This window comes from Kitasatospora sp. NPDC089797, from assembly GCF_040684795.1.
In the GTDB taxonomy this organism is placed as follows: Bacteria; Actinomycetota; Actinomycetes; order Streptomycetales; family Streptomycetaceae; genus Kitasatospora.
The window spans coordinates 1-55,356 of sequence record NZ_JBFBGS010000048.1; the positions used below are offsets into that span (position 1 = coordinate 1).

Sequence of the window (55,356 nt, forward strand, 5' to 3'; positions counted from 1 at the left end):
AGGAAGTCGGACCGGCCGACTTCCTGCGCGCGGCGGTCGGCGGCGAGGACACGGCCCCGGACCTGGTCCGGGGCTTTCGCACGGGGGTGATCCGGCGTCCCGTCAGACGACGGACTTCAGGCCGAACCCGGCGGCGACCAGCCCGAGCACGTACGGCGATTCGGCGCCGTTCAGGGCGGTCGGGTCGACCGAGTAGACCACCTTGCGGGAGAGGTCGCGGGTGGCGAACACCCCGCTGGTGGAGCCGGGCCGGGAGCCGGTCTTGCCCCAGGCCGTGACGCCGTTGGCCGACAGGCGCTCCAGCCCCATGCTCATGCACGCCTTGCCGCCCGGGCAGTGGTTGTTGTGCGGGGCGACCGGCACGTCCGGGACGGTGAACAGTTGCTCCTGCTCGGCCGCCGGGAGCAGGCGGCCCCGGAACAGTGCCGTGATGAAGCGGTCCAGGTCGGAGGCGCTGGAGACCATGCCGCCCTCGGCCCAGGGCCAGGGGCTCTGCTCGGTCACGTCGGCGCGGTGCGAGCCGCCGTCGGCGTCGGGGACGGTCAGGTAGGGGTGGGTGGCGGGGTGCCGCAGGGCGGGGTCGTCGCCGTCCGGGAGGGCGGTGTCGTGCAGGCCGAGCGGCCGGATGATCCGCCGGCGGAGTTCGTCGGCGTAGGGCCGGCCGGTGACCTTCTCGACGACCAGTCCGGCGACGAAGGTGTTCATGCCGTTGTACTGCTGCTCGGTGCCCGGGGCGAAGGCGAGCGGGTCCCCGGACATGGTGGCGAGGACCTGCTCGGGGGTGAAGGAGTCCAGGCGGTGGGCCTCGAACCAGCCGGTGGTGCCGTCGCCCCAGGGGCCGTTGTCGCCGTTGGGCAACCCGCTGGTGTGGTTGAGCAGTTGGCCGACCAGGACGCCCTGGTACGGGAAGTCCGGGAGGTACCGGCGCACGTCGGCGTCCAGGTCGAGCTTTCCCTCACCGGCGAGTTGGAGCACGACGGTGGCGGTGAAGATCTTCGAGATCGACCCGATCCGGAACCGGCCGTGGGTGTCCACGGCCATCCCGTCCTCCGCCGAGATGCCCTCGAAGTGCCCGCTGGTGCCGGTGATCCGTACGAAGGCGGCCGAGACGTCGGCGGCCGGCCGCGCGTCGAGCGCGGCCCGGACGGCGGCCGGGTCCAGCGGGGGCAGGGCCGCCGCCGTGGCGGTGGGCGCCGCCGGGTCGGTGGGCGCCGCGGCGAGGGCTGGGGTGCCCGCACCGACGGTCAGCGCGACGGCCAGGGCGCCGGCGGCGGCGACAACGGCCCAACGGGTGCGGTGCGGAGTGGCGTTCACGGGTGCTGCATCTCCAGACTGTTCGTTCGTCCTCCGGGCCGGCGGCTCGTCCCCCCGGCCCGCAGGAGGAGTCTTCCGAAGCCGGCCGCCGGGATCATCAGGGACGGGACGCCGGTGATCCCTGATCTTCTGTCGGGGATGTCCCGGAGCTCGTAGGCTCGAGGGCCTGTCCACCCGGGGAGGGATCACGATGCGGGTCATGGTCACCGGCAGCGCCGGACTGGTCGGTTCGGCGATCGTGCGCCGACTGCGGGCCGCGGGGCGGACGGTGGTGGGGGTCGACCGGCGGCCGTCGGCCGAGACGTCCGTGGTGGCCGATCTGCGCGATGACGGGGCGTGGTGGCGCCGGGCGCTCGACGGGGTCGGGGCGGTCGTCCACACGGCCGCGCTGCACGCGCCGCACGTCGGGGTGCGCCCGGACGCCGAGTTCCACGAGGTCAACGTCGGCGCGACGCGGAACCTGCTGGAGGCGGCGGCCGCCGCCGGCGTGCACCGCCTCGTCTACACCAGCTCGACCTCGGTGTACGGCCACGCGCTGGAGCCGACCGGTGCGGCGGTCTGGGTCACCGAGGAGCTGGCGTGCCGCCCGCGTGACGTCTACGACGAGACCAAGCTCGCCGCGGAACGCCTGGTGCTCGGCGAGGGGGCGGAAAAGGGGATGAGCGCGGTCTGTCTGCGGATCGCCCGTTGCTTCCCCGAGCCGCCGGAGGTCGAGGCCCGGCACCGGCTCTACCGGGGCGTCGACCTCGCCGACGTCGCGGAGGCCCACCTGCTCGCCGTCGAGGGCGACGCGGCAGGGGTGCTGAACATCGCCGGGCCGTACCCGTGGAGCGAGCAGGACCTCGGGCAACTGCGGTACGAACCGGCCGGGTTGATCACTGCCCGGCTCCCAGAGGTGACGGCCGGCTTCGGCCGCCGGGGGTGGGCGCTGCCGGCCTCGATCGACCGCGTGTACGTGTCCGCCCGGGCGGGCGAGGCGCTCGGCTACCGCCCGCGTCACGGGGTGTCGGAACTCACCAGCCCGGGGGTGAAGTAGTCGCGCAGGTGGGCGATCCGCCCGTCGCGGAGCCGGAAGATCTGGACCAGCGAGACGGTCTCGTCGGGGTCGAAGAAGGTGTCGATCTCCGCGATGAAGACGTCCGGATCGGCGGTGTCGTGCAGCACGAACCCGGACTTCTCCAGGTTCGGCGCCAGGCCGTCGCCGACCCGCCGGGCGTAGTACGCCGCCATCTCCGTGCGGATCTGCTCGCGGCCCACCAGCCGCCGGGGGAAGTCGGCGCCCTCGGGCACGAGCGGCGCCTCGAAGACGCCGTCCGGGGTGAAGCACTCGGCGAGCGCGTCGGCGTTCGCGCTGATCGCACCGGCGTAGACGTAGCCCTGGAAGACCTCCAGGTGGGTTCGGGGCATGCGGGGCTCCTCGGTTCCGGTGGTCGCGTTCAAGGCCCTTGCTCTCGGCCGGAGTTGCGGGCTCGCGGACGTGGGTCCAGGGCCCGGTGAGCCTATCGCCCGACGCAGGCGACCCGGTGAGCTACCGCTTGGTTCGTATGAGGATCGAATGAGGATCCCGTGAGATCCGCCGGTCGGCCGGGTACGAATGGTCCTTTTTGGTGTTCGATGTTCCCTATCTGCTCGATCGTCAGCAGATGTCACAGAGTGCGGCAGGTCGCTCCGGCCTGCCCTTTTCCATGCACCAAGGAACCGTCGATGCGTCAGACCACCCGTCCCCCGGGCCGCATAGCCACCACCGCCACAGGACCACGCGCCACCGGAAGACACCGGGCCGCCAGGATCGCGCTCACCACCGCCATCACCGCCCTACCCCTCACCACGGTGCTGACGGTCGGTTCGGCCGCTCCGCTGGCCCCGCCGTTGGGCGCCTGCACCGGGCCCGACTGTCCGGCGACCTGGCCGGAGCCGAACAACGACCCAATCACCCACCGCGACGCCTCCATCAACGTCTTCGTCGGTGGCAACTACGACGCCACCGGCCGCACGGCCGAAGCCGAGGGCAAGATCGTCGTCCTGGGCAATCTGGACGTCAACAAGGACGGTGGCGGTCTCTTCAACATGAGCGTCGTCGGTGTCGGCTCGCACGTCGTGCCGCCGGACGGCAGCGACTTCGTCACCGTCGGCGGCAACGTCACCGCGGAGGCCGGCAACCGCATGGTGGTCGGCGGCCCCGACGCCTTCGGCAACCTGCGCTACGCCGGCAGCAAGACCGGCGACGTGATCGTCGCACCGACCGGCCAGGCGATCCAGGACCCTAACGCCACCACGCAGTACCAGGACGCGCTGCCCCAGATCGAGACGGTCTCCGCCTGCGTAGGCAAAGCCGTCCAGACCGGCACCGTCGTCATCGACCCGTCTCAGGCCACCCTCACCGGTGACGGCGTCAGCACGAAGCAGGTCTTCAACGTCGCCCAGAACCTCGCCTCACCGACCGGCGGCCAGATCGGCCTGGTCTTCGAGAACATCCCGGTCGGGGCCACCGTCGTGGTCAACATGCTCGGCGACGACCAGCTCATCAACACCTACACCGGCACCGGCCAGGAGGGTGACCAGGCCACCGAGCTGCGCCCCAAGCTGATGTACAACTTCCCGACCGCAACCAAGGCCGAGATCACCGGCAGCGCCCAGTTCCAGGGCTCCGTCATGACCGGCAACCCGGACAGCACCATCACCCTCTCCCAGCCGGGCATAAACGGCCGGATCTACCTCGCCGGCAACCTGCTCCAGACCAGCAGCGGCGGCGGCTACGAACTCCACAGCTACCCGTTCGACGGCGACCTCCCGGACTGCAGCGCGACACCCGGCCCGACCCCGGCCCCGGCCACGGGCTCGCCGACACCGGCCGCACCGAGCCCGACGTCACCGGCGTCCACCGCCGCAGCGACGGCCACCCCCGCGTCCGCATCCACCACGGCGACCGATCCCGCCACGGCCTCCCCGTCCGCCGGTGGGACCACCCCGAGCGCCGCCGATCCCAGCCCGACCGGCGACCAGGCGGGCGGCGACCAGGCAGGCAGCGACGGCGACGGCAGCGGTGAACTGCCCCACACCGGCATGGACGGCAGCTCGCTGGTCTTCGGCCTGGTCGGCCTCGCCCTGATCGGCCTCGGCGGCGCCGTCGCCGTGGTGGCGGCCCGCGGTCGACGCCGCCGGGACTGACGCCCCCACGGCCGGTGGGCCCGGGACGCCCTGGGCCCACCGGCCCTACGGCGGGGGGGTGTTCGGCCTATCGCAGCGTCAACCCCTGGCGCCGCCGCCCTCGGAAGCCGACGAACGACGAATGACCGATTTGTGATCACGGTTCGGTGACCTTCTGCCCCTTGGGCGACCGATGACCTGTTCTTGGCATTCGGGGGCGGTAGGTTTCACCGGCACACTTTCTTGATCACCACGGGGGATTCACCATTTCCACTCAGTCTGCCGAGCTGCCCGACGCCACCGCGCCCGCGGAGTCCGCCTCCACCGCCCCGGCGGAAGGGGCGCCCGGGTACGGCGAGGGGCAGCTCACCTGCACCGTCTGCGGTTCCGTTCCGGCCGTGGACGCCACCATCCGCGGGCACCAGGGCTTCATCGTCGTGCTGCGCTACCTCAAGCGGCGGGGCCCGTTCTGCCGCACCTGCGGCATCGCCACCCACCGGGAGATGACCTCCGACAGCCTCTGGCAGGGCTGGTGGGGCATCCCGTCGATGATCGTCAACCCGATCGTCATGCTGCTCAACATCCCGCAGCGACTGAAGATCAACAAGCTGGCGGAGCCGCTGCCCGGCGCCCCCGGCACGCCGATGGACACCGGCAAGCCCGTCTACCTGCGGCCCACGGTCGTCGGCCTGTTGATCCCGGTGGTCCTGATCGCGCTGCTCTTCGCCCTGCTGAAGGACGACCCGGAGTTCGCGAAGGCCGGCGAGTGCATCCACAACAGCAGCCCGCTCGCCATGGCCGGCCTGAACGACAACAACCCGGACGTCAAGGTGGTCCCCTGCTCCGACCCGCAGGCGGACGCCCGCATCGTGGCCCGGGCCGACGACACCACCGACGGCGAGACGGAGTGCCGCAAGTACCCCGAGGCGGACAGCTACTTCACGTACAAGCGGCGCAGCGACAAGTACGTGCTGTGCCTGACCAGCCTCAAGCCGCGGCCGAAGCTGACCCTCACCCCGTAGCGGGAAGGGGCGGCCCGGAAGGGCAGTGCATGGAGGAGCAGGAAGTCGGCGGGGCCGACTTCCTGCTCCTCCCGGTTCCAACGCCGGGTCGGTGGTGCGCGGTCAGCGCCGGGAGCGGGTCACCAGGTGACCACGCTCCCCTTGTCCAGCGTCAGTTCGCCGCTCACGTCGGCGACCCAGACGGTCGGTGAGCAGGCCAGGCGGGTCCCGCCGTAGGGGTTCTTGCACTTCTCGCCGAGGTGGGTGCCCGACAGGATCCCCGTGGCGATGATGCCCCTGGCCCCGTTCATGTAGACGGGGCCTCCGCTGTCGCCCTTGCCGGCCATGAGCCGGCCGGAGAGCTGCGTGACCTGGGCCACCACCCGGTAGTGGTCCCCGAGCAGGACGATGTTCCGCACGCTCGTCACCCGGCCGCCGCACACCTCCCCCATCAGCGATCCGCTGACGCAGACGGTCTCGCCGGCCAGCATGTCGGCCGTGCCGTGGACCGCGTTCATGCTCTGGGAGCTGGACAGCACCGGTCCGCCGGTCCAGATGTCCGGCGAGGCCCGGTTGACCAGGATCCGTGAGATGTCGTACGTGGGGTTCGTGTCGACGACGGTGCCGATCTGGTTGCCGTCGTTGCTGTAGACCTTGGTGCCGGCCGGGCCGCAGTGCTCGGCGGTGAGCAGGAAGTACTGGTCCACACCTGCGGTGCTCTGGGAGCCGTAGGACTTCACCCCGAAGCCCGACGTGCACAGTTGCGTGCCCATCTTGAGGAACATGCCGCCCACCAGGGGGCCCTTGGTGTTGTCCCGGGCCATGATCTGGGCCGCGGTCGTGTCGGAGGGGGCCTCGGCGGTCACCGTGATCGGGATGCCGCCGGTGAGGTCGGCCGGCAGTGCCGCCGCGCTCAGTGCGGCGGAGCCGTTCGAGCGCGGCGGGAGCTGCTGCTCGTTCACGCCGATGGACAGGGAGTTGCCGTCGTTGCCGGGCCTCACGGAGGTGATCTGGGCTCCGCCGATCCGGGCGCCGGAGGCGGTGATCGCCAGCCCGCGGTCCATCAGTTCCTTGGCGCTGTAGCGCGCGGGCACCACGTTCACCTGGATACCGCGCGCCTGGTGGGCCTTGATCGCGTCGGCGATCGGGGCCGGGGGCGTGCCGCCCTTCCAGTACAGGGTGTAGCCGTGGTCCTCGACCGAGACGGTGATCCCGGCGAAGTCCGACCCCGCGTCGCCCTTCGCGAGGGTGTTGGTCTCGTTCGCGGCGTCGACGATCGGCTCCTGCGCGGCCATCAGCGCCGCCGATGCCGCCGTGTCGTCGACGTCCGCGGCCCGCGCGGGGCTCGCGGCACCGGGCAGCGCCATGAAGGAGAGGGCGAGGCCCAGGGCCCCCGCGGTGGCGGCGAGAGACCGGGTGAACCGGTGGTGCATGAACGCTCCTGGTGAAGAAAAAGCCTGGTCACGGCAGTGCATGGTCCGTGTGTGAGGGACGACGGCCCGGTGCGCCCGGCGGGTTCACGGGCCTGCGGCGGGTTGCCGGACCCCCGTTTGCGTCAGATTGACGATAATTGCGTGAGCGGGTTACGGTGCCGGGCGGGCGAGAGGAAGGAGGCGGCCATGGGCACTACCGCACGCGAACGGATGCAGGCATCCCTGGAGACCGAGATCGAACGCATGAGTTCGGCCCTCCGGTTGACGCCCTACCAGCGCCCCCGGTTCGGGCGCCTGGAGGGTGGAGCCCCGGCCATGGCGGTGGGCCTGGACGGCGTGCTGCACCAGCAGTACTTCGAGCGCGGGGAGCTGGTGTTCGAGCGGCAGACCCGCGATCCCGACGAGTTCCTCTACTGGGCCTTCGAGGCCGCCACCCAGAACGCCGCCTACCTCTGGGTCTGCGACCATCCCGGGGATCCCGGACGCCGGCATGAGCGCGAACTGGCGCGCCAGGCCACCCTCCTCCACGCACTCCATCCGCACTGGGCCGAGCGCCTGCGCGACGATGGGCTGCAAGCACGGAGGGAGCGGAATGACGACGGCGTGCTCGTCGCCGAACTGCCCCCGGCGCCGCTCCACTTCGACGACCCCGAGCCCGAAGACCCGGAGCCCGACGGCCCCGAGCCCGAAGCCTCCGCACTCCAGCGCCTGGTGCGCCGCCTCCGGTGGCGACGCCCACCGCGCTGAGCGGTCTCCGACCCCACCAACTGTGGCGCGAGGCCGAACAGTTGGGCGATAGTGTACGGAGATGACTGACGTGATCATCCTTCACGGGGCCTGGCACCAGCCCGCTCACTACGCCGAACTCGCCGCCCTGTTGAACTCCCGGGGGCTCTCCGTGGAGGTGCCCGACCTCTACGGGCTGTCGCTCACCGAGAGCACCGCGACGGTCGAGGCCATCGTCTCGTCCGCGTCGAAGTCGCCCGTGGTGGTGGGCCATTCGTTCGGGGGCGTCACCGCCGGGACGGTGCGCGGAGCTGCCGCGCTGGTCTTCCTCAGCAGTTGGATCCTCGACGTCGACGAGTCCCCGGCCACCGTGCTCGCGCAGACCCCCGGCGAGCCCGGCGAGGGGCTGGTCGTCCTGCCGGACGCGGACGGGAGGCTCCGCCCGGACCCGGAGGACGCCCGGGCGAAGCCCTACGGCGACGTCGACGAGCCGGCCGCCGCGCGGGCGATGGAGCTGCTCCGCCCGGAGCCTCCGTCGATCTTCAACGCCACGCCCACCCGGGTGAGTTGGCGGGACACCCCGTCGGTCTACGTCCGCGGGCTGCGGGACCGGACCATCGCCACTCCGCTTCCGGACCGCTTCGCCGGGCGCTGCTCGCGCACGGAGACGTGGGACACCGGCCACTCACCCCACCTGAGCCGCCCGGCCGCCGTGGCGGATCTGATCGTTCGTCACCGAACGGACGGCGCCAGCTGATCCCGCGCCCCGCCCCGGCGGCGTCCCCGGGATGCGGGCGGGCGTCCCGGGACGGGCGGGGACGCGCAGCCGGTGACACGGGCGAGCGCCGGGCGCGACACTCTCCGTCGCGGATCCCGCACGACGTTTCCCCGAAGGAGCCCCTCCATGCGCCTGACGACCCGCCGCATCGCGACCACCGGTGCCACCATGGCCATGGCCGTGACCGGCCTGCTGCTGGGCGCCGGCGCCTCGCCCGCGTTCGCCGCGACGAGCTGCTACGCCGCCGGCTGCAACGCGCTCGACCCCTCCACCACGACCTGCGCCAACGACGCCCGGACGGTCAAGACCTCGTCGTTCGGCGTCGAACTGCGCTACAGCCCCTCCTGCCGGGCCGTCTGGGCCCGCCGCGCCTCCGGCATGAACGGGGTGGGCGACACCATCTCGGTCTGGAACAACACCTCCTCCGACTTCGCCGTCCTGCACGTTCCGGCCAACGGCTCCGGACCGTACTTCACGACCATGCTGAACGACGCCGACATCCAGTCCCGGGCCTGCGACGTCGTGGACGCCTACGGCGGCGTCTCCTGCACGGACTGGTTCTGATCCGACCCGCCAGGAAAGCACGGCCGGCGGCGGTCGAGGCGGGCCTCGCCGGAATGCCGATGGGCGAACGACGGTGAGCACCGGCGGCGATGGCGGAGCAGGAAGTCGGCCTGTCCGACTTCCTGCTCCAACCGGCCCGGCCAGGACGTGTCCGCCCGGTCGTGTGACGGTCATCGGCCCTGGTCGCTGCTCCGATCCCGGGGCGGGCCGATCCCGCCGTTCAGCCCGTGGAAGACGGTCCACGAGCGCCGGCGGCCAGGGCGGCCCGGTCGACTCGACCGGCGGACTGCACACGTGATCGCCCGGAGAACCCCTGAGGGCCGCCCCGTTATCGGGAGGCGTGTGGGGCGGTTCGTCGGTAGACGGTCCCTCCCGGGGCGAACCAACCCGCCTTCTTCCGGACGGCCGGGTTCGGGTCCTCGGCGTGGGACTCCTCCACGGCCGCGAGGGCCCGGGCATCGCTGTGGACGAACTTGCCCACCAGCTCGACCGCCCTCAGCCGGACCTGCGGATCGGGGTCGCAAGCCAGGTGCCGCAGTGCGGGTTCGAGGACCCGGTCCGCGCCCGGGGCGCACGTGTCGCCCTTGCACCGGTCGCAGGCCAGGGCGTGGAAGGCGGCGATCCGGACCCGGGCGTCGGGATCGTCGGCCATGGCGATGAGCTGACCCATGGACTCGGTGTCGACCAGATGATCCAGGAGACGGCAGCAGCCCTCACGGACCGCGGCGCTTGCATGGGACAGGCCGGCGCGGATGGCATCCAGCGCGTCCTCGTTGCGCCGCAGCAGCTCCCAGTAGGCCGCCACGGCGCGGTGCGGGTCGCCCAAGCACGAAACGAGGGCTTCGTTGTCGGTCCTGACGAATCCGAGCATGGCCCCAGTCTCCGGCCGTCCGGCCACGCCCGGCAAAGGGATTTCGCACCGGTCGGGCACGACGACGGCCGTGTGCCTGCCCCTGGAGGACAGGGTTCTGCTGGGCGTGGCCTCCTGGCACACGAACCTGACACCACGACAGCCGGCGCCCCACCTGCGGCCGGGCCGGGACCAGCACCCGATGATCCCGGGCCGACCGTACTCGTTCGTCGCCGCTCTCGAACCGGGTCGCACCTCCTGGTGCCGGTTGCTCGACGCGGTGCCGCTCGTCCCGGAGGACGACCTCGCCGAGGTCACCGCGGTCCAGGGTCAGACCGCCCTCCGGTCGGCGAGCCGGGCCACCTCGGTGAAGTACGCGCGGAAGAGCGGCTCATCGGCGGGCGGGACCCGGAACGCGGGCGAGGTGGAGTACCGGAAGGCGGCCGGGTCCGTGCCGTACAGCGGGGCGTCTGGATCGCGTACGGTGCCGATGAACAGCTCGCCGGGCTTGCCGGTCTTCTTGTAGTGCACCAGGGCTCCGAGCCACCGCAGCGGCACCCGGAGCTCGGACCTGCCCGCGTCGAACAGTTCGAACACCCCCTGGTCCACGCGCAGATGCAGGTTCTCGTAGTCGAACGTGAGCGGGTCCATGGCGGGACGATAGTCGACGACCAGGACACCTGCGACGGTGAAGGCCCTACTGTGACCCGGGCCCGCCGTTCAGCGACGTGCGACCCACCGTCGCGGCCGGCCACCGCCACGCCCACCACCGCCCAAGGCCCATGCCGATGCGCCGATACCGCACGGGTATCGGCGCAGGCGGGGAGTGGGTCAGGGGGTGGCCGTGGGGCTCGAAGTGGGCTGGGAGGTCCGGTGGTTGGGGTGGTCGTGGTGGCCGGTGGTGAGCGGGTAGGCCCAGGCGAGCAGGGCGATGAGGAGCACGAAGGGCAGGATCGTGCAGAGCGTCGCGCCGCCCGGGGCTGGGCTATCGCGGGGTTCAGGCGGCATCGGGGGCGGTGAGGTCGAGTTCGGCCCAGACGGTCTTGGCGTTGGGGTGGCGGGGGATGGTGCCCCAGCGGTCGGCGAGGGCGTCGATGAGGGTGAGGCCGCGCCCGGACTGGGCATGGGGGATGTGGACGGTGGGAAGGACGGGGAGCCGGTCACCCCTGGAGTCGCTGATCTCGATGCGAAGGGTGGTGCCCCGGCGCACGGTGGTGGTGAGGCAGAGGTGCAGCTCGAACCCGCGCCCCGGAACGCGTCCGTGCGTGATCGCGTTCGCGGCCAGCTCCGCGACGATCAGGAGCGCGGAGTAGAAGGGCTCGGTGTGGCTGAAGTTGAGCCCCCAGGCCGCGAGTTGGCGCCGGGAGATGCGGCGGCAGATGGCGGCACCCTTGGGCGTGGCGGCGAGGAGAGCGGTGTGACGGCGGGGTCTGTCGAGGGGGATTTCGGTCGTCATGGGTAGAAGCGTGGCGGCGCGGACGTACCCTGACCATGGGGATGAGGCGCACAGAGAGTGGCTGTCCGAACACGGGCCGCCTTAGTTGGGCTGGCCGAATTCATGCGGGGTGGTTGGTATGTGCGCTGCGCGTCAGAGCGAGTCGGGCGACGACGTTCGAGTCGAACTCCCGGAGGACTTGGGCGAAGCCTCGGACTTCTTCCGGGCGCTCGGGAAGCAGATCAAGCTCCTGCGGGAGCAGGCCGACATGACGCAGAAGGAACTCGGCGAACGCATCGGTTACACCGAGCAGATGGTCAGTGCGGTGGAGCGCGGGGTCCGGACGCCGCAGCCGGAGATCCTTATCGCGGTGGACAAGGTCGTCAATGCCGGAGGCCTGCTGGCCATCACGAGGGACGACGTGATCAACGCACGGAAGAAGGCACGGCTGAGGCACCCGGCCTGGTTCCGGGGCTACGCCGCCATGGAACCCGAGTCGATCGAGACCCATAACTTCGCCACCCACGGTATCCCGGGGTTGCTGCAAACCGAGGCGCACGCACGAGCGGCCTACGCAATGAGGCAGCCACCACTGTCAGAGGACGTGATCGACGCGAGGGTCGCGGCACGAATGGCGCGGCAGGAGGTCCTGACTCAGTGGCCTCGGGGAATGTTCAGTTGGGTGCTCGACGAGAGCGTGCTGCGCCGGCCCCTGGGAGGGTGGGAGGTACACGCAGCTCAGCTCCGTCGAATCCTGGATGTCGGTCGTATGCGGGGAATGGTCGTCCAGGTCTTGCCGCTGGATAAAATCGAACACGCTGGAATGGGCGGACCGTTCATCCTGATCACACCGAAGGGTCAGCCTCAGCATGCCTACATTGAAGTGCAGACCAGCAGTAGGCTGATCTCCGATCCGGATGAAGTCCAGATCATGAACGCGCGCTACAACATCCTCAGGGCGCAAGCCTACGGCCCCGAGGAGTCCCTGGCCTTGGTCGAGAAGATCCTGGGAGAACGATGAACACTGAGCTGGCATGGTTCAAGAGCAGCTACAGCAACAATGAGGGCGGCGAGTGCGTCGAGGTCGCCGGGACCCCCGGTGTCGTCCACGTGCGTGACTCCAAGGACAAGAGCGGCCCCCAACTGGCCTTCGAGCCGACGGCGTGGAAGGCATTCGTGGAGTTCGCCGCGACCGCCGAGGTCTGATCAACCTTCCCCAATGGCCCACCACCTTCCGGGTGGTGGGCCATTGGCGTACCGTCGAAAACATGCAGCTTGCCTGGTTCAAGAGCAGCCACAGCAGCAACGAAGGCGGCCAGTGCGTCGAGATCGCCTGGCGCAAGAGCAGCCACAGCGGCAATGAGGGCGGCGAATGCGTCGAGGTCGCCGAGACCACCACCGCCGTCCACGTCCGCGACTCCAAGGACAAGACCGGCCCCCACCTCACCTTCTCCCCCGCCGCCTGGCAGTCCTTCGTCGACTTCGCCCGCGCTCAGTCCCCCGCGTTCTGAGGCGTCCGCGCCACCAAGCACACGTGTGAGCGGTCGGCGTTCTGGGCGTTCGGCTGCTCCACCCTGGCCGTGACGCCGAAGCCGGCCCGCTCCAGCAGTTCGACCAACCGCCCCACCGGGACCAGGTACGAGGCGTAGGACACCGGGTGCCCGTACGCCGACGTCGGGTGCCGCTCCTCGTCGCCCGCGTGGCCGCCCAGCAAGAGGTGACCACCGGGCGCCAGTGCGCGCGCGAACTCGGCAAACAGAACGGGCAGTTGCTCCGGCGGGGTGTGATGGACCGAGTACCAGGCGAGGATCCCGCCGAGCGAGCCGTCCGCCGCGTCCAGGGCGCCCATCGAGCCGACGGTGAATCGCAGCTCCGGGTACGCCCGCCGCGCGAGCCCGATCATCCCGCCCGACACGTCGACGCCGAAGGCCGACAGGCCCAGGCCGTGCAGGTACGCCGTGATCCGCCCCGGCCCGCAGCCGACATCGGCGACCTCGCCACCGCCCGACTCCCGCACCAGCTCCGCGAAGGCGCCGATCATCGCCCGCGAGACCGGGTCCATGCCCTCCGGCGGGACGACGAGGCGCAGGTAGTCGGCCGCCACGGTGTCGTACGACGCCCGTACAGCGGCGAGGTGTACGGGTTCCGCCATCACCCGGCCAGCTTCGCTGCCTTGGCGGCGCGCTGGGCGAAGACCTTGTCGCGCCGCTCCGCCGTCTGCTTCAGCATCCGCTTGCGATCCCGCGCGGAGAGCCGGTCGAGGTAGAGGCCGCCGTTGAGGTGGTCGGTCTCGTGCTGGAGGCAGCGGGCGAAGTAACCGGTGCCCTCGACCACCACCGGCTCGCCGTGCTGGTCGACGCCGCGCACCACCGCTCGCTCCGGGCGCGCGAGTTCGGTCCTGGCGCCGGGGACGGAGAGGCAGCCCTCGGAGGCCTCGATCAGCCGGCGGCCGGGCTCCTGCTCCTCGACCACCGGGTTGAGCACGTGGCCCACGTGCCGGACGCCGTCGTCGTCCTGGCAGTCGTAGACGAACAGGCGCAGGTCGACGTCGACCTGGTTGGCGGCGAGTCCGCAGCCGTCCGCGACGTACATGGTGGCGAACATGTCGTCGATCAGCCGGGCCAGTTCGGGGCTGCCGAAGTCCTCCGGGCCGGCCGTGCGGCAGCTGCGGCCGAGGATCGACTCCCCCACCTCGGTGATCCGCAGGACGGTCGGACGGTCGCTCGGCTCGGACACCTGGGGCTCCTTCACGGGATGGGCTTGCTGTCGACTTTGCAAAGTAGCAGACTTTGCAAAGTGACCGAAGAGACCGAAGAGACCGTCAGATCCGGCACCCTCCCCGAGCACGCCGTGCGCACCGCCCTGCTGGAGCTGCTCGCCGAACGCGGCACCGTCACCTCCACCGAGGCCGCCGCCCGACTCGGCCACAGCTCGGGCCTGTGCTCCTTCCACCTGCGCCGGCTCGCCCGCTACGGGCTGATCGAGGAGGCCCCGGCGACCGACGGCCGGGCCCGCCCCTGGCGCCTCCCCCGAGCCCAACCACCAGTCCCACCAGACGAGTTCGGCGACCTGGCCCGAGGCCTGGAGGACGAGAGCCACCAGCGCTGGCTGGCCCGCCGCGCCGAGGCCCCCGCCGAGTGGCGGCAGGACGAGGCGTTCAGCGCCGTCGTCCACCTCACCCCCGAGGAGCTGAGCGCCGTCGGCGAGGCCGTCCGGCAACTGCTCGCCCGCTACCGCCACCGGGACGACGACCCGGCCGCCCGCCCCGCCGGGGCCCGTCCGGTCGCCGCCGTGGCCCGGCTCTTCCCGCTGCTCGACCAGTAGCCGGTGGCCCGGAGCACGCGCCACCACGCCCGGCATCGGCCCGCACCGGTTCGACGGGGGCCCCGGCGCGGTACAACAGAAGCATGGCTCGACAGACGATCGCCGTGATCTACGTGCTCGCGATGGTGGCCCTCGTGGTCGGTGTGGACTTCCTGTTCTTCCGGAACCACTTCTGGCCGCGGCTGCTGGTGAACATCGGGATCGTCCTGGTGTTCGTGGCCTTCTACCTGCGGTTCCTCAAGCGCTGACCGCCCGACCGGCCGACGGTGGCCCTCAGCCCACCGGCTCCAGCCGCCACTGCTGGCTGTCGCTGTCGTCGTGGTCCCACTGGTGCACCGGGGCGCCGTCGTCCGTCCGCTTGCCCAGGACGTCCAGGTACTTGTCGCTGCCGAGGCACTGGATCCGGAACGCCCCGCCCCCGACCCCGGTGATCCGCCACCGCTGGGCGGCGGTGCCGTTGCCCGTCCACTGCTGCACCCGGGCGCCGTTCTCCGTGCTGCCGCCGCTGACGTCCAGCACCTTGCCGCTGGAGACGCAGGTCAGGGTGTACACCCCGTCCCCGACGGGCGCGAGCGTCCAGCGCTGGTTGGGGCCGCCGTGCCCGTTCCACTGGAGCACCGAGCCGTCGCTGAGCGCGTCCAGCACCTTGCCGCTGTGCACGTTGGTGACCGCGTACGTGCCCGCCACCGGGCCCCGCCGGGCCGGCGCCCCGCCCTGCACCTCCACCGCGGAGACGGCGTCGTTCATGTCGCCGACCTCCTCGTTGCTGAAGATGTAGGGGCGGACCGTCCGCTCGTTGACGACCAGCCGCTCGGCGCGCCCGGGCAGGACGCCGATCCGGCGGCCGCCGTAACCGGCGTCGTCGTACAGGACGACGACCTGGCCGGTGCGGTTGACGTACGAGGAGGCCCGGTCGTTGAAGCCGACCTCCTTCAGGTTGGAGACCGAGGCGTCGCCGATCAGGATGTCCGCCGGGCCCTTCTTGTTGAACTCCACGTCGTCGTAGAGCGCCCAGTATCCCTGGGGGCAGGCGTCCACGCCCTGGCCCCGGATGATCCGCACCGTCATGCCGTCTCGGTCCCCTCGCTCACCGCGAACGCCCCGCCGGGCGGTCGGGGCGCATCGATGCTAGGCGGACCGGCACCGTGACGCCGTGTACCTGACACGCAACTGGCCGGAACGGCGCACGAGTTGGCCGGGCCGCTTCGTACGCCGAGCGAGCTTGGTGGTACGGAGCGGAAGGCCGTTCGCCGATCTCCACTACTGGACGATCAGGTACCGCTGTTCGCTCCCGCCGCTCTCGCAGGTGCCGGTGCTGATCGGGCCGCCCGTGCAGTCCCCCGGCCCGGTGGTGAAGACCGTCCAGAGGTACACCCCGGGCGTCTTCGGCGTGTAGGTCAGGCTCTGCCCCGACTGCCAGGACCGGTGGTCCCAGTCGTCGGTCCCCGGCGCCAGGATGTTCACCGTCGAGCTGGTGCCGGCCGTCGCCCAGCTGAAGTCGACCGGCTGCCCGGCCCTGACCACCTGCTGGTCCGCCGGGAGGACCGGGAGCGGGGCCGAGGGCGCGGCCTTGACCGGGTTGGTGCCCTGGTTCTGCTCCGTCTGGACGTTCAGGTAGCGGGAGGTGCTCCAGCCGCTGCCGATGCTGCCGGTGGAGGTGTTGGCCACGACCACGGCCCACTGGTAGACCCCGGCCTCGGTGGGCTTGAAGGTGCAGTCGGCGGAGGTCAGCCAGCCGGAGCCCTGCCAGGGCTGGTCGCCGCGCTTGGTGAAGACCTTCGTCACCGCCCCGGTCCTGCCCCAACTGAGCACCAGCGACCTGCCCAGCGTCAGGGTGTCCCGGTCGGCCGGGGTGAGCAGGCCGGCCGGGTGCGGGGTGCCGGCCGGGACGGACGGGGGCGGGCCCTGGTTCGGGCTCGGCGCGGCGGTCCCGGGGGCGGCGCCGCCGAAGCCCCCGGCGCTCCCGCCGGTCACGCAGTCCGGCGGGCTGCCGTCGTCCTTGGCGACCGTGAAGCCGCCGTTGTCCAGGCCGGGGCCGCCCTCGTCCCGGGCCAGGTAGAGCGGCACGGCCACCCCCGCCGCGACCAGCGCCAGCGCGCTCGGCAGCAGCACCCAGCGCCGGCGCCGGGCCCGGCGGCGGGCCCCGGCCTCCTCGGTCCGCGCCCAGCCGTCGACCCGGTACGGGTCCCCGCCCAGCACGGTCGGCACCCGGGTCGGCAGCACCGGCGGCGGGACGGGCGGCCCGAAGGCGCCGGTGACCGGCCCCACCTGCGACCCGGCCCGCGGCTCCAGCAGCGGCACCTCCGGCACGGCGGGCCGCGCCCGCAGCGGCTCCGGCAGCCAGGAGCCGGTGGGCCCGTCGTACCCGGGCGGCCCGAGCCGTTCCAGCAGCCGGGCGGGGGTGGGCCGGTCCGCCGGGCGGCGGGCCAGGCAGGCGGCGACCAGCGGGCGCAGTGCCTCGGGCACGCCGGCGAGGTCCGGCTCGGTGTGCATGATCCGGTACAGCAGCACCTGCGGGTTGCCGCCGCCGTACGGGTCGCTGCCGGCCGCGTGGCAGAGCACCCGGCCCAGGCTGAACACGTCGCAGGCCGGGCTCAGCGGCTCGCCCGCGATCTGCTCCGGGGCCATGTAGCCGGGGGTGCCGATGACGGTCTGGGTGCGGGTGATCGAGGCGCCGTCGAGGGCCCGGGCGATGCCGAAGTCGATGACCCGGGGGCCGTCGTCGCCGAGCAGGACGTTGGAGGGCTTGAGGTCCCGGTGGACCAGCCCGACCGCGTGGATCGCCGCCAGGGCCTCGGCCAGCCCGGCGCCGAGCACCCGCAGCACCGGTTCGGGCAGCGGGCCGTGGGCGGCGACGGCCGCCTCCAGGGACGGGCCGGGGATGTAGGCGGTGACCAGCCAGGGCGGGTCGCCGTCCGGGTCGGCGTCGACCACCTGGGCGGTGTGGAAGCCGCCGACCCGCCGGGCGGCCTCCAGCTCCAGAGTGAAGCGGCGCCGGAACAGCGGATCGGTGGCGAGGTCCCAGTGCACGCACTTGACCGCGACCAGCCGCCCGCCGGGCGACCGCCCCAGGTACACGATCCCCATCCCGCCGCTGCCGAGCCGGGCCAGCAGCCGGTAGCGGCCGCCGATCACCGTCGGATCGGTGGGCCTCAACGCCTCCACGTCCACCCCCGGGCGTGATGCACCGTCAATTGCCTCTTCCCCGGCCGGAATCATCTCAGCTGAGGGAGCGCAGGAACAGTTCATCGGGGCAAAGAGATCACCCGGGGAGCCGGGGCGGGACGGCGCGGGAGCTCAGTGCGGGATGCCGGCGCGGGACGGGCCAGTGGGGGACGGCTCAGTGCGGGATGCCGGAGATCAGCTCCTGCGCCCCCTGCCGCTTGAGCGCCAGGGCGACCGAGGTGCCGAGGTCCTCCGGGTCGAGCGCGCCCGCCCACTCGTGGGCGTCCAGCACCCGCTTGCCGTCCGGGGTGAAGACCCGGCCGCGCAGCGAGAGCCGGCCGTCCGCCCCGGCCTCGGCGAAGCCGGCGATCGGGCTGTTGCAGTGGCCCTGCAGCACGTGCAGGAACATCCGCTCGGCCGCCGCCTCGCGCCAGGTGTCGTGGTGGCCGAGCCCGCTGACGGCCTCGACGGTCGCCGTGTCGTCCTCCCGGCACTGGAGCACCAGGATGCCGGCGCCGATCGGCGGGCACATCGCCTCGACGCCGAGGACCTCGGTGATCCGCTCCGGCAGACCGATCCGCTCCAGGCCGGAGACGGCGAGCAGCAGGGCGTCGACCACCCCGGCGTCCAGCTTGGCCAGCCGGCTGTTGGCGTTGCCGCGGATCGGCACGCACTCCAGGTGCGGCTGGGAGGCGGCGAGTTGGGCGATGCGGCGGACGGAGGAGGTGCCGATCCGGGTGCCGGGCGGGAGTTCGGCGAGGGTCAGGCCGCCGGGGTGGACCAGCGCGTCGCGGATGTCGTCCCGGCGCAGGTGGGCGGCGAACACGGTACCGGCGGGCAGCGGACGGTCGGCGGGCACGTCCTTGAGGCAGTGCACGGCGAGGTCGGCCTCCCCGGCCAGCAGCGCGGCGTCGACCTCCTTGGTGAACGCGCCCTTGCCGCCGAGGGCGGCGAGGTCCCCGGTCCAGCGGTCGCCCGAGGTGGTGACGGGCACCACCTCGGTGCGCAGCCCCGGGTGCAGCGCGGCGAGTTCGGCGCGGACCCGGTCGACCTGGGCGAGTGCCATGGGCGAGGAGCGGGAGACGATGCGGATCAGCTCAGCGGTGGCCATGGCGCGATGATAGGCGCAGCACCTGCGGTCCCGGTCGGGGGCGCCTCGTGTCCGTCACGCACTCGGCGCAACGGTGCGGCGGGCTCCGCCGGGCCGGACCGACGGGTCGACGGGAGGACCCATGTGGCCCGGATCCCCGCCGAGTTGAACCCGCGCGACCGGGCCCGAGCGGTGGTGCCCCCACGAGACCGACCCGGTCGCACCGGGTGCGAACAGCTGATCACCAACTCGCCCCATGAGCGGGTTAATTCGCATGACAATCATCCATCTCACTCATTAGGGGGAAGAGTTCATCGGATTCACATCTTTGCCAGTTCATGGGGGAACATCTGTGTGTCCGCGCCCGAACTCACCGCGTACCGAGCACCGTTCGGGCGGCACCGCACCCTCATGACACCCGCATGACGAAGACCCTGGATTGGACGGGCCCGTGACCACCACCACCCCCGTGTGGGACTGCCCCTTCCACCACACCGACGGCCTGGAGTTCGACCCGCTCCTCAAGCGCCTGCTCACCGAAGCCCCGGTCGCCCGGATCCGGCTGCCGCACGGCGAGGGCGAGGCCTGGCTGGCCACCCGCTACGAGGACGTCAAACTGGTCACCACCGACCGCCGGTTCAGCCGCGCCGCCGGCATCGGGCGGGACCTCCCCCGGATGACGCCCGCCGCGATCGCCCAGGCCGAGTCGATCAACCTGATGGACCCGCCCGAGCACAACCGGCTCCGCCGCCTGGTCGCCCAGGGCTTCACCAACCGCCAGGTCGAGCGGATGCGCGCCCGCACCCAGGCCGTCGTCGACGGCTACCTCGACGAGATGGCGGAGCACGGTGCCCCGGCCGACCTGGCGCACTTCCTCTCCGCCCGGCTCCCGCTGCACACCATCAGCGACCTGCTGGAGATCCCCGCACCGGACCGCGACCGGCTGCGCGGCTGGGCGGTCGCGATGATGCGGATGGGCCCGGGCAGCAGGGAGGGCCAGGAGGAGGCCAAGGCCGGTCTGCGCGCCTACTTCACCGCGCTCACCGCCGAACGCCGCGCCGACCCCGGCGAGGACCTGATCAGCGCCCTCGCCACCGCCCGCGACGGCGAGGACCTGCTCGACCCGGACGAACTCGCCGTCACGGCCATGGTCCTGCTGGTCACCGGCCACGACACCAGCACCTACCAGCTCAGCAACATCACCTACACCCTGCTCACCCACCCCGAGCAGCTCGCGAAACTGCGCGCCCGGCCGGAGACCCTGCCGACGGCCCTGGAGGAGCTGCTGCGCTTCATCCCGTTCCGCCAGGGCGTCGGCATCGCCCGGGTCGCCACCGAGGACGTCGAGCTGGGCGGCGTGCTGATCCGGGCCGGCGAGCCCGTGCACGTCTCCTACCTGACCGCCAACCGGGACGCCTCGGTCTACGAGCGCCCCGACGAGCTGGACCTCGACCGCACCGCCGGGCCCGTCAACATGACCTTCGGCCACGGCCAGCACCGCTGCCTCGGCTCGCACCTCGCCCTGATGGAGCTCCAGGTCGCCGTCGGCACCCTGCTCCGCCGCTTCCCCGGCCTGCGACTGGCCGTCGACCCGGCCGAGCTCGACTGGAACTCCGGCTCGATCTGGCGCTTCCCGCGCACCCTGCCGGTCGCCTGGTAGCCCGCTCCCCCACCCCGCCGAAGCCCGACCCTGGGGAGACCCATCACCATGGCCGTACTCTGCCGCCCCGCCATCGCCGTACCCGAGCACGTCATCACCCTCGACGAGACCCTCGACCTGGCCCGCACCCTGCACGCCGGCCACCCCCAACTCGGCCTGGCCCTCAGGCTGATCGAGAACACCGGGGTGCGCACCCGGCACCTGGTCCAGCCGATCGAGCAGACCCTCACCCACCCCGGCCTCACCGTCCGCAACCAGGTGTACGAGCGGGAGGCCAAGCGCCGCGTCCCCGAGGTCGTCGAACGCGCCCTCGGCCACGCCGAGTTGGGCGCCCGGGACATCGACCTGATCCTCTACGTGTCCTGCACCGGCTTCATGATGCCCTCGATGACCGCCTGGTTGATCAACACCATGGGCTTCCGCTCCGACACCCGCCAGGTGCCGATCGCCCAGCTCGGCTGCGCGGCCGGCGGCGCCGCCGTCAACCGCGCGCACGACTTCTGCCGCGCCTACCCGGGCGCCAACGTGCTCATCGTCGCCTGCGAGTTCTGCTCCCTCTGCTACCAGCCGAGCGACCTCGGCGTCGGCTCGCTGCTCTCCAACGGCCTGTTCGGGGACGCCGTCGCCGCCGTGGTGATGCGCGGCCAGGGCGGCACCGGGGTGCACGTCGAACGCAACGGCTCGCACCTCGTCCCGGACACCGAGAACTGGATCTCCTACGGGGTCAAGGACACCGGCTTCCACTTCCAGCTGGACAAGCGGGTGCCCGGCACCATGGAGATGCTCGCCCCCGCGCTGCGCACGCTGGCCGGGCAGCACGGCTGGGACGTCTCCGGGCTCGGCTTCTACATCGTGCACGCCGGCGGCCCGCGGATCCTGGACGACCTGTGCCACTTCCTCAACCTGCCGCCGGAGCGGTTCCGTTACAGCCGGGCCACGCTCACCGAGCGCGGCAACATCGCCAGCGCCGTCGTCTTCGACGCCCTCGCCCGGCTGTTCGCCGACGGCGGGGCGACCGAGGGCACCACCGGCCTGATCGCCGGCTTCGGACCGGGCATCACCGCCGAGATCTCGCTCGGCAGCTGGGTCGACGCCCCGACCGACCAGCACCGCCGCCGACCGCGCGCCATCTCCACCTCCGACATCGCCCTCGTCCACCAAGGCGCCCCCCGCCGTTTCCCGGCCGGCACTACGATCACGGAATGACAGACACCACGGACCGCACCGACACCGACGCCTCCGGCAGAGCCGACACCGCCGCGGCTTCCGAAGCCGCCGAACTCGCCGCCCTGTTCCCGGCGTTGCACGCGCCGCAGTACTGGGCCTGGGGCCGCTACGACGCCCAGTTCTCGACCCTGCTGCCGCCGGACGGGCTGGTCACCAACATCCACCTGGTCGGGTTCGCGGACGGCGGCGTGGTGCTCTGCCGGGACGACCGGAACCACTGGTTCCTGCCCGGCGGCACCCGGGAGCGGGACGAGTCGGTCACCGACTGCCTGGCGCGCGAGCTGCGCGAGGAGGCCGGCGCCCGACTGCTCGGCGAGCCGGGCTGGCTGGGTGCGCACCGCTGCCACACCGAGGACGCGGTGCCGTACCGGCCGTGGCAGCCGCACCCGGACAAGGCCTGGCTCTGGGGCTGGGGCGAGGTGGAGCTGGACTCCACGCCGACCAACCCGGCGGACGGCGAGCAGGTGGTCGAGGTCCGGGCCGTCCCGGTCGCCGAGGCGCAGCGGCTGCTGCTGTCCGGGCACGACGCCTGGTGGGGCGAGCTGATCGGGCTGGCGGTGGAGCTGCGCCGGCGGGCGGGGCGGGGCTGAGGTCACCAGGACCTCCCGTTATTCCCCCTGAACCCGAAGATCACTGGAACGGCGGAACACCGCGCGGCCATGTCCGTTTTGCGATGGTATGACTCATCCCATGGACACCAACGCCTTGGCCGCATCGCTGGCAGTGGACTACCCGGTGCTCAACATCTTCTGGACGATGTTGGAGCTGTTCCTGTGGATCCTCTGGTTCTTCCTGCTGTTCAAGATCATCACGGACATCTTCCGCAGCCACGACCTGAGCGGGTGGGGCAAGGCCGGCTGGCTGGTACTGGTGATCATCCTGCCGCTGATCGGCATCCTGGCGTACCTGATCGTCCGCGGCCAGGACATGGGGAAGCGGGACGTCGAACAGGCCCAGAAGGCCGATGCGGCGGTCCGCGCCTACATCCGGGACGCCGCCGCCGGGACACCGGCGGAGGGCGGTGACGGGAGCGGCGGGGGCGGCCGCAGCCACGTCGAGGACCTGGCGCGGCTGGCGGACCTCCGGGACCGCGGCGCCATCTCCGCCGAGGAGTACCAGAAGGCCAAGGACAAGCTGCTGGTCTGACCGCACGGACGGCCGGGGGGGGGGGGGGGGCCCGGGCGGGCCCCGCCCCCCGGTCCCCGGGCGGCGGGGCCGCGGCGTCGGCCGTCAGGCCAGGGCGGCTTCGATCAGGTCGGCGGCCCGGGAGGCGCTGCCGCCGGCGCGGACCTCCGCCTGGAGCGTGGTCAGGCGGGCGGCCACCGCCGGGTCGGAGGTCAGCTCCAGTACGGCGGAGCGGAGGGCCTCGGGGGTGGCCCGGTCGGTGTCCACGCGGCGGGCCACGCCGAGTTCGACCAGCCGGTCCGCGTTCTCGAACTGGTCGGCGGACTGCGGCACCGCCACCATCGGCAGCCCGCAGTACAGGCCCTCGCTGCACCCGCCCATCCCGGCGTGTGTGACGAACGCGTCGGCCTGCCGGAGCACCGCGAGCTGCGGCACCCACGGGTGGACCTCGACGTTCGCCGGGATCGGGCCGAGCTCGGCCGGGTCGGTCGCCCGGCCGACCTGGAGCACGACGTGCCAGCCGGGCAGGTCGCCGAAGGCCTCCAGGCACGCGCGGTAGAAGGCGGGTTGGTGGGTGAAGGCGGAGCCGAGCGAGATCAGCAGCACCTTCTGCGCGTCCTGCGGCCGGGTCCAACCGCCCTGGAACTCCCGGTCGCCCAGGCAGGGCCCGGCGAAGGCGTAGACCTCGGGGTCGATCCGGTCGATCCCGGCCTGGAGCGCCCGCGGGATGAGCACGACCCCGCGCCGGGGCCGCATCATGTAGGCGAACAGGTCGTGCGCGGGCACCCCGTTCTCGGCCAGCCACTGCGCGAAGCGCTCCGGGATCCCCTCCGCCTTGAGGGCCTTCACGACCGTCTGGAACGCCTCCGAGTCGGAGACGTCCCAGGCGATCCGGGACGGCGCGAGCAGCACGGACGGCACGCCCCAGCCCTCGGCCAGGGCCCGTCCCGCGTACGCCATGAAGTCGTAGAGGACGAGGTCGGGCCGGTCGTCCTCGAATGCCTCCCGCATCCGCGGCAGCATCGCCCGGGCCTCGTCGAAGAGCAGGCCGTGCATGTTGGCGCCGGGCCGGACCGCGGCACCCTTGAGGATCGCCAGGCCCGTTTCGTGGGGCACCAACCGGGCTCCGGTGGACTCGATCTGCTCGGTGAACGAGGGGTCGTTGACGTAACTGACCCGGTGGCCGCGGGCGACCAGCTCCCGGATCACCTCCAGGCTGGGGTGGACGTGGCCGTGCGCCGGGACGTTCACCATGGCGATGTGGGCGGGGCGGGGCATGTCGGTCCTCTTCTCGTCCGTCGTCACGCGTGCTGTGCGCAGATCTCTGACAGTACGTCAAGTCAGCGGCGGGGGCGGACGGTAAGGTGATCGCATGGACGAGTACGCGGTGCCGGTCCTGCCGAGCCGGGACCTGGACGAGACGCTGGAGTTCTACGGCCGCCTGGGCTTCGAGGAGCGCGGCCGCTGGGACGGGCCGGACGGCTACCTGATCCTGGTCCGGGGCACCGTGGAGCTGCACTTCCGCCGGGATCCGGGGGTGGATCCGCTGGCCACCGCGGGCAGTTGCTACGTCCAGGTCCGCGACGCGGACGCCCTGCACCGGGACTGGGCGCGGATCGGCGTGCCGGCCGATCCCACTACCGGCAGCAGACTGACCGACGTGGCCGAAACCTCCTACCGGATGCGGGAGTTCGCGCTCGTCGACCGCAGCGGCAACCTGCTCCGCATCGGCAGCCCGCACCGGGACGGGCCGGCGCCGGGCTCAGCCCGCTGAACCCGGCGGGTCGTGCGGGGCGCGGGCCCGGATGAGCAGGAACGGCGGGAGCCCGGCGCGTCGGGGTGAGCGGGCCACCACCGGGGCGGGCGGCGCCGGTTCGTCGACGGCCTCCGGGGCGAAGCCGCTCCGCAGCAGCGCGGTCAGACAGGTGGACAGCGTCCGGTGCCGGTAACCGGCCCGGCGGACGGCCCCGGGGTCGTCGGAGCGCCGGAACCCCTCGGCGAGGTAAGCGCCGACCACCCGGCGCACCGCGCCGTCGGCCGATTGCGTCCAGGAGGCGTGCGGCGCCTCGAAACAGGGGTGCGGGAGGCTGAGGACCAGGCGGCCCCCGGGCTTCAGCACCCGCCGTGCGGCGGTGAGCGCGGCGTCGAGGTCGGGCACGTGGTTCAGGGAGAGCCCGGCGGTGACCCAGTCCACCGACCGGTCGGCGACCGTCCCCAGCACGCACCCGTCGTCGACGGTGTAGACCGCGCTGCCGGGCCCGGGCGTGGCGGTGGTGCGGGCGTGGTCGATCAGGCGGGCGGTCGGGTCGATGCCGAGGGCGGTGGCGCCGCGGGCGGCCAGCGCGCGGGTGATCAGCCCCTCGCCGCAGCCGAGGTCGAGGACCCGGAGGCCGTGCAGCCGGTCGGGCAGGTGCGCGAGCAGGGCGTCCCGGTTGAAGTCGTTCAACGGGGAGCCGGTGCGCAGGAGTTCGGCGTACCAGTCGGCGATGGTGTCCCAGGTGGCGGTCATCGGGACCGGACGCTACCCGGTTCCCGCCCGGCACCTCCAACGGATTTCCGCGGCCCGCGGCCGCGACGGGTCGGCCGGAGCCGCTACGGGCTTTCCGGGGCCGAGGGCGGCAGGACCCGCCAGTCGGGGTGCAGCGGCAGGGCGTGCCCGGTCAGTGCCGCGACGTCGGCGGGGACGTTCGCGCGGGCGCGCAGGGCGGGGAGGGTGTCGGCGGTGTAGGCGGTGTGCGCCGCGGGGTCGGTCCACAGGGTGGTGACCAGGTAGCGGGTGGGGCCGAGGCGGGCGACGCTGCCGGTGAGCAGGCCGCCGGTCGCGGCCATGCCGGGGGCCCAGAGCTCGCGTTGGACGGTGAGGAAGTGCGCGGTGCGGCCGGGCCGCAGCTCGCAGTCGGCGACGCGGAGCAGGGCGGCCCGTCGGAGGGCGTCGGGGAGGGACGGGGCCGCGCCGGGCAGCGTGAGGACCACCGGGCCTGAGGCGATCCGGAGGGAGTCCCACCTGTCCTGCTGGTCGGCCCGGGCGGCGACCTCGTCGTGGCGCTCGTGCAGGAAGTGGCGGTGGGCGGCCTCGTTCGTCCAGAGGGCGAGCAGCAGCGCCCGGCCGTCGGTGCCGGACCAGCCGCCCAGCTGGCCGAGCAGTCCGGGCTGGTCCGCGATGGCCGACCAGCGGCGCTGTCCGGCGGCGAACGCCGCGTGTGCACCGGGGCGTACCCGGCAGTCGATCCACTTCGCCCACATGGGGCCATCCTGCGGCGCCGGGCCGGGGGAGGGGCAATCGGGCGGAGGGCGGGAGCGGACCCGGACCATCGGCGTAGGCCGGGCGCGCCGTCCGGTCGTCCTGGCTGTCCCGGTCGTTCCGGTCGTCCGGCCAGGTCGGCCGTTCGTCCGGCCAGGTCCTCCCGGTCGTCCGGCCGGTTCGGAGCGGGCGAGGGCCGGTGGCGGGATCCTGCAGACGTCCGTCATTGCCGCCAGGCCCGCCGCCGGGCGAAGGTGGGGGCATGGACGACGCACCCCGCCTGCCGCACCTGGTCGTGATCCCGGTCTTCCCCGGGGTCAACGCGCTGGACGTGACCGGCCCGGCCGAGATCCTGGCGCTCGCGGACCGGCTGCTGGCGCCGGAGCGGCCCGGGTACGAGGTGCGGCTGTGCGCGGAACGCAGCGGGCCGGTGCCGACGTTCTCCGGGGTGCCGCTGCTGGTGGAGCGGACGCTGGAGCGGTCGCGGGTGAGGCCCGACACGGTGCTGGTGCCCGGTCGGGTGGAGCTGGGCCCGCACGGGCCGGTGCCGTGGGTGGACCGGGCGGTGGTGGCCTGGCTGCGGGAGGTGGGGCCCGGGGTGGGCCGGGTCGCCTCGGTCTGCGCGGGCGCGCACGTGACGGCGGCCGCCGGACTGCTGGACGGCCACCGGGCGACCACCCACTGGGCGACCGCCGAGCGGCTGGCCGCGGACCACCCGGCCGTCGAGGTGGATCCCGACCCGGTGTTCGTCCGCTCCGGGCGGATGTGGACCAGCGCCGGCCTGTCCACCTCGATGGACCTCACCCTGGCCCTGGTGGCCGAGGACCACGGCGACGACCTCGCCCTGGAGATCGCCCGGATCATGGTGATGTACCTCCAACGCCCGGGCGGGCAGAGCCAGTTCAGCGTCCCGCTGGCCCACCCCGGCGGCGCCCGGGCCGACCTGCGGGGACTGCGCCGCTGGATCGGCGACCACCTGGACGCCGACCTGTCGGTGCCCGTGCTCGCGGCCCGGCTCACCATGAGCGAGCGGCACTTCGCCCGGGTGTTCCGGGCCGAGACCGGCACCACGCCCGGCGCGTACGTGGAGGAGCTGCGGCTGGAGGCCGCGCGCCGGCTGCTGGAGCGCACCGACCACCCGCTGCCCGGCGTGGCCCGGGCCTGCGGTTTCGGCTCGGTGGAGACCCTGCACCGGGTGTTCCGCGACCACCTCGGCGCCACCCCGGGCGACTACCGGCGCCGGTTCCGCGTCAACACACCCTGAGCCGCGGCAGGAAGCGAACCCTGAACCCCCGCACGACGAACCGAGGAGCACCATGAAGATCACGGCCACCCACATCGGCACCGCGACCGTCCTGCTGGAGGTCGGTGGCCTGCGGCTGCTCACCGATCCGGTCTTCGACCCGGCCCCCGCCGAGTACCGGCACGACCCGGTGGTGCTGCGCAGCACCGGCGGCCCTGCTCTGGCGGCAGCCGAACTCCCGCCGGTGGACGCGGTGTTGCTGAGCCACGACGAGCACCCCGACAACCTCGACGCGACCGGCCGCACCCTGCTCGCCGACCGCCCGGTGCTGACCACGGTCAGCGGTGCGGCCCGGCTCGGCGGCGGTGCGCTCGGCCTGGCGCCCTGGCAGACCCGCACCCTGACGGTGGGCGGCCGCAGCCTGCGGATCACCGGCACGCCGGGCGAGCACGGCCCGGTCGGCGACGTCACCGGCTTCGTGGTCGAGGTGCCCGGCGAGGAGGAGGCCCTCTACGTCTCCGGCGACACCGTCCACATCCCCGAACTCGACCGGATCGGGGCGCAGTTCACCATCGGCACGGCCCTGCTGCACCTCGGCGCCGCCCGGATCGGGGCCTTCGGCGGCGGCGGGCTGATCACCATGGACGCGGTCCAGGCGGCGGCCCTGACCGTCTCACTCGGCGCCCGCCGGGTGGTCCCGGTCCACTACTCCTCCTGGGAGCACTTCACCGAGGGCCGGGCGGAGACCACCGCGCACTTCGAGGCGGCCGGCCTGGCCGGACGGCTGCACTGGCTCACCCCGGGAGCGGCCGAACTCCTGGACTGACGGCGGGTTCAGCGCGCCCCGACCGGGGGGAGCCGTTCCAGGATGCGTTCCATGCCGCTGGTCCAGTTGGCCTCCAGCGCGCTGACGGCGCGGTCGAGGTCGCCGTCGAGCAGGCACTGGGCGATCCGTTCGTGCTCCTCGGCGGCGCGGCGCAGGATCTCGTGGTCGCCGACCACCATCCGCTCGTAGCGGTGCAGGGTCAGTTTCAGCGACTCGATCATCTCGTGCAGCCGGGTGTTGGCGCAGCCGGAGAGCAACAGGGCGTGCCAGGCGTCGTCGTGGCGTTCGATGGTGCCGTGCGGGGCCTGCGGGGCGGAGAAGGCGCGGGCCTCGGCGAGCAGACGGGGGGCGATCGCGGCGAGGTGGGCGGGGTCGGAGGTGCGCAGGGCCAGTGACTCCAGGGCGATCACGATGGCCGTGAGGTCGAGGAACTCCTGCTTGCCGGTGGGCGTGAAGCGGAAGCCCTTGCCCCGCTCGCTGGTGATGATGCCCTCGCGCTCCAGGCTGATCAGGGCCTCGCGCAACGGGGTCCGGCTGACGCCGAGTTCTTCGGCGAGGTGGACCTCGTTGATGGACTCGCCGGGGGTGAACCGGCCGCGGCCGAGCTGCTCCAGCAGTTCGTCCTTCACCTGCTCGCGCAGCGGACGCCGCTCGATGGCCATCGGGCTTTCCCTTCCTCGTTCGTCCCGTAGAGTACCGGCCGCCGTCCGGCCGCAGCGCGGCCACCGTCCGGCCCCGGACGGGGGCCGGACGGTGCGGCCGGTCAGGCGGTTCCGGCGCCGTCCACGGCGATGACGGCGCCGCTGACGAAGGCGGCGGCGTCGCTGGCCAGGAAGGCGACGGTGCGGGCGATGTCCCCGGGTTGGCCGATCCGGCCGAGCGGGCGGTCGGCGGCGTCGGTGTAGAACGCCTCGGCGCTCTCGCCGAGTTGACGGGCCTCCTCGGCGAGCATGCCGGTGTTGGTGTCGCCGGGGCAGACGCAGTTGACCCTGATGTTGTCCGGCCCGTGGTCGATGGCCATCGCCCGGGTCATGTTGACCACGGCGCCCTTGGAGGCGCAGTAGGAGACGGCCCGGGCGCCGCCCTTGATGCCCCAGCCGGAGCCGGTGTTGATGATGGAACCGCCGCCGTCGGCGGCCATCAGGGGGACGACGAGCCCGCTGAGCAGCATGATCGAGCGCACGTTGACGGCCATCACCGCGTCCCAGTCGTCGTCGGTGATCTCGCACACGGTGGACCGCCGGATGATGCCCGCGTTGTTGAACAGCACGTCCACGCCGCCGTGGTGGCCGACGGCGGTGCGGACGAGCCGCTCGCAGTCGGTGCGCCGGGAGACGTCGCAGCGGACGAAGGTGCCGCCGGTCTCCGCGGCCGCCTGCTCGCCGTGGTCGGCGTCGAGGTCGGCGAGGACGACGTGTGCGCCGAGTTCGGCGAGCAGGGCGGCGGTGGCGCGGCCGATGCCGGCGGCGGCGCCGGTGACGATCGCGCGCTTTCCGTGGAGGTCGATCATGGGGGGGAGCTCCTCTGCAGGACGTCGGGCGGGGGCGGGTCGGTCGGTGGGGCGGGGCGGTGGGTTCGGGCGTCGGGTTCGGGCGTCGGATTCGGGCGTCGGGTTCAGGCGGAGATCCGGTAGACGGCGCCGGAGCGGCGGCCGGTGATCACCCGGACGTGGCCGGAGAGGGCGTCGTCCAGCTCCGGGTCACCGGTGTCCAGCAGTAGCGGGCGGCCCTGGAGGGCGGCGAGCTTGGCCTCGGTGGCGATGACCAGCAACCGTTCCCGGCCGGCCGCGCGCAGCAGGGCGGGGGTGAGCTGCTGGTTGCCGCGGCCGAGCAGGAACCCCTGGCCGCCGATCGGGGAGAGGACGATCCAGGGGGCGGTGGGCAGGTTGCGGAGCTGGTCGGCGCGGGCGTCCCGGAGCCGGACCAGCGGCGGCCGGTCGGGGCGCAGCCGGATCAGGTCGACGCCGGTCAGGCTGGCCCCGGCGGCGCCGAGCGCGGCGGCGACGGCGTGGGTGGTGCTGCCGGGGCCGAGCAGCAGCAGGCCGTCGGGCCCGACCCGGTCGGCGAGCCCGGCGGCGATCCCGGTCGCGGTGGACGGGTCGGGGCCGCTGCTGCCGGTCTTGCGCTGCTGGACGCGGGCGGGCAGCACCGGGACGGTGAGCCGGCCGTACAGCCGGGCCGAGACCAGGCCCGCCCGCAGCGCGGCCTCGTCCCGGTCCACCACCTCGGCGCTCTCCGGGCGGGTGGCGCCGCGCGTCCAGGCGGTGGCCACCTCGGCGGCGGCGCGCGGGTGGAGGGCGAAGACGGCGGAGTGCATCTTGACCCCGGCCGGGATGCCGAGCACGGGCGTCCGGGGGTCCGGGCCAAGCGCGTCCAGGACGTCCCGGGCGGTGCCGTCGCCGCCGCAGAACAGCAGCAGTCCGGCGCCGGCCGCGACCAGGGCGCGCACCGCCGCCCGGGTGTCGGCGGCGCTGGTCTCCCGGTCGGGCCGGTGGACCACCCGGGCATCGCGGCTGGCGGCCCGGACCGACCACGCCCCCATCGGGCCCGCCACGGTGAGCAGTTCGACCTGAGGCGGCAGCCGGCGCAGCGTCGCCTCGGCGCGCTGCAGCGCCGCCGGGACGGCCCCGAGGGCGAGCGCCCGGCGCTGGACGTCGGCGCCGTCGCTGCCCCGGAGGCCGACCCGGCCGCCGAGCCCGGCGACCGGGTTGACCACCAGCCCGATCGGGGCGGTGGTCACGGCCGCTCGCCGAGCACCTTGCGGCGGTAGGCGCGCCAGCTGACCGACCAGACCGCCGGGTCGTCCAGCGGCTCGTGCCGGATCCGGTGCACGGTGGAGCGGTGCGGCGCGGTGCGCACCGTCTCCGGGTCCTCGTAGGCCTCGCGGGCGACCTCGGCGAGGATCGCCGCGTACTCGTCGAGGTCGGCGCGGGAGTAGGACTCGGTGGGTTCCAGGGTCATCGGCTCCGGGGTGACGTACGGGTGGTGGCTGGTCCAGTAGTGGGTGCCGAAGTCGGCCGCGCGGAGGCCGAGGTCCTCGCTGTGCAGGCCGGTGTCCTCGTTGAGCTGCTGCCAGCTGTAGCGGGTCTGCTCGACCCGCGGCCGGCCCTTGGCGTACGGGACGGAGACGCCGCGGATCCGCCGCACCCGGTCCATCAGGTAGTTGTTGTTGAGCACGGCGGTCTCGGCGACCTCGCGCAGGCCCTCGGCGCCCAGCGACATGATCCAGGCGTAGGCGCGCACCAGGTTGGGGACGACGGCCAGGTACGGCCGGATCTTGCCGATCGACTCCGGCCGGTCGTACTCCAGCCGGTACCGCTCGCCGTCGAACTCGACGGTGGGGACGGGCAGGTAGGGTGCCAGCTCGGCGGTGACGGCGCAGGCGCCGGCCGCCGGGCCGCCGCAGGCGTGCGGGGTGGAGAAGGTCTTGTGCAGGTTGAAGTGGCACAGGTCGAAGCCGGCCTCGCGGGCCCGGGTGATGCCCAGGATGCCGTTGGCGTTGGCCTGGTCGTAGGCGCACAGGCCGCCGGCCTCGTGCACGATCCGGACGAACTCGGCGATCCGGGGGTTGTAGATGCCGGTGTCCTCCGGGTTGGTGACGAGCAGCGCGGCGGTGCGCGGGCCGACGGCGGCGCGCAGCGCGTCGATGTCGGGGTAGCCGTCGGCGTCCGGGTGGAGGGTGATCACCCGGTAGCCGGCGGTCTTGGCGCAGGCGGCGTTGGAGGGGTGGGAGAAGGCGGTGGTGATGATCTCGTCGCGCTGCTGCGCTTCGCCGCGGGCGGCGTGGTGGGCGCGGATCACCGAGACGTTGGTCCAGATCGCGGCACTGCCGGCGCCCGGTTGCAGGCTGACCCGGTCCATCCCGGAGATCTCCTTGAGCAACTGCTCCAGCCGGTGCGCGAGTTCGAGGACGCCCTGGACGGTGGAGGGGTCCTGGGCGGGGTGCAGGGCGGCGATCCGGGGGTCGCGGACGAAGGTGTCGTTGACCTTGGGGCTGTACTTCATGGTGCAGGTGCCCTGGCCGATGTCCACGTTGAGGTCGGCGCCCAGGTTCTCCTGGGAGAGCCGGAGGTAGTGCCGGAGCACCTGCTGCTGGCCGATCTCGGGCAGCCCCGGCGGGGTGCTGCGGCGCAGCGCGGCGGGCAGCAGCCCGACCGGGTCGCCGACGGCGGCGGTGACACCGGGCTCGGGCAGCGGCGGCAGGACGCCGCGTTCACCGGGGGCGCCCAGTTCGAAGACGAGCTTCTCGTCCCAGCGGGCCTGCTGGAAGCGGCGCAGGGCGGGCTTGGCGGCGATCCTCGCGTCGGTGGCCGGAGGGTTGTCCTGACGGTCCGTCACTTCACGATCTCCTCAAGGGCGTCGGCGAGGTGGTCGAGGTCGGCCTGGGTGTGCAGCTCGGTGACGCAGTACCGGCCCTCGTGCGGCCCGGCCGGGGTGCCGCCGTGCAGGCCGCGGGCGAGCAGGGCGTCGGCCACGGCCCGGGCGGGGCGGTCGTCGGGGTAGTGCAGGGTGAAGTCGGCGAAGTGCACCGCCGCGGGGTCGGCCAGGCGGATCCCGGGCACCCGGGCGAGGCGCTGCCGGGCGTACGCGGTGTGGGCGAGGACGGTCCCGGCGAGCTCGCGCATGCCGTGCGGGCCCATCAGGGACAGGTAGACCCCGGCGGCGATGCCGTGCAGGGCGGCGGCGGTGCCGACCCACTCCTTGCCCTCCTCGCGCAGCGCGAACGAGGTGCGCTCGTACGCCACGTCGCCGAAGCCGTACTCGCCGGGCACCTCGGTCGGGGTGAGGCCGAACAGCCGGCTCGGGTACTCGGCGACCAGGCGCTGGTCGTCCGCGGAGCCGATGAAGCCGGCGTTGCCGCCGCCGTAGCCGGGGTGGAGGCCGAGCGGCTGGAGGTCGCCGCAGGTGAGGTCGGCGCCGAAGGCGGCGGGCGGGGCGAGCGCGCCGAGGCTCAGCGGGTTGACGTGCACGACGGCCAGGGCGCCCGCGGCGTGGGCGAGTTCGACGTACTCGGGCAGGGCCGGGTCGATCCGGCCGGAGAAGTCGGTCAGCTGGGCGTACACGGCGGCGACGTCCCCGCCCGCGAGCGCGGCCCGGACGGCGGCCGGGTCGGCGGCGACCGGCTCCACCGGGTGCACGCCCCGCACGAAGTCGTGGATCCGGGACAGCCGGTGCGGGTCGATCTCGCCGACCAGCAGCAGCCGGGGGCGCCCGGTGGCCCGGCCGGCCATCCGCAGGGCGGTGGCCGCCGCCTGGAAGCCGTCGTACGTCGGCACGTTGACCACGTCGACGGCCAGCAGCTCGGCCATCAGCGACTGGTACTCCCAGAGCGCCTGGAAGCGCCCGTGGTCCTCGTAGGGCTCCCCGGCGTAGGCGGTGAGGAACTCGGCGCGGTTGACGATCTCGTCGACCACGGCCGGGACGTGGTGCCGGTAGCAGCCGGCGCCGAGGAACGAACGGCCGGGCGGGACGGCGGTGTTGCGGGCGAGCAGCTCCTCCAGGTGGGCGGTCAGCCGGGCCTCGGAGGTGAACGGCGCGGGCAGTCGCAGCGGGCGGTCGAGCCGGAGCCCGGCGGGGATGTCGGCGTAGAACTCCTCGACGTCCTGCGCGCCGACCGCCGCCAGCATCGAACGGCGGATGTCCGGGGCGGAGTTGGGGATGTACGGGTGGGTCCGGGGAACGCGTGCGGTCATCCTGGCACCTTCCGCGATTTCGGTCACAGGCCTTGACGGCACTGTGCATGCTGAGTTCTGTATACAGCATTCGGCATTCACCAGTCGGGAGGCAAGATGTCCGCAGAAACCCGGCCCAGAAAAAACCGCCAACTCCCCTACGGGGGAGGAACATCCACCCCGGTCCTCGGCCGCCGCCGGTTGCTCGGCGCCGGACTCGCGGGCGGCGCAATGCTGTTGACCGGAGCCACCGGCTGCGCCACCGGCGGGGCGGGCGGGCCGGGCGCCAAACAGCTGGCCGCCGGCCCGAGTGCCGCCCTCACCGGGAAGGTCACCATCTGGTCCTGGGACGTGGCGGCCAAGGCGATGCAGCGGCTCGGCACGGTCTTCGAGCAGGCCCACCCGGGCACCACCGTCGAGGTGGTCGACATCGGCTACGACAACGCCTACGACAAGATCACCGTCGGCCTGGGCGCCGGCAGCGGACTCCCCGACATCCTCACCGTCGAAGGCGGCAGGCTCCCCACCTACCTCGGCAACTTCCCGAACGGCCTGGTCGACCTCACGAGCCGGGCCGAGAGCCTCAAGTCCCAGTACGCCGAGGCGACGTGGCGCACCGTGACGGACGCCAAGGGCCGGGTCCGCGGGCTGCCCTGGGACAGCGGCCCGTGCGCCCTGTTCTACCGCCGGGACCACTTCCAGCAGGCCGGCATCGACCCGGCGACGCTCGCCACCTGGGACGACTACCTCACCGCCGGGGCAGCCCTGAAGCAGGCCACCGGGCGCAAGCTGCTCATCATGGACTCCAAACAGGACACCCTCTTCGCCCAACTGCTCCAGCAGCAGGGCCAGTCCTGGTTCACCGACGGCAAGGTCGCCGTCGCCACCCCCGCCGCCGAGCGCGCCCTCACGCTGATGAAGCAGCTGGTCGACCGCGACCTGGTCGACTTCGAGAACGGCTGGGACGGCCTGGTCTCCGGAACCCACGACGGCAAGGCCGCCACCACCCCCACCGCCGCCTGGTGGGACGGCACCCTCACCGCCGAAATGGCCGACCTCTCCGGCAAGTTCGGCGTCGTCCCGCTGCCCGCCTTCACCCCCGGCGGCACCCGCACCTCCAACAGCGGCGGCTCCACCCTGTGCGTCACCGCGCAGAGCGGGAACCCGGAGACCGCGTGGGGGTTCCTCTCCTTCCTGCTCGCCGACAAGGCCAACCAGGTCTCGATGATGCAGCACGAAGGACTCTTCCCGGCCTACCTCCCCGCCCTGGACGACCCGTACTTCCAGCAGCCCGCCCCCTACTACGCCGGCCAGCCCGCCATGAAGCTGTTCGCCGACCTGGTCCGCAGCATCCCCACCGTCGAGCGCACCCCCGACGACGCCAAGGCCGGCGACATCGTCACCACCGCCGTCAACCAGGTGCTGCACAACGGCGCCGACCCGGGCACCGTCCTGCGCTCCGCCGCCCGCCAGATCGCCACCGCGACCGGCCGCCAGACGGTCTCCTAGGAACGGGCGGCCATGACCAGCAGCGTCCCCGTCCCCCTGCGCACGCCCGCCGCCCGGTCCGCCCGGGCCCGTGGGCGGCGCTCCCGGCACACCGCCGCCTGGCTGTTCGCCGGCCCCACCGCCGCCCTGTTCGTCCTCTTCTTCGCCTACCCCCTGGGCGCCAGCCTGTACCAGAGCCTCACCGCCCGCCGGGACGGCGTGGACGTCTTCGTCGGCCTCGACCAGTACCGCCGGATGCTCGACGACCCGGCCTTCCTGCACTCCCTGGTCAACACCGGTCTCATCCTCGCCGTCCAGGTGCCGGTGATGACCGGCCTGGCCCTGGTGCTCGCCGTGCTGCTCAACCAGTCCTGGCTGCGGTTCCGCTCCGGCTGGCGCGCGGTCTTCTTCCTGCCCGCGATCACCACCCTGGTCGCCTACGCGGTGGTCTTCCAGGTGCTGCTGCGCACCGACGGCGGCCTCGCCAACCAGTTCCTCCAGGCCCTCGGCCTCGGCCCGGTCGACTGGCTCAACTCGCCGACCTGGGCCCGCATCTCGCTGATCGGCTCGGTCACCTGGCGGTGGACCGGCTACAACGCCGTCATCCTGCTGGCCGGACTCCAGGCGATCGGCCGCGACCAGTACGAGGCGGCCGCCCTGGACGGCGCCGGCACCGTGCGCACCTACACCGGGGTGGTCCTGCCGCAGCTGCGCCCGGTGGTGCTGTTCTGCGTCATCACCTCCACCATCGGCACCCTCCAACTCTTCGACGAGAACTACGTGTTGACCAGAGGCGGGCCGGGCGACGCGACCCTCACCCCGGTGGTCTACCTGTACAAGGTCGGCTTCCAGCAGCTGGACTTCGGCTACGCGGCCGCCATCGCCTGGGTGGTGGTGCTGATCATCGCGGCGGTCTCGCTGCTCCAGTTCCGGCTCTACGGAAGGGAACGCCGCCGATGACGGGCAGAACTCCGACCCGGGGAAGGCTCCTGGGCCGCGCCGCCGTCCTCACCCTGCTCACCTTCGGCGCCGTCCTCAGCCTGCTGCCGTTCGCCTGGATGCTGATCGCCGCCACCCACAGCAGCTCCGAACTCTTCCACTCCCCACCGCCGTTCCTCCCCGGCGGCGAGCTGCTGCGCAACCTGGTGCACCTCCAGCAGAGCATCGGCTTCGGCCGGGTGCTGCTCAACAGCCTCGGCATCGCCGTCGTGCACACCCTGCTCAGCTCGCTGCTGTCCGCGATGTGCGGCTACGGCCTGGCCAAGTACCGGTTCCGCGGCCGGGGCCTGCTGCTCGGCCTGGTACTGGCCACCATGATGATCCCGCTCCAGGTGCTGCTGGTCCCGCTGTTCCAGATGATGGCCAGTCTCGGCTGGATCGACAGCTACCAGGCCGTCCTGCTGCCCTTCCTCGCCAACTCCTTCGGCATCCTGCTGATGCGCCAGAGCTTCCTGGACTTCCCCGACGAACTGCTGGAGTCCGCCCGGATCGACGGCTCCGGCGAACTGCGCACCTTCTACCAGGTCGTCCTGCCGTGCGTGCGCCCGCAGTTGGGCGCCCTGGTGATCTTCACCTTCATGGGCCAGTGGAACAGCTTCATCTGGCCGCTGCTGATGCTCAACACCCAGGACAAGTACACCGTGCCGGTCGCGCTCAACACGCTGACCGGGCTGACCCACGTCGACTACTCCGGCCTGATGCTGGGCTCCTTCCTGGCCACCCTCCCGCTGATGGTGCTCTTCCTGCTCTTCCAGCGGCAGTTCGTGGCCGGGCTGCTCGGCGGAGCGCTGAAGGGATGATGCGCGCATGGACCGACTGACCCGCGTGCCCGGCCTGCTGTACGGCGGGGACTGGAACCCCGAACAGTGGCCCGAGGAGGTGTGGGCGGAGGACGTGAAGCTGATGGCCGAGGCCGGGGTCAACCTGGTCACGGTCGGGGTGTTCTCCTGGGCCAGGCTGCAACCCGACGCCGACAGCTGGGACTTCGGCTGGCTGGACCGCCTGCTCGACCTCGTGCACCGGCAGGGCATCGCCGTCGACCTGGCCACCGCCACCGCCTCCCCGCCCGCCTGGCTGGTCCGCGCCCACCCCGAACTGCTGCCCGTCACCGCCGACGGCGTGCGACTGGAGTTCGGCTCCCGCCAGCACTACTGCCCCTCCTCCCCGGTCTACCGGGCCGCCGCCGTGCGGCTCACCCGGGCGCTCGCCGAGCGCTACCACGACCACCCCGCGCTCGCCCTGTGGCACATCCACAACGAGTACGGCGACCACGTCCAGGAGTGCTTCTGCGCCGAGTCCGCCGCCGACTTCCGCCGCTGGCTGCGCGACCGGCACGGCACCGTCGAGGAGCTGAACCGCTCCTGGGGAACGGCCTTCTGGTCCCAGCGGTACAACACCTTCGACCAGATCGAGCCGCCGCGCACCGCGCCCGGACCGGTCAACCCGACCCAACTGCTGGACTGGCGCCGGTTCTGCTCGGACGCCCTGCTCGCCCTGCACCGCGCCGAGAAGGCCGTCCTCGACGCACTCTCGCCCGGGCTGCCGGTCACCACCAACTTCATGTCGATGCTCAAGGCCCTCGACTACTGGGAGTGGAGCCGGCACGAGGACTTCGTCTCCGACGACGCCTACCCGGACCCGGCCGACCCGCGCGCCCACGTCAACGCGGCCCTGAACTACGACCTGATGCGCTCCCTCAAGGCCGGCCGGCCCTGGCTGCTGATGGAGCAGGCCCCCTCCGCCGTCAGCTGGCGCCCGGTGAACGTCCCCAAACGCCCGGAGCTCTACCGCCTCTGGTCGCTCCAGGCGCTGGCCCGCGGCGCCGACGGGGTGCTGCACTTCCAGTGGCGCGCCTCCGTCGCCGGCGCCGAGAAGTTCCACAGCGCGATGCTCCCGCACCGCGGCACCGCCGGACGCGGCTGGCAGCGGACCGTCGCCCTCGGCGCCGAACTGCGCCGGCTCGGCGAGATCGCGGGCAGCCGCAGCCGGGCCCGGGTCGGCGTGCTGCTCGACTGGGACAGCTGGTGGGCGCTCGAACTGGACGACCACCCCTCCGCCCGGATGCGCTGGCCCGAACTGCTCCGCCCCTGGTACACGGCCCTGTACGAGCGCGGCACCACCGTCGACTTCCTCCCGCCGGACGCGGCCCACGACGGCTACCGGCTGCTGCTCGCCCCCAACCTCTACCTGCTCGACACCGCCACCGCCGAACGCCTCACCCGCTACGTCCGGGACGGCGGCCACCTGGTCTGCGGCCCCTTCAGCGGCATCACCGACCGCCACGACCACATCCACCCCGGCGGCCACCCCGGCCCGCTGCGCGCACTCCTCGGGCTGGTCGTCGACGAGCACTGGCCCATCCCGGACGGTGCCACCACCGCGCTGCGACTCGGCGACCGGGAACTGCACGCCGAGCGCTGGAGCGAGTGGATCGAGACCACGGAGGCCGAGACCCTCGCCCGCTACACCACCGGCGAGCTCGCGGGCCGGCCCGCCGTCACCCGCCGGCGCCACGGCTCCGGGAGCGCCTGGTACCTGAGCTGCCACCTCGGCCCGGACACCGGCCGGGTGCTCGACCTCCCGCTCGCCGAGGCCGGGATCGGCCCCGAACTGCCCGGCCTGCCCGCCGACGTGGAGGCCACCCGCCGCCGCGCCGCCGACGGCACCGAGTACCTCTTCCTGCTCAACCACGGCCCCGCCGACCGCCGGGTGCCGCTGACCCGCCCCGGCACCGACCTGCTCACCGGCACCGCCACCGGGGACGCCCTCACCCTCGCCCCGCTCGGCGCCGCCGTCCTCCGCCTGCCCGCCACCGAGGAGCGCGCATGAACCCGCTGACCCGCCGCCACTTCCTCGCCGCCTCCGCCCTCACGGCCGCCACCGGCAGCCTCGCCGCGCCGACCGCCGCCCGGGCCGACGACGGCCCCGCCGACGGAAGCCCCGCTGCCGACAGCCTCATCGAGGAGAGCCCCGCCGCCGAGAGCCTCGCCGCCGAACGCTACGCCGACGTCCTCGACCTGCACGGCACCCCCACCCAGGCCTACCCCGGCGACAACAACCCGATCACCGTCTTCGCCGACCTCGGCGCCTGGCACGCCTACGCCCTGCCCCGCCCCACCGACCCGCCCGGCGGCTTCACCGGCCCGCTGTACCTCGCCCAGGAGTACCCCTGGTGGCTCAGCGACGGCCTCACCCGCCTCCAACTCACCGACCGGGGCACGCCGCTGGACCTCGCCGCCGGCGGCGCCCCGGTCCGCACCGCGCTGCCCGGACTGCTGCGCCAGTCCCACACCCTCGGCGACGGCCTCGCCCTCACCCTCGAACTGCGCTTCGCCGGCAACCGCACCGCCCTGCTCCGCGCCCGCCTCACCAACACCGGCCGCACCGCCCGCACCCTGGGCGTCGCCTGGACCGGGACCCTGCTGCGCCCCGCCGACGGCCCCCAGCACGACGCGCCGCGCCTGCGGGCCGCCGAGCACGGCGTCGAGGTGGACTTCGCCCGGGTCCGGAAGACCTGGGACTACCTGACCGACGGCACCGAGCGCTTCGCCGTCCGGCACGCCCAGCCCGTCCGGGTCACCGTCGACGGCGACCGCCACCGCACCGAACTCGCCGCCCCCGTCCGGCTGCCGCCCGGCAGCGCCCGCACCCTGGACTGGACCGAGAGCTACACCTTCACCGCCGCCGAGTACGAGCGCGCCGCCCGGGAGGCCGGTGCGGCGCTGCGCGCCCCCGAGCGGACCGCCGCCACCGGGGCCGCCCGCTGGGCCGGGTACGTCGCCCGCGCCACCGAGGGCGTCCCGGCCGCCCGCCGCCGCACGGCCGTCAAGTGCGTGCAGACCCTGGTCACCAACTGGCGCAGCCCGGCCGGGCGGATCCGGCACGACGCCGTCACCCCCTCGCTGTCCAACAAGTGGTTCAGCGGCGTCTGGGCCTGGGACACCTGGAAACAGGCCGTCGGCACCGCCCTGTTCGCCCCCGGCCTGGCGGCCGACCAGATCCGCGCCGTCTTCGACCACCAGGTCCCGGCCGGCTCCGCGGACCGCCCCCAGGACGCCGGGATGGTCCCCGACTGCGTCTTCTACAACGACCCGAGCACCGGCGGCGGCAACTGGAACGAACGCAACTCCAAACCCCCGTTGGCCGCCTGGGCGGTCTGGGAGGTCTACCGGCGCAGCGGCGACCGGGCCTTCCTGCGCGAGCTGCTGCCCAAGCTCACCGCCTACCAGGACTGGTGGTACCGCACCCGGGACCACCTCGGCGAGGGCCTGTGCGAGTACGGCGCCACCGTCGACCCGGCCAACGCCGCCCCCGAGGACTGCCGGCAGGCGGCGGCCTGGGAGTCCGGGATGGACAACGCCCCGCGCTTCGACGCCGCCGGCGTGGTCGCCAACCGGGACGCGCAGGGCACCCTGCTCGGCTGGTCGCTCACCCAGCGCTCGGTGGACCTCAACGCCTACCTGGCCGCCGACCACCGCCACCTGGCCGCGATCGCCGCCGAACTGGGCGACCGCCCCACCGCGGAGCGGCTGCGCGCCAAGGCCGGGCGGATCGACGCCGCGATCCGGGACACCATGTACGACCCGGCCGGCGGCTGGTTCCACGACACCGACCTGGCCACCGGCGCCCGGCTCACGGCCCGCGGCCGCGGCATCGAGGGGGCGATCCCGCTCTGGTCCGGCACCGCCGACGCCGCCCAGGCCCGCGCCGTGCGCGCCCGGCTGCTCGACCCGGCCGAGTTCGGCACCCCGATGCCCTTCCCGACCGTCGCCCGCAGCTCGCCCTCCTTCGACCCGGCCGGCTACTGGCGCGGCCTGGCCTGGCTCGACCAGACCTACTTCGCGATCGAGGGCCTGCGCCGCCACGGCTGGGACCAGGACGCCCGCCGGGCCGTCGAGCGCCTGCTCGCCGCCGCCGAGGGACTGGGCGGCGACGGGCCGGTACGGGAGAACTACGACCCGCTGACCGGGGCCGGCCGCAACTCCACCAACTTCAGCTGGTCCGCCGCGCTGCTGCTCCCCCTGCTGCGGCACTGACCCCGTCGGCCCCGGCCCCGGCCCCGGCCTCGCCCCGGCCCCGGCCTCGCCCCGTGCCGCGGCCGCGGCCCGCGCCGACCCGCCGCTTTGGCTCCGAGCCGCCTGACCAGGCATGATCGGGGCATGGTGGAACGAGTCATTGCAGCGTGCGACGGAGCGGCCAAGGGCAACCCGGGCCCGGCGGCCTGGGCCTACGTGGTGGCGGACGGCGCCGGGGCGCCCCAGCGCTGGGAGGCCGGGCCGCTCGGGCACAGCACCAACAACATCGGCGAACTGACGGCCCTTCAGCAGCTGCTGTCCGCCACCGACCCGGCCGTCCCGCTGGAGGTCCGGCTGGACAGCACCTACACCCGTGACTCGGTCACCAAGTGGCTCAAGGGGTGGAAGCGCAACGGCTGGAAGACGGCCGCCGGCAAGCCGGTCGCCAACCGGGAGCTGATCCAGCGGATCGACGAACTCCTGGAGGGGCGGGACGTCACCTTCGTGTACGTTCCGGCCCACCAGGTGGACGGCGACCCGCTGAACGCGATCGCCGACAAGGCCGCCAGCGACGCCGCCCGCACCCAGCAGGCCGCCGCCGGGACGGCCGCGGACCTGCCGGTGCCCGACCCGGCCGCGGCCGCCAAGGCCCCGAAGGCGCGCACCGCCTCGGGAAGTGCCGCCTCGGGGAGCGCCGGTGGAGCCGCCAAGCGCAGCGGCGGCACCTCGCGGACCCTGAACGCCCGCTTCCCCGGCACCTGCCCGTGCAGCCGCCCGTACGCCAAGGGCGACACGATCACCAAGGTGGGCGGCAGCTGGGGACACCCGGAGTGCGCCGCCGCCCACGCCTGAGCGCCCGCACCTGAGCGCCCGGGCCCGGGTGCGCACGCCTGAGCACCCCCGCACCGCCGCCTGAGTACCCGTACTCAGGCGGCGGTGCGCTGCGCCGGTGGACGATGACGATCATGACGAAGCGTGGGCAGAAGGACGGGCGGGGCCGGCGCGCGGCCCTGCGGGGCGGGATGCTCACCGCAGGCGTGGCCGCCGTGGTGCTCGGCGTGGTCGGCGGCAGCACGGCGGCCGGGGCCTGGGCGGGTGTCTGGGACGGCGAGCCTTACCCGGTGGCCGATCCGGCCGTGGTCGCCGGGCACCTGGACGCCCGCACCCAGTCCGTCTACGACGCCCTCGCCCTGCCGTCCGGCGTGACCCTGGCGTCCGCGCCCGGCGCCGCCGACGGGATCAGGGCCTGGGTCTACGACGTCTGCCGACCGCGCGGACTCGCCCACGCGCTGGAGAGGATGAGCGACCGCGGCGCCGACCAGCCCCGCACCGCCGTCCTCGGCGCCCGTTTCACCCTGGCCGGGGTCACCGAGGACGAGTGGACCCAGGCCCTGGGGCGCGCCCGGCCGGCCCTGGCCGCCCAGGGCTGGGCCGTCGGTGCCGCCGAGGACTCCGGCCGCGGCGCCCGGTGGACGCCGACCCCGTCGGCCACCGGCCCGGGAGCCCTCGCCGAGAGCGTCGCCGTCGCCTTCGACCCGGTCGGCGGCACCCTCACGGTGGCGGCGACGGCGGAGTGCGCGAGCTACCCCGACTCCACCCCGGTGACCTGGGAGGGCGCCCCGGCCGACCTGCCGACCGCCACCGCCCCGAAGCAACTGCGTGCCCACTGAATGCGGTTGACGACGCGTTAAGAACGCCGCCCACCGGTCCGCCCGGCCGTCCGCCCGCTGTCATCATGTACCGACCACGACTCCGGCGCCGGTGCCGGGGTCGAGCGTGAGGAGCGGGCGTGACGGAAGCCGGTACGGGGATCGACCAGCCGCAGCAACAGCCGGTGGCGATGGCGGACGAACAGGTCGGGGTGAACGGCGCGATCGCGGCCGCGCTGACCCGGGCGGTCGGGTCGATGCCCGCCCTGTACGTCACCCTGGTGGTGGTCGGCGGCTGGATGGCGCTGGCGACATGGGGCCCGCTGCACGCGATCGACCCGTACCCCTTCGGCTTCCTGCTGTTCCTCGACAACGTGGTCCAACTGGTGCTCTGCCTGGCGATCCTGGTCGGCCAGCGGGTGCTCGGCCAGGCCGCGGACCGCCGGGCGGTGCAGACCTACGAGAACGCCGAGGCGATCTTCGCCAAGGTCGCCGACCTCCAGGCGCAGTTGGACCGGCACGACCGGGCGCTCGGCCGGGGGGTCAGCCTGCTGGAGACCAGCGGGCACCCGTGGATCCACCGGCACCGGGTGCAGCAGCCGCCGCAGGCACTGGACCAGGTGACCGGCGTCAACGGGCGGATCGCCGCCTGGCTGACCGGGCGGCTGGGCAGCATGTGGGCGTTCTACCTCGCGGCCGTGACACAGGTGGTGTGGATCGGGATGTCCCGGCTGGGGCTGCAGACCTTCGACCCGTACCCGTTCGCCTTCATGAGCTTCCTGTCCACCCTGGCCCAGCTGATCTTCATGATCGTGATCATGGTCGGCCAGGACGTGCTGGGCAAGGCCGGTGACCGCCGCGCCGAACAGACCCTGCTGGACGCCGAGGCCGTGCTGCACGAGTGCGGCCGGATGAAGGACCGGCTGGAGGCCCAGGGGATGATCATCGAGAGCCTGGCCGACTACACCAACGCACAGGTCACCCGGCAACTGGCGCGCGCCATCCACCGGAGCCGGGTGACGGCGGCGGTGGAGGACGGCGAGGAGGAGGGCAGCCGTCCGGCCCTGCTGCCCTGGGAGGAGCTGCCCGAGGAGCTGCGGAGGGCCAACCGGCGCCAGGCCCGGCAGCTCGGCGACCGCCTCGCCGCGGTCGGCTGCCTGATGGTGCCGGTCTCGGAGCAGAGCGCCCCCGAAGCCGTCGGCGGCTTCGAGGACTTCACCGAGGAGGAGGCCGAGGTGCTGGCCCGGCTGGAGCACGAGCACGAGCACCGCTACGGGACGGGCGCCGAATCCGGGGCGGCCGCGTCCGAGGGGTCCGCTCCCACCGTGCTCCTCCCCGGCCAGCGGGACGGCCGGGCGGAGTCCCTGGCCTGGGAAGAGCTGTCCGACCGGGCCCGGGCCCGGACGGTGGAGTCGGTGCGGCTGATCCCCGCGGTGCTCGCCGAGGTCGGGTTCCAGGTGGTGCGGATCGGCCGGGTCGCCGACGGCGTGGGCGAGGTGGACTTCACGCCGGAGGACTGGGCGGTGCTCGGCCGGGCACTGATGGCCTCCGGGGTGCTGGTCGCCCTCGCCGAGGGCGTCGCGGACCCGGAGGAGGTCATCGCGATCGTCAAGCTGCTGCGCGAGGCGAGCACCACCCATCCACGGCGCTTTGTCCGGGAGTTGGCCGCCGCTTCGGCCTTCGACACCGGGCTGCGCCCGGACACCCGCTTCGCCCAGTACCGGGGGCCCGCACTGGAGACGATCCGGTCCGCGGCGCGGATCGTCGCGGAGCGGGCACCGGACGAACTCGACACCTTCCGCGCCTTCCTGACCGAGATCGCGACCGTGGTCGCCGACGCCAACGAGGAGGGCGGCTTCCTGGGGCTGGGCGCCCGCACCCGGGTGCCCACCGAGCTCGCGGCGATGGAGGCGGTCCGGGTGGCGAGCGACCCGGAGGCGCCGATGCCCGCCCGGGCCAAGGTCAGCCTGCGCAAGAGGGGGTGAACGGACGCGACCGGCCGACCGCGGAGGCGGTCGGCCGGTCGTCGTACCGGTGGAGGCCCGTCGGAGCACGGTGCCTCCGGCGAGCTCGGGAGAACTCAGGAGAACGCAGGGGAGTTCGCGAGGACCCGGGAGCGGGTCGTCACTTCTCCGTGGCGAGGGCCTTGATGTCCTCGAACCCCAGGCCCATCGTGTTGAAAGCCTTGGCCTGGGCCTCCGGCACGCCGAGCGCGGCCAGCTGCTTGAGCTGGGCGGCGGTCAGCGGCGCGGCGTCGGCCGGGACGGGCGGGACGCCGCCGTCCTCGTCGAGGCCCGCGTCCTCGCCGCCGCTGGCCAGCACGAGGAAGGTCTTCATGAGGTCCTCGGTGGTCATCTTGGTGGCGTCGGCGGGGGCGTCGACCTTCGGCGCATCCTGGTTGAAGCTCAGCTTGATCGGGAAGTTGACGCCCGGGTCGGCCTTCTTCTCCAGCTGTGCCAGGTCGAAGGTGGCCGAGGAGAGCGCGCCGTCCTTCAGGTAGAGGTCGGCGCCGACCTTGCGGTCCGGGACGTCCTTCGGGGCCTCGGTCGGGAACTTCTTGAACTGCTCCGGGAACTTGCCGGCGAGCGGCTTGAGCGCCTTGTAGAGCTCGTCCACGGCCTGGCGGGCCGGGGCGTTCATCCAGATGTGCTCGACGCCGTCCTTCTTGCCCTTGTCCTCGAAGGTGACCGTCCGGTTGAAGACGTCCTTCAGCGAGTTGAGGAGCTCCTGGCCGGCCGCTGCGTCGACCGAGGGCACCGCGGAGGGCTTGCCGTCCTTGGCGCCCTCCTGCTTCTTGGCCTCGTCGGCCAGCTGCTGGAGGTCGAGCGAGACCCACTTGCCGGTCAGCACGTCCTTGGCCGGGGCCATGTCGGCAGGCAGCTCCTTGGCGACGGAGTCGATCTCGGAGGCGTCCTGGCCGGTGAGCTTGAGCACGCTCTTCATGTCGACGTGCAGGTACCCCTTGGCCTCGACCTGGCGGTACTCCAGGAGCGGGGTGCCCTTCTTGTCCGCGATCAGGTAGGAGACCCGCACCGACTTGTCGAGCGAGAGGTCCTGCTTGTCCTTCTGGTCCTTGGCCGCGTTCTTGAAGGCCTCGACCTCCTTGAGCGGCTTGTCCGCGGAGATCGCGACGGATATGGAGAGGCCGGACAGCCCCTTCGCGCTCTGCTCGTCGATGGCGTCCTCGCCAGTGGCCTTGGTGAAGGCGACGATCTGCTCGGGCGTGGCGTCCACGGAGAGCGTGAAGCCGGCCGACTTGCCGTCACCGACCTTGCCGAAGGCCTTCGACACCTTCTGACCGGCCGAGAGCTGCTCGGCCGTGCCGCAGGCGGTGAGGCCGACGGCGAGGACGGAGGCGGTGACGGCGACGGGCAGCGCGCCGCGCGCGGCCTTGCGGATGGCGGTGTTGATGGTGGAACTCCTGTGTGACAGGGCCTGGTCGAACGGGACCAGGCCGATCCCTCCCCTGCGGTGAGTGCACCGCAGCGCAATACAATGTCAGCACAGTATCAGCAAGGACGCACACGATTATTTGACCCCGGCTTTAACAGATCGGGCCGAGATGACGGCCCGTGGCCGGATCCCGCCCCCCCGCCCGGACCGGGGGTGGCCCGGCCCCCGGCCCCGGACGGGGGCGGCGGGATCACCCCTTGGACGAGCCGGAGTTGGCGCCCCGGACGAAGTGCCGCTGGAACAGGAAGAACAGCACCGCCACCGGCAGGGTGGACACCAGCGCCGCCGCCAGCTTGAGCGGGTACTGCGTCCCGGAGCCGAGGCCGCCGGACACGAAGTGGGCGAGACCCGTCGTCAGGGTGTCGTGCTCGCTGGACTGGGTGGCGACCAGGAAGTGGGTGAACTCGTTCCAGGAGCCCTGGAAGGAGAGCACCGTGAGGGTGATCAGCGCGGGCCGGGACATCGGCAGCACGACCGACCAGAAGATCCGGAACGTCCCGGCGCCGTCGATCCGCGCCGCCTCCTCGATCTCGCGCGGCACCGACGCGAAGAACTGCTTCATGATGAAGATCCCGGCGGCGTCGACCAGGAGCGGCAGGACCATCCCGGCGTAGGTGTCGAACATCCCGAAGGTCTTCAGCACCAGGAACTTCGGGATCAGCAGCACCACGCCGGGCACCGCCATCACCGCCAGCACGAAGGCGAACAGGGGCCGGCGGCCGGCGAACCGGATCCGGGCCAGGGCGTAGCCCGCCATCGAGTCGAACAACACCCGCCCGGCCGTGATCAGCACGGTCACCAGCACGCTGTTGCCCAGCCAGCCGAGGAACGGCACGTTCTCCACGCCCCGCGCCAGCCCGAACAGCCGCCGGTAGGCGTCGAGGGTGCCGCCGTCCGGCAGCAGCGTCATCGGGTGGGCGGCCGCGTCCGGGTCGCTCTTGAAGCTGTTCGCCAACTGGAGCAGGAACGGCAGCAGGTAGAGCAGGGCGAAGCCGAGCAGCGCGGCGTACCCGAGCAGGCGCACCGGCCGGGGGAAGCGGCCGAGCACGGGCCGCTCCCGGCCGGCCCGCTGGTCAGCGTGCGGCACGACGGGCTCCCTTCACGGACTCGACGGACTCAACGGACTCAACGGACTTCACGGACTTCGCGGACCGGACGGCCCGCCGCCCCGGCCGGCCGTCCCGCTCCCGCAGCACCCACCGCTGACCGGCGGTGAACAGCAGGACCAGCCCGAGCAGGACGAAGGCGATGGCGGCGCCCTGCCCGTAGTCGGCGTTGTCGAAGCCGGCCGAGTAGGACAGGTAGGCGGGCGTGAGGGTGGTGTTGGCGGGGGCGCCGCGCCCCATCACGTACACCTGGTCGAAGACCTGCCAGGTGGATATCAGGCCCAGCGTCAGCACCAGGAACAGGACGGGCCGCAGCGCGGGCAGCGTGACGTTGCGCAGCAGTTGGCGGCGGTTGGCGCCGTCCAGCGCGGCGGCCTCCTCCAGCTCGCGCGGGATGTCCTGGAGGGCGGCGAGGAAGATCAGCATGAAGGTCCCGGAGGTGGTCCAGACCGCCATCAGGATCAGGGTGCACATCGCCACCGAGGGCCCGGCGAACCACTCCGACCAGGACAGTCCGAGCGGGCCGCCGGCCGACGGCGCCGGCTGGTCCACACCGAACGCCCCGAGCACCAGCCAGACCAGACCGCGGGGATCGGCGAACCAGTTGGGGCCCTCGACTCCGAACCAGCCCAGCATCCGGTTGACGGCGCCGCTGCCCTGGAACAGGAACAGGAAGACCGTGGAGACGGCGATGGAGCTGGTGACGGACGGGAAGAAGAAGACCGTCCGCAGCGCGCTCCGGCCGCGCAGCATCCGCTGGTTGACGGCGATGGCGAGGGCCAGCGCCAGCAGCGTCTGCAACGGCACGGTGAGCAGGACGTAGTAGAGCGTGTTGCGCAGCGAGGTGGCGAACAGCGTGCGGTCGAGGCCGTCCACGGCGAACAGCCGGCGGTAGTTGTCCAGGCCGACGAAGTCCGCGTCGGCGCTGAACGGGTTGGACTGGCCGTCCCAGTGCAGCAGGCTGACCCAGAGCGCCATCGCGATCGGCAGGACCATGAAGAGGCCGAGGACCAGGATCATCGGGCCGGTGAACAGCCAGCCCCAGGCCCCTTCACGAAGTCTCCCGGCGGTGCGGTTACTTGGCATTCTTGAGGGCCTGCTCGCCGTTGCGCTGGAGGGCGCCGAGGATGGTCGCCGGGTCGGCGGTCCGCAGCGACTGGAGGTCGGTGTTGAACTGGGTGAGCACCTGGTTGAACCCGGCGACGGTGACCGGCGGCTGGGCGTGGGCGACGCCGTCGACCCAGGCCTTGGACTCGGGGTACTTCGCGGCGTACGCGGCCAGCGCGCTGGTGCGCGAGGGCATCACGCCGAAGGCCTGGGAGAACGCGAGCTGCTGGTCGGCCGCGGTGAGGTGCCGGACCAGGTCGACTCCGGCCGCCTGGTGGCTGCTCTTGGCGGCGATGCCCCAGCAGTTGCTGAAGGCGAGGGTACCGGGGCCGGCCGGGCCGGCGGGCAGCGGCAGCACCTTGTACGCGACGTCCGGGTAGTCCTTGGCCATCGCGCCCTTGAGCCAGTTGCCCTCGATGGTCATGGCGGCCTTGCCCTTGCCGAGCGCCTCGCCGCCCCAGCCGGCGTCCACCTCGGTCATGTACTTCGCGGAGCCGGCCTTGAGCATGCCCTGGAGGTACTCGAGGGCCTGCCGGTCGGCGGGGCTGTCGGCGGTCATCGCGGTCTGCTCGGGGTTGGTGATCCAGCCGCCGGCCTGCTTCAGCAGGGCCCCGACCCGCTGGTAGTCGGGGGCGGTGACCAGGCCGGTGACGCCGCCCTTGGTGAGCTTGGCGGCGTCGTCGGCGAGTTGCTGCCAGGTGGTCGGGTAGTCGGCCTCGGTCAGCCCGGCCTGCTGCCACAGGGTGGTGTTGACGGCCAGGGCCAGGGTGGAGCTGTCCTTGGGCAGACAGGTGAGCTTGCCGTCGTAGCTGAAGGCCGTGCGCAGCTGCTCGGAGAAGTCCGCGGCGTCCGGTATCCGGTCGCCGTAGGCGTACAGCGAGCCGCCCTTGGCGTAGTTGGCGAACTGGTCGGAGTTGACGTAGAAGAGGTCCGGCGGGTTGCCGCCGGCGAAGGCCTGGCCGAGCTGCTGGTTGATGTTGGCGGCGATCTGCACGGTCACGGTGTTGCCGGTGCGCTGCGCCCAGTCGGCGGTGGCGGCCTTGACCGCCGCCGTCTCGGCCTCGCCGGAGGTGGCGATCAGCACGGTCAGGCTCTGCTTGGCCCCGGAGGACTGCTGGGCCGGGGAGCCGCCGAATCCGCCCGAGGAGGAGCAGCCGGTGACGGCGGCGAGGGTGACGGCCGCGCAGACGGCGGCCGCGGCGAGGGTGCGGGAGGTGACCATGCGGGATCTCCTTGCAGGGTGGGAGGGAGGGTGGAGAACCTTCGGGGGAAGGGCGTCACGCGCTTTCGCGGAGGACCAACTCCGGTTCCAGCAGGACGTGTTCGGTGGGCCGTTCGGGGTCGCCCAGGCGTGCCAGCAGCAGTCGCATGCAGACCCGGCCGACCGCGTCGAGCGGTTGGGCGAGGCTGGAGAGCGAGGGGAACAGCAGCGGGGCGATGGGGGAGTCGTCGAAGCCGATCACGGCGGCGTCCGCGCCCGGGGTGCGGTCGGCCCGGCGCAGCGCCTGGTACCAGCCGAGGGCCAGGGTGTCGCTGGCGGCCACCACGGCGGTGGTGCCGGTGGCGAGCAGCTTCGCCGCGGCCTCGGTGGCGCGCTCCGGGTCGTCGGGGCTCTCCATCCGGCGGCCCCGGGTGGACAGCCCGAGTTCGCGCATCGCGCCCTGCCAGCCGCGGGCGCGGTCGTCGCCGACCCCGGAGCCCTTCGGCCAGCCGAGGAAGCCGATCCGGCGGTGGCCGAGTCCGGCCAGGTGCCGGACGGCGGCCGAGGTACCGGCGGCGCCGTCGACGTCGACCCAGTCGCCGACGTCCCGGCCGGACCAGGTGCGGCCGAACGCGACGTAGGGGACGCCGCGTTCGTGCAGCCAGCCCTGGCGGCGGTCGCCGCGGTCGGTGCCGCTGAGCACGAAGCCGTCCGCGCCGTGTTCGTCCAGCAGCTGCTGGTAGCTGGTGAGTTCGTCGTCCCCGGGGGCGACGGCGAACAGCACCACCCGGTAGCCGGCCCGGTCGGCGGCCTCGGAGAGCGAGTGCAGGAACTGGTCCAGGACGGGGGTCGGGACGCCGGTGCTGCTGGAGCGGATGCCGTAGCCGATCAGCCGGCTGGCCCTGGTCTTGAGGGCCTGGGCGGCCCGGTGCGGGCGGTAGCCGAGTTCGTCGATGGCCCGGCGGACCCGCTCCAGGGTCTGCGGGCGCAGCAGTTCGGGCGAGTTGATCGCGTTGGACACCGTCTGACGGCCCACGCCGGCCCGGGCGGCGACCATTTCGAGGGTCACGGCGGACCCTGTCCTGGGCCGGGGCGATGAGTGTGCATGCATGACGGTGATCCTAGGTTCTGTCGCCATCGACAAGGGTTTGTCCCATTCATTGGATCGTTCCAATACGGGGTTCCATCATGCCCACCAGGCGAGTTAATGTCTTGGAACGCTCCAATGGCAGAAAGGTTGCGCCCGGGTGGAAGCAACTGTCAAGACCCGAACCCAGAACGAGGAGACCATGTCAGCGATCGAGCTGCAGCCGTTCCTGCACGACGCCCGGCTCTCCGTGGCCGCCCCGAGCTTCTGCGCCGCCCGCCCCGACGGCCGGATCGCCGAAGGCGCGGACGGCTTCTACCACGGCGACCGCCGGATCCTCTCCCGTCTGGAGGTCGGCGTCCCCGGCGTCCCCAACGCGCCGGTCGCCACCGCCGAGGGCGCCGACGGGCACACCGCCTTCGTCACCGTGCTGCGCGGCCTGGCCGAGGAGACCGCCGACCCGGTCACCACCCTGGAGCGCCGCCGCGAACTCCACCCCGGCCGGCTGGTCGAGCGCTACACCCTCCACAACGCCGGCGGCCGCCCCGCCCGGCTGCGCCTGGAGGTGCGCGCCGAGAGCGACTTCGCCGCCATGGACACCGTCAAGGCCGGCCGCAGCGGCACCCCCGTCCGGCCCGGGCCGCACGACGGCGGCCTGCGCTGGAACGACGGCCCGCTCACCGCCGTCCTCACCCTCACCCCGGCGCCCGACCACCTCGACGCCGCCACCGGCACCCTCGGCTACGAGCTCGAACTCGCCCCCGGCCAGAGCTGGCAGGCCGTGCTGGAGTGCACCGCCGAGCACCGCGACGGCGACCTCTTCCCGCCCGCCGACCGCACCCCCTGGACCGCCCCCGAGGTGACCGGCCGCGACCACCACCTCGCCCACTGGCTCACCCGCTCCCACCACGACCTGCGCGGCCTGCTGCTCACCGACCCGCTGCACCCCGCCGACACCTTCCTCGGTGCCGGGGCGCCCTGGTTCCTCACCCTGTTCGGCCGCGACTCGCTCTGGGCGGCCCGGATGATGCTCCCGCTCGGCACCGAGCTCGCCGCCGGCACCCTGCGCACCCTGGCCCGCCGTCAGGGCCGGGCCGTCGACCCGGCCACCGAGGAGCAGCCCGGCAAGATCCTGCACGAGGTCCGCCGCGCCGAGCAGCACCTCGACACCGGCGCCCACCTGCCGCCCAGCTACTACGGCACCGCCGACGCCACCCCGCTCTGGCTGATCCTGCTGCACGACGCCTGGCGCTGGGGCCTGCCCGCCGCCGAGGTCGAGGACCTCCTGCCGCACGCCGAGGCCGCGCTCACCTGGCTGGAGGAGTACGCCGACGCGGACGGGGACGGCTTCCTGGAGTACGTCGACAGCACCGGCCGCGGCCTGTCCAACCAGGGCTGGAAGGACTCCTCGGACGGCATCCGGTTCCGCGACGGCCGGATCGCCGCCGCCCCGATCGCGCTCAGCGAGGTCCAGGCCTACGCCCACGAGGCGGCCGTCAAGACCGCCGACCTGCTGGAGGCCTTCGGCCGCCCCGGCGCCGAGCACTGGCGGCAGTGGGCCGAGCGGCTGGGCGAGCGCTTCCGCGACCGATTCTGGACGGAGGACGAGCAGGGCCGCTACCCGGTGGTCGCCCTCGACGGCGACAAGCGGCCGGTCGACTCGGTCACCTCCAACCTGGGCCACCTGCTCGGCACCGGCCTGCTCTCGCCCGGGGAGAGCGCGCTGGTGGCGCAGCGGCTGACCGCCCCCGGCCTGGACAGCGGCTTCGGCCTGCGCACCCTGGACGCCGCCACCGCCGGCTTCAACCCGCTGGGCTACCACACCGGTTCGGTCTGGCCGCACGACACCGCCGTCGCCGTGCACGGCCTGGCCCGGGCCGGACGGCACGAGGACGCCGCGCCGCTGGCCGACGGACTGGTGCGCGCCGCCGCGGCCTTCGAGCACCGGCTGCCCGAGCTGTTCGCCGGCTACCCGCGGGACCGGTACACCCGGCCCGTCCCGTACCCGGCCTCCTGCCGTCCGCAGGCCTGGTCCGCCGCGGCGGCCGTGCTGGTCCTCCAGGCGGTACTGGGGCTGGCGGCGGACGCCCCCGGTCGCCGGCTGTGGGTGCGGGAGCGGGTCCCGGCCGGGTACGAGTCGCTGCGGATCCGGGGGCTGACGGTGGCCGGGCTGCCGATCGAGGTGGAGACCGACCACGCCGGGGCCGTCCGGCTGCGCGCCCCGCGGGGGTTCACCGTCACCGTGCTGAGCTGAGCGCGAACGGCCGTCGGCCGAGCGGCCGTTGGATGCTCCGTGTGCTGACGTGCCCCCGCCGGGACCGGTCCCGGCGGGGGCACGTCGGGCCCGGGGGCGCTGGTGTTCGACGTGTCCTCACCGCCTGCTAACCTCAGCCGATTTCCCGCCGCACCGAGTCGGCGGACAAGACGGGGTAAGAGGTACAGAAGACATGGCATTCCTCCGGGCCAAGCAGAAGGCCCAGGTCATCGAGAAGCTCTCGCAGGTGGCACCTCCCGGTGAGACCTTCATCGCCTGCGTGCACGCGGAGAGCGGGCCGAGCCCGTGGCTCGCCGCCGCGCTCGGTGAGATCCCGCTCGTCGGCCTGATCATCGTGCTGACCCGCCGGTACTACTTCCTGACGCTCACCAACAGCCATGTGGTGGTCAACTCGGCCAACCGCTGGAACAACCGCCCCGGTGAGGTCGTCGCGGCCTTCCCGCGGCACGCCCTCCCGGTCAGCCGGGTGAAGCGGGCCAGCGTCTGGAGCTCGCTGTACCTCCAGATGCCGGGCAGCACGAACCCGGTGCGGATGAACATCCACCGCATCTGGCGGGCCGAGATGGACCAGCTCAGCGCCGCCTTCCCGCCCGGGTCGATCGACCCGGGCTCGCAGCCCTTCGACACCCCGCAGCTCCAGGGCCACCCGGTGCCGGGCCAGCCGATGATCCCGCAGCAGCAGGGCTTCGGCGCCCCGCAGGGCCAGCCGTACCCGGCGCCGCAGGGTCAGCCCTACCCGGTGCCGCAGGGCCAGTCGTACCCGCAGCAGGGCTTCGGTGCTCCGCAGGGCCAGCCGTACCCGCCGCAGCAGCCGTACCCCGCGCCGCAGGCCCAGCCGTACCCGCAGCAGCAGCCGGGCTTCGGCGCCCCGCAGGCGTACCCGCCGGCCCAGCCGTACCCGGCGCAGCCCGGCGCCCAGGTGCCGCCGCAGGCGCAGCCGTACCCGCCCCAGGTCCCCAACGTGCCCTACCCGGGCCAGCGCTGACCGCAGCCGTCGGCCCCGGCTCCCCGTGCGGGAGCCGGGGCCGACGTCTTCCAGCACCGACGTCTTCCAGCGCTGCCGTTCTCCAGCGCTGCCGTCGCCCGCCGTCCGCCGGGCCGGCCGAGCCGTCACCGGCCGGGCGGGCTCCCGAACTGCTTGGTGAGGAACACCCGGCTGGTGCCCGGCGGGTCGCACGGGACCTCGCCGAGCGTCGTCCACCCCTGCCGGAGGTAGAAGCCGGGCGCCTGGAAGCTGATCGTGTAGAGCACGGCCGAGCGGCAGCCGCGCTCCCGGGCCTCCTGCTCGGCCCGGCGCAGGACCTCCCGGCCCAGCCCCCGACCGCGCAGCTCGGGCGGGAGGAAGAAGAGGTCGACGAAGAACAGCCCGAGCGAGGTGCGCCCGGTCAGCCCGCCGAGCACCCGGTCCGTCCCCGGCTCGCGGACCAGGACGGCGAGCGGCCTGCGGTCGTCGATCCCGGTCCGGTCGACGTTGAAGCCGTCCAGCCCGGTGGAGACCGGCGCGAGCTGGCCGGGGGTGGGGGAGTCGGTGACGACCAGCTCGGGTCGCGGCGGGACGGGGGTGGTCGGGCGGGTGGTGGACACGGTTCCTCCGCTTCGCGGGCCCGGGCGGCCCGGTGGACCCGGGAACGCTACGGCGGGGACGCTTCGACGGGCGTCGAAGCGTGCCGGGCGACAATGGCGGGCATGGACGTCCGACCCGCCGACCCGGCCACCGCCGGACCCGCCGACCGCTCCGCCAGGCCAGCCGACCGCTCCGCCGACCGGGACGTCGGCGTGGACCTGGCCGCCGTGGCCGGACTGCTGGCCGACGGCACCCGGGCCGCCTTCTGCCTGGCGCTGCTGGACGGCCGGGCCTGGACCGCGAGCGAGCTCGCCCGGCACGCCGGGGTCGCCCCGTCGACCGCGACCTCCCACCTGAACCTGCTGGTCGGCGGCGGCCTGCTGGCCGAGGAACGGCACGGCAGACACCGCTACCTGCGGCTGACCGACCTCCGGGTGGTGGCGCTGCTCGAGAGCCTCGCCGAACTGGCCCCGCACCGGACCGCCCCGCCGCGCACCCTGGCGGCCTCCGGACGCCGGCACGCCCTTGCCCGGGCACGGCTGTGTTACGACCACCTGGCCGGTGCCCTCGGCCTGGCGGTCACCGGGGCGAT

General features: G+C 73.2%; 54 protein-coding genes (1 of these 54 only partly in view). 29 read left to right on the forward strand and 25 right to left on the reverse strand.

Features of this window, described 5'->3' with window-relative positions:
* Nucleotides 1–102 precede the first annotated feature (102 nt).
* Nucleotides 103–1,314: a serine hydrolase domain-containing protein gene (locus AB0O91_RS31215; protein ID WP_363440206.1), complete on the reverse strand. Its 1,212-nt coding sequence runs from the start codon at nt 1,312–1,314 to the stop codon at nt 103–105.
* 199 nt (nt 1,315–1,513) lie between these two features.
* Here AB0O91_RS31215 and AB0O91_RS31220 point away from each other — a divergent pair, with 199 nt between their 5' ends.
* Complete coding sequence (locus tag AB0O91_RS31220) at nt 1,514–2,350, forward strand: NAD(P)-dependent oxidoreductase (protein ID WP_363440209.1); 837 nt, start codon at nt 1,514–1,516, stop codon at nt 2,348–2,350.
* On the opposite strand, the gene AB0O91_RS31225 is transcribed toward AB0O91_RS31220, so the two are convergent.
* On the reverse strand, nt 2,311–2,721 hold the full coding sequence (locus tag AB0O91_RS31225) for a nuclear transport factor 2 family protein (protein ID WP_363440212.1): 411 nt from the start codon (nt 2,719–2,721) through the stop codon (nt 2,311–2,313). The two genes, AB0O91_RS31220 and AB0O91_RS31225, sit on opposite strands and share 40 nt — an antisense overlap.
* A gap of 297 nt (nt 2,722–3,018) precedes the next feature.
* Here AB0O91_RS31225 and AB0O91_RS31230 point away from each other — a divergent pair, with 297 nt between their 5' ends.
* Both AB0O91_RS31230 and AB0O91_RS31235 read left to right on the forward strand, forming a co-directional pair.
* A complete protein-coding gene (locus AB0O91_RS31230) occupies nt 3,019–4,482 on the forward strand; it encodes a choice-of-anchor A family protein (RefSeq protein WP_363440215.1) in 1,464 nt (487 codons plus the stop codon).
* A 377-nt stretch (nt 4,483–4,859) separates the two neighbouring features.
* The gene (locus AB0O91_RS31235) at nt 4,860–5,483 is read left to right on the forward strand and encodes a hypothetical protein (RefSeq protein ID WP_363440218.1); all 624 of its coding nucleotides are present in this window, start codon (nt 4,860–4,862) and stop codon (nt 5,481–5,483) included.
* A gap of 119 nt (nt 5,484–5,602) precedes the next feature.
* Here the strand turns inward: AB0O91_RS31235 and AB0O91_RS31240 are convergent, their stop codons facing one another.
* Entirely contained in the window at nt 5,603–6,895 is a 1,293-nt protein-coding gene (locus AB0O91_RS31240) for a hypothetical protein (protein ID WP_363440221.1), read from the reverse strand.
* Between the two features lie 186 nt (nt 6,896–7,081).
* On the opposite strand from AB0O91_RS31240, the gene AB0O91_RS31245 reads away from it, so the two are divergent.
* The 3 genes from AB0O91_RS31245 (at nt 7,082) to AB0O91_RS31255 (ending at nt 8,963) form a co-directional block, all read left to right on the forward strand.
* On the forward strand, nt 7,082–7,642 hold the full coding sequence (locus AB0O91_RS31245; protein ID WP_363440224.1) for an Imm63 family immunity protein: 561 nt from the start codon (nt 7,082–7,084) through the stop codon (nt 7,640–7,642).
* A 61-nt stretch (nt 7,643–7,703) separates the two neighbouring features.
* Complete coding sequence (locus tag AB0O91_RS31250) at nt 7,704–8,378, forward strand: alpha/beta hydrolase (RefSeq protein WP_363440226.1); 675 nt, start codon at nt 7,704–7,706, stop codon at nt 8,376–8,378.
* Between the two features lie 147 nt (nt 8,379–8,525).
* Nucleotides 8,526–8,963, forward strand: a complete 438-nt coding sequence (locus AB0O91_RS31255; protein WP_363440229.1) for a DUF2690 domain-containing protein — start codon at nt 8,526–8,528, stop codon at nt 8,961–8,963.
* Nucleotides 8,964–9,291: 328 nt separating this feature from the next.
* Here AB0O91_RS31255 and AB0O91_RS31260 read toward each other — a convergent pair whose 3' ends face one another.
* The 3 genes from AB0O91_RS31260 to AB0O91_RS31270 form a co-directional block, all read right to left on the reverse strand.
* Nucleotides 9,292–9,834, reverse strand: coding sequence for a HEAT repeat domain-containing protein (locus AB0O91_RS31260; protein WP_363440232.1), 543 nt, complete (start codon nt 9,832–9,834; stop codon nt 9,292–9,294).
* 309 nt (nt 9,835–10,143) lie between these two features.
* Nucleotides 10,144–10,464, reverse strand: coding sequence for a hypothetical protein (locus AB0O91_RS31265; RefSeq protein ID WP_363440410.1), 321 nt, complete (start codon nt 10,462–10,464; stop codon nt 10,144–10,146).
* Nucleotides 10,465–10,810: 346 nt separating this feature from the next.
* Nucleotides 10,811–11,269, reverse strand: coding sequence for an ATP-binding protein (locus tag AB0O91_RS31270; protein WP_363440235.1), 459 nt, complete (start codon nt 11,267–11,269; stop codon nt 10,811–10,813).
* A 118-nt stretch (nt 11,270–11,387) separates the two neighbouring features.
* On the opposite strand from AB0O91_RS31270, the gene AB0O91_RS31275 reads away from it, so the two are divergent.
* From AB0O91_RS31275 to AB0O91_RS31285, 3 genes are all read left to right on the forward strand, one after another.
* Nucleotides 11,388–12,269 carry a helix-turn-helix transcriptional regulator gene (locus AB0O91_RS31275; RefSeq protein ID WP_363440238.1) on the forward strand — a complete coding sequence of 294 codons (882 nt, stop codon included), beginning with the start codon at nt 11,388–11,390 and terminating at the stop codon, nt 12,267–12,269.
* Nucleotides 12,266–12,454, forward strand: a complete 189-nt coding sequence (locus AB0O91_RS31280) for a DUF397 domain-containing protein (protein ID WP_363440240.1) — start codon at nt 12,266–12,268, stop codon at nt 12,452–12,454. The genes AB0O91_RS31275 and AB0O91_RS31280 overlap by 4 nt, the downstream gene beginning before the upstream one ends.
* A 62-nt stretch (nt 12,455–12,516) precedes the next feature.
* Nucleotides 12,517–12,759: a DUF397 domain-containing protein gene (locus tag AB0O91_RS31285; protein WP_363440241.1), complete on the forward strand. Its 243-nt coding sequence runs from the start codon at nt 12,517–12,519 to the stop codon at nt 12,757–12,759.
* On the opposite strand, the gene AB0O91_RS31290 is transcribed toward AB0O91_RS31285, so the two are convergent.
* Nucleotides 12,741–13,400, reverse strand: coding sequence for a class I SAM-dependent methyltransferase (locus AB0O91_RS31290; RefSeq protein ID WP_363440243.1), 660 nt, complete (start codon nt 13,398–13,400; stop codon nt 12,741–12,743). The two genes, AB0O91_RS31285 and AB0O91_RS31290, sit on opposite strands and share 19 nt — an antisense overlap.
* Nucleotides 13,400–13,984, reverse strand: a complete 585-nt coding sequence (gene def, locus AB0O91_RS31295; protein WP_363440245.1) for a peptide deformylase — start codon at nt 13,982–13,984, stop codon at nt 13,400–13,402. Before def ends, AB0O91_RS31290 begins: the two co-directional genes overlap by 1 nt.
* A gap of 60 nt (nt 13,985–14,044) precedes the next feature.
* On the opposite strand from def, the gene AB0O91_RS31300 reads away from it, so the two are divergent.
* Entirely contained in the window at nt 14,045–14,572 is a 528-nt protein-coding gene (locus AB0O91_RS31300; protein ID WP_363440248.1) for a winged helix-turn-helix transcriptional regulator, read from the forward strand.
* An 83-nt stretch (nt 14,573–14,655) separates the two neighbouring features.
* On the forward strand, nt 14,656–14,820 hold the full coding sequence (locus AB0O91_RS31305) for a hypothetical protein (RefSeq protein ID WP_363440251.1): 165 nt from the start codon (nt 14,656–14,658) through the stop codon (nt 14,818–14,820).
* Between the two features lie 25 nt (nt 14,821–14,845).
* On the opposite strand, the gene AB0O91_RS31310 is transcribed toward AB0O91_RS31305, so the two are convergent.
* From AB0O91_RS31310 to hemC, 3 genes are all read right to left on the reverse strand, one after another.
* Nucleotides 14,846–15,640 carry an RICIN domain-containing protein gene (locus tag AB0O91_RS31310; protein ID WP_363440254.1) on the reverse strand — a complete coding sequence of 265 codons (795 nt, stop codon included), beginning with the start codon at nt 15,638–15,640 and terminating at the stop codon, nt 14,846–14,848.
* Between the two features lie 192 nt (nt 15,641–15,832).
* Entirely contained in the window at nt 15,833–17,737 is a 1,905-nt protein-coding gene (locus AB0O91_RS31315; protein WP_363440257.1) for a serine/threonine-protein kinase, read from the reverse strand.
* Between the two features lie 175 nt (nt 17,738–17,912).
* Nucleotides 17,913–18,848: a hydroxymethylbilane synthase gene (gene hemC, locus AB0O91_RS31320; RefSeq protein ID WP_363440260.1), complete on the reverse strand. Its 936-nt coding sequence runs from the start codon at nt 18,846–18,848 to the stop codon at nt 17,913–17,915.
* 430 nt (nt 18,849–19,278) lie between these two features.
* Here hemC and AB0O91_RS31325 point away from each other — a divergent pair, with 430 nt between their 5' ends.
* The 4 genes from AB0O91_RS31325 (at nt 19,279) to AB0O91_RS31340 (ending at nt 22,860) form a co-directional block, all read left to right on the forward strand.
* Nucleotides 19,279–20,487 carry a cytochrome P450 gene (locus tag AB0O91_RS31325; protein WP_363440263.1) on the forward strand — a complete coding sequence of 403 codons (1,209 nt, stop codon included), beginning with the start codon at nt 19,279–19,281 and terminating at the stop codon, nt 20,485–20,487.
* Between the two features lie 48 nt (nt 20,488–20,535).
* The gene (locus tag AB0O91_RS31330; RefSeq protein ID WP_363440265.1) at nt 20,536–21,693 is read left to right on the forward strand and encodes a type III polyketide synthase; all 1,158 of its coding nucleotides are present in this window, start codon (nt 20,536–20,538) and stop codon (nt 21,691–21,693) included.
* Nucleotides 21,690–22,304, forward strand: a complete 615-nt coding sequence (locus tag AB0O91_RS31335) for an NUDIX hydrolase (RefSeq protein WP_363440268.1) — start codon at nt 21,690–21,692, stop codon at nt 22,302–22,304. Before AB0O91_RS31330 ends, AB0O91_RS31335 begins: the two co-directional genes overlap by 4 nt.
* Before the next feature lie 100 nt (nt 22,305–22,404).
* A complete protein-coding gene (locus AB0O91_RS31340) occupies nt 22,405–22,860 on the forward strand; it encodes an SHOCT domain-containing protein (protein ID WP_363440271.1) in 456 nt (151 codons plus the stop codon).
* 84 nt (nt 22,861–22,944) lie between these two features.
* Here the strand turns inward: AB0O91_RS31340 and AB0O91_RS31345 are convergent, their stop codons facing one another.
* Entirely contained in the window at nt 22,945–24,117 is a 1,173-nt protein-coding gene (locus tag AB0O91_RS31345; RefSeq protein WP_363440274.1) for a macrolide family glycosyltransferase, read from the reverse strand.
* A gap of 94 nt (nt 24,118–24,211) precedes the next feature.
* Between AB0O91_RS31345 and AB0O91_RS31350 the strand changes: the two genes are divergently transcribed.
* Entirely contained in the window at nt 24,212–24,613 is a 402-nt protein-coding gene (locus AB0O91_RS31350; RefSeq protein ID WP_363440277.1) for a VOC family protein, read from the forward strand.
* Here the strand turns inward: AB0O91_RS31350 and AB0O91_RS31355 are convergent.
* The gene (locus AB0O91_RS31355; RefSeq protein WP_363440280.1) at nt 24,602–25,348 is read right to left on the reverse strand and encodes a methyltransferase domain-containing protein; all 747 of its coding nucleotides are present in this window, start codon (nt 25,346–25,348) and stop codon (nt 24,602–24,604) included. The two genes, AB0O91_RS31350 and AB0O91_RS31355, sit on opposite strands and share 12 nt — an antisense overlap.
* 83 nt (nt 25,349–25,431) lie before the next feature.
* Nucleotides 25,432–26,082 (reverse strand): DUF4937 domain-containing protein, encoded by a 651-nt coding sequence (locus AB0O91_RS31360; RefSeq protein WP_363440282.1) that lies wholly within the window; start codon nt 26,080–26,082, stop codon nt 25,432–25,434.
* Between the two features lie 260 nt (nt 26,083–26,342).
* Between AB0O91_RS31360 and AB0O91_RS31365 the strand changes: the two genes are divergently transcribed.
* Complete coding sequence (locus AB0O91_RS31365) at nt 26,343–27,344, forward strand: GlxA family transcriptional regulator (RefSeq protein ID WP_363440284.1); 1,002 nt, start codon at nt 26,343–26,345, stop codon at nt 27,342–27,344.
* 52 nt (nt 27,345–27,396) lie between these two features.
* Nucleotides 27,397–28,149: an MBL fold metallo-hydrolase gene (locus tag AB0O91_RS31370; protein WP_363440286.1), complete on the forward strand. Its 753-nt coding sequence runs from the start codon at nt 27,397–27,399 to the stop codon at nt 28,147–28,149.
* An 8-nt stretch (nt 28,150–28,157) separates the two neighbouring features.
* Here AB0O91_RS31370 and AB0O91_RS31375 read toward each other — a convergent pair whose 3' ends face one another.
* The 5 genes from AB0O91_RS31375 to gcvPA form a co-directional block, all read right to left on the reverse strand.
* A complete protein-coding gene (locus AB0O91_RS31375; protein WP_363440289.1) occupies nt 28,158–28,811 on the reverse strand; it encodes a GntR family transcriptional regulator in 654 nt (217 codons plus the stop codon).
* Between the two features lie 101 nt (nt 28,812–28,912).
* Nucleotides 28,913–29,659 (reverse strand): SDR family oxidoreductase, encoded by a 747-nt coding sequence (locus tag AB0O91_RS31380; RefSeq protein ID WP_363440292.1) that lies wholly within the window; start codon nt 29,657–29,659, stop codon nt 28,913–28,915.
* Between the two features lie 104 nt (nt 29,660–29,763).
* A complete protein-coding gene (locus AB0O91_RS31385; protein WP_363440295.1) occupies nt 29,764–30,888 on the reverse strand; it encodes an NAD(+)/NADH kinase in 1,125 nt (374 codons plus the stop codon).
* Nucleotides 30,885–32,486 carry an aminomethyl-transferring glycine dehydrogenase subunit GcvPB gene (gcvPB, locus tag AB0O91_RS31390; protein ID WP_363440297.1) on the reverse strand — a complete coding sequence of 534 codons (1,602 nt, stop codon included), beginning with the start codon at nt 32,484–32,486 and terminating at the stop codon, nt 30,885–30,887. Before gcvPB ends, AB0O91_RS31385 begins: the two co-directional genes overlap by 4 nt.
* Complete coding sequence (gene gcvPA, locus AB0O91_RS31395) at nt 32,483–33,841, reverse strand: aminomethyl-transferring glycine dehydrogenase subunit GcvPA (RefSeq protein WP_363440300.1); 1,359 nt, start codon at nt 33,839–33,841, stop codon at nt 32,483–32,485. Before gcvPA ends, gcvPB begins: the two co-directional genes overlap by 4 nt.
* A 210-nt stretch (nt 33,842–34,051) precedes the next feature.
* Between gcvPA and AB0O91_RS31400 the strand changes: the two genes are divergently transcribed.
* From AB0O91_RS31400 to AB0O91_RS31435, 8 genes are all read left to right on the forward strand, one after another.
* Nucleotides 34,052–35,329 (forward strand): sugar ABC transporter substrate-binding protein, encoded by a 1,278-nt coding sequence (locus AB0O91_RS31400; protein ID WP_363440303.1) that lies wholly within the window; start codon nt 34,052–34,054, stop codon nt 35,327–35,329.
* Between the two features lie 12 nt (nt 35,330–35,341).
* Nucleotides 35,342–36,268 carry a sugar ABC transporter permease gene (locus tag AB0O91_RS31405; protein ID WP_363440306.1) on the forward strand — a complete coding sequence of 309 codons (927 nt, stop codon included), beginning with the start codon at nt 35,342–35,344 and terminating at the stop codon, nt 36,266–36,268.
* Nucleotides 36,265–37,107, forward strand: a complete 843-nt coding sequence (locus AB0O91_RS31410; protein ID WP_363440309.1) for a carbohydrate ABC transporter permease — start codon at nt 36,265–36,267, stop codon at nt 37,105–37,107. The genes AB0O91_RS31405 and AB0O91_RS31410 overlap by 4 nt, the downstream gene beginning before the upstream one ends.
* Before the next feature lie 7 nt (nt 37,108–37,114).
* Nucleotides 37,115–39,136, forward strand: a complete 2,022-nt coding sequence (locus AB0O91_RS31415; protein WP_363440312.1) for a beta-galactosidase — start codon at nt 37,115–37,117, stop codon at nt 39,134–39,136.
* A complete protein-coding gene (locus AB0O91_RS31420) occupies nt 39,133–41,343 on the forward strand; it encodes a trehalase family glycosidase (RefSeq protein WP_363440315.1) in 2,211 nt (736 codons plus the stop codon). The genes AB0O91_RS31415 and AB0O91_RS31420 overlap by 4 nt, the downstream gene beginning before the upstream one ends.
* Nucleotides 41,344–41,466: 123 nt before the next feature.
* Complete coding sequence (locus tag AB0O91_RS31425; protein ID WP_363440318.1) at nt 41,467–42,174, forward strand: ribonuclease H; 708 nt, start codon at nt 41,467–41,469, stop codon at nt 42,172–42,174.
* A 113-nt stretch (nt 42,175–42,287) separates the two neighbouring features.
* The gene (locus AB0O91_RS31430; RefSeq protein ID WP_363440321.1) at nt 42,288–42,992 is read left to right on the forward strand and encodes a hypothetical protein; all 705 of its coding nucleotides are present in this window, start codon (nt 42,288–42,290) and stop codon (nt 42,990–42,992) included.
* A 119-nt stretch (nt 42,993–43,111) separates the two neighbouring features.
* Complete coding sequence (locus AB0O91_RS31435) at nt 43,112–44,956, forward strand: DUF1003 domain-containing protein (RefSeq protein WP_363440324.1); 1,845 nt, start codon at nt 43,112–43,114, stop codon at nt 44,954–44,956.
* Between the two features lie 139 nt (nt 44,957–45,095).
* Here the strand turns inward: AB0O91_RS31435 and AB0O91_RS31440 are convergent, their stop codons facing one another.
* The 5 genes from AB0O91_RS31440 to AB0O91_RS31460 all read right to left on the reverse strand — a co-directional run bounded on the left by AB0O91_RS31440 (nt 45,096) and on the right by AB0O91_RS31460 (nt 50,907).
* Nucleotides 45,096–46,262: a hypothetical protein gene (locus AB0O91_RS31440; protein WP_363440327.1), complete on the reverse strand. Its 1,167-nt coding sequence runs from the start codon at nt 46,260–46,262 to the stop codon at nt 45,096–45,098.
* 352 nt (nt 46,263–46,614) lie between these two features.
* On the reverse strand, nt 46,615–47,511 hold the full coding sequence (locus AB0O91_RS31445; RefSeq protein ID WP_363440330.1) for a carbohydrate ABC transporter permease: 897 nt from the start codon (nt 47,509–47,511) through the stop codon (nt 46,615–46,617).
* On the reverse strand, nt 47,498–48,616 hold the full coding sequence (locus AB0O91_RS31450; RefSeq protein WP_363440333.1) for a sugar ABC transporter permease: 1,119 nt from the start codon (nt 48,614–48,616) through the stop codon (nt 47,498–47,500). The genes AB0O91_RS31445 and AB0O91_RS31450 overlap by 14 nt, the downstream gene beginning before the upstream one ends.
* Nucleotides 48,606–49,859, reverse strand: a complete 1,254-nt coding sequence (locus tag AB0O91_RS31455; protein ID WP_363440336.1) for an extracellular solute-binding protein — start codon at nt 49,857–49,859, stop codon at nt 48,606–48,608. The genes AB0O91_RS31450 and AB0O91_RS31455 overlap by 11 nt, the downstream gene beginning before the upstream one ends.
* A gap of 55 nt (nt 49,860–49,914) precedes the next feature.
* Nucleotides 49,915–50,907 (reverse strand): LacI family DNA-binding transcriptional regulator, encoded by a 993-nt coding sequence (locus AB0O91_RS31460; RefSeq protein WP_363440339.1) that lies wholly within the window; start codon nt 50,905–50,907, stop codon nt 49,915–49,917.
* 220 nt (nt 50,908–51,127) lie between these two features.
* On the opposite strand from AB0O91_RS31460, the gene AB0O91_RS31465 reads away from it, so the two are divergent.
* Both AB0O91_RS31465 and AB0O91_RS31470 read left to right on the forward strand, forming a co-directional pair.
* Nucleotides 51,128–53,179: a glycogen debranching N-terminal domain-containing protein gene (locus AB0O91_RS31465; protein WP_363440342.1), complete on the forward strand. Its 2,052-nt coding sequence runs from the start codon at nt 51,128–51,130 to the stop codon at nt 53,177–53,179.
* A 193-nt stretch (nt 53,180–53,372) separates the two neighbouring features.
* A complete protein-coding gene (locus tag AB0O91_RS31470; protein ID WP_363440345.1) occupies nt 53,373–54,185 on the forward strand; it encodes a hypothetical protein in 813 nt (270 codons plus the stop codon).
* A 125-nt stretch (nt 54,186–54,310) separates the two neighbouring features.
* Here the strand turns inward: AB0O91_RS31470 and AB0O91_RS31475 are convergent, their stop codons facing one another.
* A complete protein-coding gene (locus tag AB0O91_RS31475; protein ID WP_363440348.1) occupies nt 54,311–54,784 on the reverse strand; it encodes a GNAT family N-acetyltransferase in 474 nt (157 codons plus the stop codon).
* Between the two features lie 102 nt (nt 54,785–54,886).
* Here AB0O91_RS31475 and AB0O91_RS31480 point away from each other — a divergent pair, with 102 nt between their 5' ends.
* Nucleotides 54,887–55,356, forward strand: the 5' portion of a protein-coding gene (locus tag AB0O91_RS31480) for a winged helix-turn-helix domain-containing protein (protein ID WP_363440351.1). It continues 307 nt past the right edge of the window; only the first 470 of its 777 coding nucleotides appear in the window; it begins with the start codon at nt 54,887–54,889; its stop codon lies beyond the right edge, outside the window.

Excerpts from the sequence above, each read along its gene's own strand:
- AB0O91_RS31230 (WP_363440215.1), top strand. The coding sequence starts at position 3,019 with ATGCGTCAGACCACCCGTCCCCCGGGCCGCATAGCCACCACCGCCACA.
- AB0O91_RS31265 (WP_363440410.1), bottom strand. The coding sequence starts at position 10,464 with ATGGACCCGCTCACGTTCGACTACGAGAACCTGCATCTGCGCGTGGAC.
- AB0O91_RS31465 (WP_363440342.1), top strand. The coding sequence starts at position 51,128 with ATGTCAGCGATCGAGCTGCAGCCGTTCCTGCACGACGCCCGGCTCTCC.
- AB0O91_RS31405 (WP_363440306.1), top strand. The coding sequence starts at position 35,342 with ATGACCAGCAGCGTCCCCGTCCCCCTGCGCACGCCCGCCGCCCGGTCC.
- AB0O91_RS31290 (WP_363440243.1), bottom strand. The coding sequence starts at position 13,400 with ATGGCGGAACCCGTACACCTCGCCGCTGTACGGGCGTCGTACGACACC.
- AB0O91_RS31415 (WP_363440312.1), top strand. The coding sequence starts at position 37,115 with ATGGACCGACTGACCCGCGTGCCCGGCCTGCTGTACGGCGGGGACTGG.
- AB0O91_RS31260 (WP_363440232.1), bottom strand. The coding sequence starts at position 9,834 with ATGCTCGGATTCGTCAGGACCGACAACGAAGCCCTCGTTTCGTGCTTG.
- hemC (WP_363440260.1), bottom strand. The coding sequence starts at position 18,848 with ATGGCCACCGCTGAGCTGATCCGCATCGTCTCCCGCTCCTCGCCCATG.
- AB0O91_RS31280 (WP_363440240.1), top strand. The coding sequence starts at position 12,266 with ATGAACACTGAGCTGGCATGGTTCAAGAGCAGCTACAGCAACAATGAG.
- AB0O91_RS31360 (WP_363440282.1), bottom strand. The coding sequence starts at position 26,082 with ATGTGGGCGAAGTGGATCGACTGCCGGGTACGCCCCGGTGCACACGCG.
- AB0O91_RS31375 (WP_363440289.1), bottom strand. The coding sequence starts at position 28,811 with ATGGCCATCGAGCGGCGTCCGCTGCGCGAGCAGGTGAAGGACGAACTG.
- AB0O91_RS31250 (WP_363440226.1), top strand. The coding sequence starts at position 7,704 with ATGACTGACGTGATCATCCTTCACGGGGCCTGGCACCAGCCCGCTCAC.
- AB0O91_RS31310 (WP_363440254.1), bottom strand. The coding sequence starts at position 15,640 with ATGACGGTGCGGATCATCCGGGGCCAGGGCGTGGACGCCTGCCCCCAG.
- AB0O91_RS31305 (WP_363440251.1), top strand. The coding sequence starts at position 14,656 with ATGGCTCGACAGACGATCGCCGTGATCTACGTGCTCGCGATGGTGGCC.
- AB0O91_RS31400 (WP_363440303.1), top strand. The coding sequence starts at position 34,052 with ATGCTGTTGACCGGAGCCACCGGCTGCGCCACCGGCGGGGCGGGCGGG.
- AB0O91_RS31285 (WP_363440241.1), top strand. The coding sequence starts at position 12,517 with ATGCAGCTTGCCTGGTTCAAGAGCAGCCACAGCAGCAACGAAGGCGGC.
- AB0O91_RS31245 (WP_363440224.1), top strand. The coding sequence starts at position 7,082 with ATGGGCACTACCGCACGCGAACGGATGCAGGCATCCCTGGAGACCGAG.
- AB0O91_RS31370 (WP_363440286.1), top strand. The coding sequence starts at position 27,397 with ATGAAGATCACGGCCACCCACATCGGCACCGCGACCGTCCTGCTGGAG.
- AB0O91_RS31255 (WP_363440229.1), top strand. The coding sequence starts at position 8,526 with ATGCGCCTGACGACCCGCCGCATCGCGACCACCGGTGCCACCATGGCC.
- AB0O91_RS31220 (WP_363440209.1), top strand. The coding sequence starts at position 1,514 with ATGGTCACCGGCAGCGCCGGACTGGTCGGTTCGGCGATCGTGCGCCGA.
- AB0O91_RS31270 (WP_363440235.1), bottom strand. The coding sequence starts at position 11,269 with ATGACGACCGAAATCCCCCTCGACAGACCCCGCCGTCACACCGCTCTC.
- AB0O91_RS31275 (WP_363440238.1), top strand. The coding sequence starts at position 11,388 with ATGTGCGCTGCGCGTCAGAGCGAGTCGGGCGACGACGTTCGAGTCGAA.
- gcvPA (WP_363440300.1), bottom strand. The coding sequence starts at position 33,841 with ATGACCGCACGCGTTCCCCGGACCCACCCGTACATCCCCAACTCCGCC.
- AB0O91_RS31455 (WP_363440336.1), bottom strand. The coding sequence starts at position 49,859 with ATGGTCACCTCCCGCACCCTCGCCGCGGCCGCCGTCTGCGCGGCCGTC.
- AB0O91_RS31240 (WP_363440221.1), bottom strand. The coding sequence starts at position 6,895 with ATGCACCACCGGTTCACCCGGTCTCTCGCCGCCACCGCGGGGGCCCTG.
- AB0O91_RS31225 (WP_363440212.1), bottom strand. The coding sequence starts at position 2,721 with ATGCCCCGAACCCACCTGGAGGTCTTCCAGGGCTACGTCTACGCCGGT.
- AB0O91_RS31470 (WP_363440345.1), top strand. The coding sequence starts at position 53,373 with ATGGCATTCCTCCGGGCCAAGCAGAAGGCCCAGGTCATCGAGAAGCTC.
- AB0O91_RS31340 (WP_363440271.1), top strand. The coding sequence starts at position 22,405 with ATGGACACCAACGCCTTGGCCGCATCGCTGGCAGTGGACTACCCGGTG.
- AB0O91_RS31430 (WP_363440321.1), top strand. The coding sequence starts at position 42,288 with ATGACGAAGCGTGGGCAGAAGGACGGGCGGGGCCGGCGCGCGGCCCTG.
- AB0O91_RS31355 (WP_363440280.1), bottom strand. The coding sequence starts at position 25,348 with ATGACCGCCACCTGGGACACCATCGCCGACTGGTACGCCGAACTCCTG.
- AB0O91_RS31420 (WP_363440315.1), top strand. The coding sequence starts at position 39,133 with ATGAACCCGCTGACCCGCCGCCACTTCCTCGCCGCCTCCGCCCTCACG.
- AB0O91_RS31380 (WP_363440292.1), bottom strand. The coding sequence starts at position 29,659 with ATGATCGACCTCCACGGAAAGCGCGCGATCGTCACCGGCGCCGCCGCC.
- AB0O91_RS31335 (WP_363440268.1), top strand. The coding sequence starts at position 21,690 with ATGACAGACACCACGGACCGCACCGACACCGACGCCTCCGGCAGAGCC.
- AB0O91_RS31330 (WP_363440265.1), top strand. The coding sequence starts at position 20,536 with ATGGCCGTACTCTGCCGCCCCGCCATCGCCGTACCCGAGCACGTCATC.
- AB0O91_RS31350 (WP_363440277.1), top strand. The coding sequence starts at position 24,212 with ATGGACGAGTACGCGGTGCCGGTCCTGCCGAGCCGGGACCTGGACGAG.
- AB0O91_RS31345 (WP_363440274.1), bottom strand. The coding sequence starts at position 24,117 with ATGCCCCGCCCCGCCCACATCGCCATGGTGAACGTCCCGGCGCACGGC.
- AB0O91_RS31450 (WP_363440333.1), bottom strand. The coding sequence starts at position 48,616 with ATGCCAAGTAACCGCACCGCCGGGAGACTTCGTGAAGGGGCCTGGGGC.
- AB0O91_RS31410 (WP_363440309.1), top strand. The coding sequence starts at position 36,265 with ATGACGGGCAGAACTCCGACCCGGGGAAGGCTCCTGGGCCGCGCCGCC.
- AB0O91_RS31365 (WP_363440284.1), top strand. The coding sequence starts at position 26,343 with ATGGACGACGCACCCCGCCTGCCGCACCTGGTCGTGATCCCGGTCTTC.
- AB0O91_RS31425 (WP_363440318.1), top strand. The coding sequence starts at position 41,467 with ATGGTGGAACGAGTCATTGCAGCGTGCGACGGAGCGGCCAAGGGCAAC.